A 57,671-nucleotide genomic window follows, 5' to 3' on the forward strand; every position below is an offset into this window, starting at 1 on the left:
CTTGCCGGCTCCGTTGGGGCCGAGCAGGCCGAAGATCTCGCCGCCGCGCACGTCGAGGCTGATCCCGTCGGTGGCCCGCACCTCGGGGGTCGCCGGGGCTCGGCGCCCGCCGCGCGTGGCGGGGTACGTCTTGACCAGGTCCCGCACCGCGCACACCGTACTCACGGGGGAAGAGCCTACGGGGTCGCCGGCCCGGGTCCGGGCGCGGGGGCGTGTTCGGTGGCGGCGCGGACGTCGATCTCGCGCCAGAATCCGGCGCGGATGGCGTAGCGGTCGTGCTCGTCGATCTGGTCGTCCTTGTGCGCGAGGAGGCCGAACCGGGCGGCGTAGCGGAGGAGTTCGCCGTCGATGCGGTGCGGGATGCGGGGGTAGAGGACGGAGAGCCGCTGGACGTGGCTCTGCTCGGGGAGACGCTCCAGCCACCGGCGGGCGAACACCTGCCCGACCTCGAAGGGGTCGCCGCCGACGGTGGTGATGTCCTCCTCGCGGTCGGCCCAGCGCTGCTCGGCACTGGTGAGCAGGGCGAGGGTGGGCAGCGAGGCGGTCTCGGGCGGCTCGCCGAGGGTCGCGGGCCGTTCGACCCAGCCCCGGTCGGAGGACCAGCGCAGGGCGCTGGCCGGCTGGGGGGCGGGGGCCGGGGGGTGCGGGGCGGCGGCGGGGCGCAGTCCGGCGAGGTCCTTGGGGGTGGGCACGGCCCTGCCGGGGACAGGGGCCGGGGCGGCGGGGCCGTGGCCGTCGGCGGTGGGCCCCGGGGCTCCGTCGCCGGCGGTCCGCCCGTCGCGTACGGCCGCGGCCTCGGCGGCGGCTTCGGCGGCCCGCTCGGCGGAGGCGAGGGCGGCCTCGGGCAGGGGCGCGGAGAGGATGGCCGCGATCTCGGGACGGGGCACCGGCGGCGGGGCGCAGATGCCGGTGAGGTCCCTGGCGCGGACGGCCCGGGTGATCCAGGCGCGGTCGAGGACCCGGCGCTCGTCGGCCTCGGCGACCAGGTCCTCGGACTGGTTGTAGTCGCCGTCGGCGGCCTGGACGGCCCAGAGGTGGACGGCGACGCCGTGTTCCTTGGCGGACATGAGTCCCGGCAGCAGGTCGCCGTCGCCGGTGACGAGGACGATGTCGGTGCAGGCGCGGTTCCGGGCGAGTTCGGTGAGCTCGGTGTGCATGGCCGCGTCGACGCCCTTCTGCGCCCAGCGGCCGTCGCTGCGGGTCAGGGCGCCGAGCCGGACGGTGACCCGGGGCATCACGCGGAGCCGGCGGTGCTCGGGCTGGGGCACCCGGTCGGGCGCGCCGTCGAACCAGTAGATGCGCAGGAGCGGGAGGCCGGTCTCGATCTCGGCCCGTTCCCTGAGCTGCTGGATGAGTCCGGCGTGGTCCACGCTGATGCGGGAGCGGGCCGGTTCCCCGGCGAGCAGGCTGGCGGCGGCCCCCAGCAGATAGCCGGCGTCCACCAGAACGACGCATCGGTCCACGTGCTCCACCTTCTTTCGGATCTCGGCCGGACTCGGGATCTCAGGTGTTCCGGGTTTCCGTCGAGTCTGCCCGACCGCCCGGGGGTTGACCGCCGGAACTGGATCATCGGCGTGGCGGAGCGGCGGCCGGTCCGCGCCGAGGCCCCCCTCACCGACCGTAATGATCCAACATGCGGCGGTTTCTCCCGTATGTGAGTCTGACAGCGGCCCTGGCCCCTAGATCCCTTCGAGGAGGCATCATCCCCATGGCCAAGAACCGCAACCAGAACCGTCAGAAGCAGCAGTCGTCGCCGGCCGAGCGCGGTGCCCAGCAGGCGCAGCAGTCGTCGATGGAGTCCCAGGCCGAGAACCGTGCCTCCCAGGTCACGCCCGGCGACATGGCACGGAAGGGTCGTCAGAAGCGCTTCGGCCACAACTGACGCCCGGACGTACGGCAAAGGGGCGCGCCCGTGACGACGGGCGCGCCCCTTGCGCGTGTGCGGGACCGGATCGGACGGCCGCGGGTGCGGGGCCGGGTCAGCCGGCCAGGCAGGAGGGGCCGAGCAGCACCTTGAGGTCGCCGAAGAGGGCGGGGTCGGCCGTCACCCGGTGCCGGTCGAGCCGGAGCACGGTGGTGGAGCGGGGGCCCTGGAGCTTGATCCGCACCTCGGTGTTGCCCTTGTGGTGGCGGAGGATCTCGTCCAGGCGGCTCACCATCGGCGGGGTGACCTTGACGGTGGGGATGGTGAGGATCACCGGCGCGTTGGTCCCGGCGTTCGACACGTCGGGGACCATCAGCTCCATGGCGACGAGCCGGGGCACGTCCTCGCGCTTGTCGAGGCGGCCCTTCACGAAGACGACCGTGTCCTCCACCAGCTGGGTGGAGACCAGCTGGTAGGTGGCGGGGAAGAACATGCACTCGATGGAGCCGGCCAGGTCCTCGACGGTGGCGATGGCCCAGGCGTTGCCCTGCTTGGTCATCTTCCGCTGGAGGCCGGAGATGATGCCGCCGATGGTGACGACCGCGCCGTCGGAGTGCTCGCCGCCGGTGAGCTGGGCGATCGCCGCGTCCGTCTTGTCGGAGAGGATGTGCTCGATGCCGAAGAGCGGATGGTCGGAGACGTACAGGCCGAGCATCTCCCGCTCCTGGGCGAGCAGGTAGGACTTCTCCCACTCGACGTCGGAGAACTCGACGTCGAGGCCGAAGCCGGGCTCGTCGCTCGTCTCCTCGCCCATGCCGCCGAAGAGGTCGAACTGTCCCTCGGCCTCCTTGCGCTTGACCGCGACCACGTTGTCGATCATCGGCTCGTGGTGGGCGACCATGCCCTTGCGGGTGTGACCCATCTCGTCGAAGGCGCCGGCCTTGATCAGCGACTCGATGGTCCGCTTGTTGCAGACGACGGCCTCGACCTTGTCGAGGAAGTCGGGGAAGGAGGAGTACTTCCCCTTCGTCTTGCGCGACCTGATGATCGACTCGACGACGTTGGTGCCGACGTTCCGCACGGCGGAGAGACCGAAGAGGATGACGTCGTCGCCCTGGGCGGCGAAGTTCGACTCGGACTCGTTCACGTTCGGCGGGAGCACCTTGATGCCCATGCGGCGGCACTCGTTCAGGTAGACGGCGGACTTGTCCTTGTCGTCCTTGACCGAGGTCAGCAGGCCCGCCATGTACTCGGCGGGGTAGTTCGCCTTGAGGTAGGCGGTCCAGTAGGAGACCAGGCCGTACGCGGCGGAGTGCGCCTTGTTGAAGGCGTAGCCGGCGAAGGGGACCAGCACGTCCCAGAGCGCCTGGATGGCCTCGTCGCTGTAGCCGTTCTTCTTCGCGCCCTCCTGGAAGATGACGAAGTTCTTCGCCAGCTCCTCGGGCTTCTTCTTGCCCATGACGCGGCGGAGGATGTCGGCCTCGCCGAGCGAGTAGCCGGCGATGATCTGGGCGGCCTTCTGCACCTGCTCCTGGTAGACGATCAGGCCGTAGGTGACCGCGAGCACCTCTTCGAGCGGCTTCTCAAGCTCGGGGTGGATCGGGGTGATGTCCTGCTGCTTGTTCTTGCGCAGGGCGTAGTTCGTGTGCGAGTTCATGCCCATCGGGCCCGGCCGGTACAGGGCGGACACGGCGGAGATGTCTTCGAAGTTGTCGGGCTTCATCAGCCGCAGCAGGGACCGCATGGGGCCGCCGTCGAACTGGAAGACGCCGAGGGTGTCACCCCGGCAGAGCAGTTCGTACGTCTTGGGGTCGTCCAGCGGCAGGGCGAGCAGGTCGAGCTCGATGCCCTTGTTGGCCTTCACCATCTTGACGGCGTCGTCCATGATCGTGAGGTTCCTGAGGCCCAGGAAGTCCATCTTGATCAGGCCGAGCGACTCGCACTGGGGGTAGTCCCACTGCGTGATGGTCACGCCGTCCGTGTGGCGCACCCAGATGGGCGCGTGCTCGACGATGGGCTCGCTGGACATGATCACGCCGGCCGCGTGCACGCCCATCTGCCGGACCAGGCCCTCGACGCCCCGGGCGGTGTCGATGACCTTCTTGACGTCGGGCTCGTTCTCGTACATCGCGCGGATCTCGCCGGCCTCGCTGTACCGGGGGTGCGAGGGGTCGGTGATGCCGTTGAGGTCGATGCCCTTGCCGAGGACGTCGGCGGGCATGGCCTTGGTGAGCCGGTCGCCCATGGCGTAGGGGTAGCCGAGGACGCGCGCGGAGTCCTTGATGGCGTTCTTCGCCTTGATCTTGCCGTAGGTGCCGATCATGGCGACCTTGTCGGAGCCGTACTTCTCCGTCACGTACCGGATGACCTCGACGCGCCGGCGCTCGTCGAAGTCGATGTCGACATCGGGCATGGAGACGCGCTCGGGGTTGAGGAAGCGCTCGAAGATCAGTCCGTGCGGGATCGGGTCGAGGTCGGTGATGCCCATGGCGTACGCGACGATGGAACCGGCCGCGGAGCCTCGGCCGGGACCCACCGCGATGCCCTGTGCCTTCGCCCACATGATGAAGTCGGCGACCACGAGGAAGTAGCCGGGGAAGCCCATCGAGATGATCGTGTCCATCTCGTACTCGACCTGCTTCAGGCGGTCCTCCGGGATGCCGCCGGGGAACCGGCGGTGCATGCCCCGCATGGTCTCCTCGCGGAACCAGGTGACCTCGGTGAACCCCTCCGGGATCTCGAACTTCGGCATGAGGTTCTTCTCGACGAACATGCCGGTGGTGTCGATCTGCTCCGCGACCAGGAGCGTGTTGGCACAGCCCTCCTGCCAGGCGTCCGAGGAGTCGATGGCGTACATCTCGTCCGTGGACTTGAGGTAGTAGCCGGTGCCGTCGAAGCGGAAGCGGTCCGGGTCGGAGAGGTTCTTGCCGGTCTGGATGCAGAGCAGGGCGTCGTGCGCGGTCGACTCGTGCGCGTACGTGTAGTGCGAGTCGTTGGTGACCAGCGGCGGGATGCCGAGCTTCTTGCCGATCTCCAGGAGCCCGTCGCGGACCCGGCGCTCGATCTCGATGCCGTGGTCCATCAGCTCCAGGAAGTAGCGGTCCTTGCCGAAGATGTCCTGGTACTCGGAGGCCGCCTTCAGGGCCTCGTCGAACTGGCCGAGGCGCAGCCGGGTCTGGAGCTCTCCGGAGGGGCAGCCGGTGGAGGCGATGAGCCCCTCCGACCACTGCGAGATGGTCTCCTTGTCCATCCGGGGCCACTTCTGGAGCCAGCCCTCGGCGTAGGCGTCGGAGGAGAGCTTGAAGAGGTTGTGGAGCCCGGTGGAGTTCGCGGCCCAGATCGTCTTGTGGGTGTAGCCGCCGGAACCCGAGACGTCGTCCCGCTTCTGGTGCGGCTGGCCCCACTGGATCTTCCGCTTGTTCCGCCGGGACTCGGGGGCGACATACGCCTCGATGCCGATGATCGGCGTCACGCCCGCCTTCTTCGCCGAGTGGAAGAAGTCGTACGCGCCGTGCAGGTTGCCGTGGTCGGACATGGCGATGTGCGTCATGCCCATCTCGTTGCACGCGTTGAACATGTCCTTCAGCCGCGCGGCACCGTCCAGCAGGGAGTACTGGGTGTGGACGTGGAGGTGCGTGAAGGGCGGCTTGGTCACGGCGCGGGGTCTCCGTAGCGGTCACGGGGGTGGCTGGGGGGACCGTGGAAGTCTACGTCGCCGGAGTGACGATCGGCGGGCACTCGGGGCCGGGGTCACACGTTGAGCACCGTGGAACAGCTGTCCGTATTGTCGTGAACATTCTCGTGATACGCCCGCCACCAGGAGGCACGTCCGATGTCGGTCCCCCAGCCCACCGCCGCCGAGCGCGGTGAGCAGATCCTCGCCGTCTTCGACACCGCCTTCGGCGAGCTGCTCGCCGCCGACCCGGCGGCCTTCAGGGTCAAGTTCCGGAAGATGGCCGGATCCGCCTTCGCGTTCTACCGGGGCACCGCCTGCCTCTTCTACCGGGACCTGGAGCGGGAGGCCCACGGCGGTCCGTTCCTGGACGAGCGGACCGCCCGGGTGTGGATCCACGGCGACCTGCACGCGGAGAACTTCGGCACCTACATGGACGCCAACGGGCGCCTGGTCTTCAACGTCAACGATTTCGACGAGGCGTACGTGGGCCCCTACACCTGGGACCTCAAGCGGCTCGCCGCCTCCCTCGCCCTGATCGGCTACGCCAAGGCGCTGAGCGACGAGCAGATCACCCGTCTCGTCCGGATCTACGCGGCCGCCTACCGGGAGCGGATCCACCTCCTGGCCACGGGCGCCAAGGGCGACGAGGTGCCCGGCTTCACCCTGGAGACCGCGGACGGCGCCCTCCTGGCCGCCCTCCGCGAGGCCCGCGCGAGGACCCGTTTCGGACTCCTCGACTCCATGACCGCGATACGGGAGTACGAGCGCCGCTTCGCGTCCGGCGGCGGCGCGATCGAGCTGGACGCGGCGACCCGTCACAAGGTGCTGACGGCCTTCGACGGCTATCTGGAGACCCTGCCGGAGTCGAGCCTGCTCCGCCCCGACTCGTACCGGGTGAAGGACGTGGTCGGACGGCGCGGGATCGGCATCGGCTCGGCCGGCCTCCCCTCGTACAACGTCCTCCTGGAGGGGCACAGCGACGCCCTGGAGAACGACGTCGTGATCTATCTGAAGCAGGCGCAGACCCCGGCGGTCTCGCGGCACGTCACGGACCCGGAGGTGCGGGGCTACTTCCGGCACGAGGGGCACCGCACGGTGATCTCGCAGCGGGCGCTCCAGGCGCACGCCGACCCGTGGCTGGGATGGACCGAGCTGGACGGCGCCGGGCAGCTGGTGGCCGAGGTGTCGCCGTACGCGGTGGACCTGGACTGGTCGGACATCGACGACCCGGGGGACATCGCGGCGACCGTGGCCGACCTGGGGCGGGCGACCGCGACCATGCACGCGGCGGCGGACGAGTCGAGCGGCCACTCGCTCGTGCCGTTCTCCACGGAGCGGGCCATCGACGGGGCGATCGCGGCCGACGAGGAGGGCTTCACGGAGCTCCTGGTGGACTTCGCCCACGCGTACGGGGCACGCGCGCGCGCCGACCACCAGATCTTCGTGGACCTCTTCCGGAACGGCCGGATACCGGGCCTGTAGCCGGGGTCACAGGGCCGGGACATCGCACCTGTAGCCGGGGCCACAGCTTCTCCTTAGGGACCCCTTACGAGTTCCCGTGGCAGACTCGTCCGACGATGGACATGGCAGGGACGCGGCTGAGGGCGCTGCGGGCGGCGGTCTTCACGGCACTGGTCGTGACGCTGTCCGTGGCTTCCCATGTGCTGCTCTCGCAGATGCCGCTGCCGCTGGGCACGGTCGCGCCGGTCGCCGTCGGCGTCTTCGCCGTCGCGTACGCGCTGGCCGGCCGGGAGCGCGGCTTCGGCCCGATCGCGGGGCTGCTCGTCCCGCTGGAGCTGGCCGCCGACACGCTGTTCACCTCCGGGCAGGCGGTCTGTTACGGACCCGCCGGCGGGCCGGTCGCCGGCGCGCTGCGTTCCTTCGGCGTGGAGGTGCTGTGCGGCGGGGCCGTCGGCGCACCGCTGCCCGGGGTCGCGGTGCCGCGGGACGGCGCCGCGGCGGTGCTCGCCTCCTCCGATCCGGCGCTGCCGTGGCTGCTGCTGGGCGCCCACGTGCTGGTCGGCCTCTCCGCGGCCTGCTGGCTGCGCGGCGGGGAGCGGGCGCTGGCGCGGCTGCTGGGCGCGGTGGCGGCCTCGGCCTTCCGGCCGCTGGGACTGCTCGCGGCCCTGGTGGGCGCGGACCGTCCGGCGGTGCCGGGCCCGGTGCTTCCGGCGCCCCGGCCGCGCGCGTCCCGCACCCGGCTGCTCGTGCACTCCGTCGGACGGCGGGGACCGCCGCGGGGATCGCTCGCTCTCGTCTGAGAGCGCACGGCCCCGTCCAGTCCCCACCTTCCCTTACCTTCCGGAGATTCACGATCATGAGTGCACGCAACAACCAGGCCAACAAGGCTGCCGCCCGCGAGCGTCTGCGCGCGGAGCGCGAGCTCCAGGCGAAGAAGGACCGGACCCGCCGGCAGCTGATCGTCGGCGTCTCGGCGGTGGCGGTGCTCGCCGTCGCCGGCGGCATCGGCTACGCGGTCGTCCAGGCCAACCAGCCCACCGCGTGGGAGACCGCGGCCGACGCGAAGACGATCACGGCGCCGAAGAACACCGAGGGCGAGAACGGCACCACCGTCCTCATCGGCAAGGAGTCGGCGAAGAAGACCCTGGAGGTGTACGAGGACGCCCGCTGCCCGGTCTGCGCGACCTTCGAGCAGGGCGTCGGCCCGACCGTCGAGAAGGACGTCGAGGCGGGCAAGTACAAGCTCAAGTACATCGGCGCGACCTTCATCGACGACATGGCCCGGGGCGAGGGCTCGAAGAACGCCCTGTCGGCGCTGGGCGCGGCGCTCGACGTCAGCCCCGAGGCGTTCCTGAAGTACAAGTCGGCCCTCTACTCCGCGCAGTGGCACCCGGAGGAGAACGACGACAAGTTCGCGAAGGACTCCTACCTGCTGGAGGTCGCGGACACCGTCCCGGCGCTGAAGGGGAACGCCGCCTTCAAGAAGAACGTGGAGGGCGGCACCTTCGACGCCTGGGCGATGAAGATGTCGAAGACCTTCAGCGACAGCGGTGTGCGGGGCACGCCGACGCTGAAGATGGACGGCAAGGCCGTGACCGCCGAGGGTACGGAGAGCGCGCCGATGACGGCGGAGGCGTTCGACGCGGCGCTGAAGCAGGCGCTCGCCGGCTGACACCCCGTCCGCGTCCCCCGGCCCGCACGGGCCGGGGGACGGAGGGGCCACGGTCCTGCGGGACGGAGGGCCGGACAGGACGGCAGGGCGGGAGCGAGCAGCCGACGGGGACGGGAACGCCGACCGGCGCGGGCCGCCCGCGGGACATCGTCGTGAGCGGCGGGCGAAACCCCGGAGAACTTTCCGGATTCCGCCTGTCAACCTTTTGTACCCGTCAGTAATCTGACTGGCCGTGACCAGTCACTCCATATCTCCTGCCCCCACGCGGCGCACGGTCGTCAAGGCCGCCGCCGTCACCGCCGTCACCGCCCCCGCGCTGCTCGGCGCGGCCGCGCCGGCCTTCGCGGACGCCCCGGCGCCTGCCTTCCTGCACGGGGTCGCCTCGGGCGACCCGCTGCCCGACGGCGTCCTGCTCTGGACGCGTGTCACCCCCTCCCCCGAGGCCGTGCCCGGCTCCGGGCTCGGCGCGGACGTCCGCGTCGACTGGGAGGTGGCCGAGGACCGGGCCTTCACCCGGGTCGCCGCCTCGGGTTCGGCCACCACGGGGGCCGCCGCCGACCACACCGTCAAGGCCGATGTCCGCGGACTGCGCCCGGCCACCTCCTACTTCTTCCGCTTCACCGCCGGCACCGCCGTGTCGGCCACCGGCCGGACCCGCACCGCCCCGGCCGTCGACGCCGCGACACCGGGCGTCCGCTTCGGCGTGGTGTCCTGCGCCAACTACGAGGCCGGCCACTTCTCCGCCTACCGCCATCTCGCCGGGCGCGCCGACCTGGACGCGATCCTGCACCTGGGCGACTACATCTACGAGTACGCGAGCGGGGTCTACCCGAAGGCGGAGGACACGGTCCGGGCGCACGAGCCGCGCCACGAGATCGTCTCGCTGGCCGACTACCGGACCCGGCACGGCCGGTACAAGACGGACCCGGACCTCCAGGCGCTGCACGCGGCCCATCCGGTGGTGGCGATCTGGGACGACCACGAGTTCGCCAACGACGCCTGGACCGGCGGCGCCGAGAACCACTCCCCCGGCGCCGAGGGCGAGTGGGCGGCACGGGTCGCCGCCGCCAAGCGGGCCTACTTCGAGTGGATGCCGGTCCGCACCTCCACCGAGGGCACGGTCTTCCGCCGGATCCGCTTCGGCAGACTGGCCGATCTGCACCTGCTGGACCTGCGTTCCTTCCGCTCCGCCCAGGCGAAGACCGGCTCGGGCTCGGTCGACGACCCCGAGCGCACGCTCACGGGCCGCGCTCAGCTCGACTGGCTGAAGTCCGGTCTGGCCGGTTCGGACGCCGCCTGGCAGCTGGTCGGCACCTCGGTGATGATCTCTCCGGTCGCCTTCGGCTCGCTCCCGGCGCACCTGCTGAAGCCGCTCGCGGAGCTGCTCGGGCTGCCGGCCGAGGGCATCGCGGTCAACGTCGACCAGTGGGACGGCTACACCGACGACCGCAAGGAGCTGCTGGGGCATCTGACCTCCCGGGCGATCCGCAACACCGTCTTCCTGACCGGCGACATCCACATGGCGTGGGCCAACGACGTGCCGGCCAAGGCCGCCACGTACCCCTTCTCCGGCTCGGTGGCCACCGAGTTCGTGGTCACGTCGGTGACCTCGGACAACCTGGACGACCTGCTGAACGTGGCCCCGGGCACCCTGTCCGTGGTGGCCGCGGGAGCGGTGAAGGCGGCCAACCGGCACGTGAAGTGGGTGGACATGGACCACCACGGCTACGGCGTCCTCGACGTGACGGCCGAGCGCTCGCAGATGGACTACTACAGGGTCTCCGACAAGCGCGATCCGGCCGCGACGGCCGCCTGGGCGCGCTCCTACCGGACGCTCAGCGGTACGCAGCGTGTCGAGCGGGTGTACCAGCCGGTCGTCTGACCGTCGAATTCCAGCCATGATCCTTCGTGTTAACGGGAGATCACATGGCTACGGCGGGTGGTGGTTCCGAGGGTTCGAATCCGGACACACCACCCGCCTCTGGCGCGCCTTTCATTACGTCGGCGTCTCGAACTCCGGAAAGCACGCAAGAACTTCTTCCCGATGACCCGAATTGCCCCACGAATGATTGGGCCTGATCATCGCTCAACGACATCTGACATGAACGCGTAATCTCCCCGCCGTGGCGAGGAAGTGCCTCTCCACACACCCCCCGCGAGGAGTCACCTGTGCGTGCTCTTGTCCGTATATCGCCGCGTACCTCACGTCGTGTACTCGGCACCGCCGTCCTGGCCGGAACCCTGGCCCTGGCGCCCTTCTCCGCCCCCGTCGTCGCCCAGGCATCCCCCACCCTGGCCGGCGCCGCCGCCGAGGAGTGCGACGAAGACTCCGCGCTCTCCGGTGCCCGCAAGGAGCGCGGCGCCGAGGCCCACGCCCACGAGCCCAACGAGGTCACCGCCGCCAAGGCCGAGGCCATGGACGACGACCTGCGCAAGAAGCTGGCCGCCGCCCGGTCGAACGGCCGGGTGAGCGCCCAGGCCGACGCCGCCGCCGTGGTGACCATCCCGGTCTACTTCCACGTCGTCCACAGCGGTACGACGGGCAAGCTCAGCGCCACCGCCGTCAACAACCAGATGAACGTGCTGAACTCGGCCTTCGGCGGCCAGGGCACCGGCAACGCGAACACCGGCTTCCAGTTCTCGCTGGCCGGCACCGACTACACGGACAACGCGAGCTGGTACAACCTGACCTCCGGCTCCACCGCCGAGAAGCAGATGAAGCAGACGCTCCGCAAGGGCGGCTCGAACGCGCTGAACATCTACACCGCCAAGCTCGGCGGCGGCCTGCTCGGCTGGGCGACCTTCCCGTCCTCGTACAACTCCAACCCGTCGATGGACGGCGTCGTCCTCCTCGACGGCTCGCTCCCGGGCGGCAACGCGGCCAACTACAACCAGGGCGACACCGGCACCCACGAGGTCGGCCACTGGATGGGCCTCTACCACACCTTCCAGGGCGGCTGTAACGGCAACGGCGACTACGTCAGCGACACCCCGGCCGAGAAGTCCCCCGCCTACGAGTGCCCGACCGGCCGCGACTCCTGCGCCTCCAAGACCGGAGCGGACCCGATCCACAACTTCATGGACTACACGTACGACTCCTGCATGTACCAGTTCACCCAGGGCCAGGTGACCCGGATGAACGACCACTGGACCGCCTACCGCGCCTGACGGCCCGTCCGCGGACGCCGAACGGCCCCCGGGGGGAACCCTCCCCCGGGGGCCGCCCCCGTCAGTTCTCCTCGGCCAGCCCGTCGAGGAAGTCGAGGGCGATCGCCCAGGTCCGCTCCGCGGCCTCGGCGTCCCAGTCCGGCAGCTCCGGGTCCGTGTACACGTGTCCGGCACCCCGGTAGCGGTACACCTCCACGTCCGCCCCGGCCTTGCGCATCTGGAGGTACCAGGAGGAGAGCCAGTCGTCCGTCTCGAAGGGGTCGGGCTCGGCCACGTGCAGCTGGACGGGCAGCTCGTCGACCGAGGCGTTCGGCGCGAGGTCCGAGGTGCCGTGGAGCAGCAGCAGTCCGCGGGCCTTCTCGTCGCCGAGCGCCAGGGTCTGCGCGACCGAGGCCCCGAAGGAGAAGCCCGCGTAGACGAGACCGCGCTCCGAGTAGGGGGCGGCGGCGAGCACGGCGCGCTTCAGCAGCTCGTCGGAGCCGATCCCGTCCTTCTTCGCCATGCCCTCCTCGACCGATTCGGTGGTCCAGCCGTCGAAGAGGTCCGGCACCCAGACCTGATGACCGGCGGCCCGCAGGCGTTCGGCGGCCGCCTCGACGGCCGGGCGCACTCCGTGCACCGAGTGGAAGAGCATGATGTCCATGCCCGCCATCCTGCCATCCGCGACCGGCGGGCTCCCGGAAGCGGCAGGTCAGCGCATCGAGCGGACGTCGAGCTGCCGCAGCACCCGGTCCACCACCTCGGGGTCGGCGCCCGGCTCGCTGCGCGCGGAGAGGACCGCGTGCCGGGCGGCCGACATCATCTCCCGCTGGATCGACTGGGCCTTCTTCACCCGCTCGGCCCGCTCCGTGAAGGCGGCCCGCCGCTCCTCGTCCACCATGTCCGGGCTGATCCGCGCCCCGATGTCGTAGGCCCCGCGCTGGAGCCGCTCGACGACCTCCTCGGGCAGCTCCTCGAACTCCTCGATCTCCTTCAGGCGCCGCTTGGCCGCCTTGGCGGCGCGGACGGCCAGCTCCCGCTCGAAGGCCCGCTCGGCGTCCGCGTCGGCCTTCACCCCGAGCCTGCGCACCAGCCAGGGCAGCGTGAGCCCCTGGACGACGAGCGTGGCCATGATCACGCAGAAGGCGATGAAGATCAGCTCGTCCCGGCCGGGGAAGGGCGAGCCGTCCTCGGTGGTCCGCGGGATGGCGAGGGCCAGCGCCACCGAGGCCACCCCGCGCATCCCGGACCACCACATGACGACGGTCTCCCGCCAGCTCATCGGGATCTCCTCGGCCACGTCCCTGCGGTCGTGCAGCCGCTTCGCCAGCCAGGTGGCGGGGAGCAGCCACAGCAGCCGGACCCCGACGACCACGGCGACGACCACGGCGCCCCAGCCGAGCATCTCGCCGACCCGGCCCTCCGCGACTCCGAAGACGTGGATCAGTTCGAGTCCGATGAGGCCGAAGGCGATGCCGGTGACGAGGGTGTCGACGATCTCCCAGAAGGTCTGGCCGGCGAGCCGCCCCATCACGTCGTCGGCGTCGACCGCGTACTCGGCGAGGAAGAGCGCGGTGACGAGGACCGCGAGCACGCCGGAGCCGTGCAGCTCCTCGGCGAGGACGTAGGAGACGAAGGGGACGAGGAGGGTGAGGCCGGTCTGGAGGGTGGCGTCACCGAGGAAGCCCATGATCTTGTTGGTGACCCAGCCGAGCGCGAGGCCGACGGCGACCGCGACGACCGCCGACAGGACCAGCTCGCCCAGCGCCTCCGGCCAGGAGAACTCGCCGCTCACCACGGCCGCGATGGCCACGTGGTAGAGCACGATCGCGGTGACGTCGTTGAACAGCCCCTCGCCCTCCAGGATCGACACCAGCCGCCGGGGCAGCCCGAGCGAGCCGGCCACGGCGGTCGCCGCGACCGGGTCGGGCGGCGCGACCAGGGCGCCCAGCGCGAGCGCGGCGGCCAGCGGGATCCCGGGAACCAGCACGTCCGCGACCGCGCCGACGGCGGCCGTGGTGACGAAGACCAGGGCGACCGCGAGCAGGAAGATCGGCCGCCGGTTCGCCGCGAACTGCCGCCAGGAGGTCCGCTGCACGGAGGCGTAGAGCAGCGGCGGCAGCACCAGCGGCAGGATGAACTCGGGCGGGATGTCGACGTTCGGCACGAAGGGCAGGAAGGCCAGCACGATCCCGAGGAGCGTCATCAGGACGGGCGCGGGCAGCCCCAGCCGCTCCCCCAGGGGGACGGTGAGCACGGCGCCGAGGAGCAGCAGGAACAGGAGGGCCAATTGATCCACGGCCCCACCCTGTCACGTACGTCCCTTTTGGCCGCGATTACCCTCTTGTTGGGGGCAGATGTCCGCTGTGGTACGGAACGGGTGCCGCGCTGGATCCCCCGGCGGGTACGGTCAGAGCACGGGATCCCCCGGCGGGTACGGTCAGAGCACGCGCCGCATCGCCCGGTGCGGGATCCCCGCGTCCGGGAACTCCCCGCCGTACGCCACATACCCCAGCCGCTCGTAGAAGCCGAGCGCCTGCGTCTGGGCGTGCAGGTCGACGGCGGTCAGACCGCGCTCGCGGGCCGCGTCCTCGATGGCCCCGACCAGCGCCGCGCCGATCCCGAGGCCGCGCGCCGCCCCGGCGACGGCGAGCCGTCCGAGGGAGCCCACGGAGGCGTCCCCACCCGTCCTGCCGGCCGCGTCGGCGCCGTGCAGCAGCCGGCCGGTGCCCAGCGGCACGCCGTCCGCGCGGACGGCGAGGACGTGCACGGCGGTGGAGTCGTACGTGTCGTACTCGAGCTCCCGGGGAACGCCCTGCTCCTCGACGAAGACCTCGCGGCGGACCGCGAAGCACGCCTCCAGGTCGCCCTCGCCCACGGCCTCCCGGACCGCGTACTCCTCGCGGACCGCGTACGCCTCGCTCACCGGCTCTCCGCCTCGATGCGGTCGAGGGCGGTGCGCAGGTCGGCCGGGTAGGTGGAGGCGAACTCGACCCACGTCCCGTCGCCGGGGTGCTCGAAGCCCAGCCGGACCGCGTGCAGCCACTGCCGGGTCAGCCCGAGGCGCTTGGCCATGGTCGGGTCGGCACCGTAGGTGAGGTCGCCGACGCAGGGGTGGCGGTGGGCCGACATGTGCACCCGGATCTGGTGGGTGCGGCCGGTCTCCAGCTTGATGTCGAGCAGCGAGGCCGCCCGGTACGCCTCGATGAGGTCGTAGTGGGTGACGGACGGCTTGCCGTCGGCGGTCACGGCCCACTTGTAGTCGTGGTTCGGGTGCCGGCCGATCGGCGCGTCGATGGTCCCGCTCAGCGGGTCCGGGTGGCCCTGGACCAGCGCGTGGTAGCGCTTGTCGACCGTGCGCTCCTTGAACTGGCGCTTGAGCGAGGTGTACGCGTACTCCGACTTGGCGACCACCATCAGGCCGGAGGTGCCGACGTCGAGCCGGTGCACGATGCCCTGGCGCTCGGCGGCGCCGGAGGTGGAGATCCGGTAGCCGGCGGCGGCGAGGCCGCCGATCACGGTGGTGCCGGTCCAGCCGGGGCTCGGATGGGCCGCGACCCCGACCGGCTTGGCGATCACCACGATGTCGTCGTCGTCGTGGACGATCTCCATGCCCTCCACGGGCTCGGCGACGACCTGCACGGGCGCGGGGGCGCCCGGCATCTCGACCTCCAGCCACGCGCCGCCGCTCACCCGCTCGGACTTGCCGACGACGGCGCCGTCGACCTGGACCTTCCCCGCGGCGGCGAGCTCGGCCGCCTTCGTACGGGAGAACCCGAACATACGGGCGATGGCGGCGTCGACGCGCTCGCCCTCCAGGCCATCGGGAACGGGCAGGGTGCGGATCTCGGGACTCGTGCTCACCCGTCGAGTATGCCTTGTGCCGGGAGTGCTCGGTCCTGGCCGCTCAGTCCTTGTGGACGGTGCCGTCCGGGTCCAGGCCCCGGAAGGACAGGATCACGATCAGGATGCCGCCGCAGACGATCGCCGAGTCGGCGAGGTTGAAGACGGCGAAGTGGGCCGGGGCGATGAAGTCCACGACCGCGCCCTCGAAGACGCCCGGCGAGCGGAACAGCCGGTCCGTGAGGTTGCCGAGCGCACCGCCGAGGAGCAGGCCCAGCGCGATCGCCCAGGGCAGGCTGTAGAGCTTGCGGGCCAGCCGGATGATCACCACGATGACGGCCGCCGCGATCACGGTGAAGACGATCGTGAACGCCTCGCCCATGCCGAAGGCCGCTCCGGGGTTCCGGATCGCCTCGAAGCGGAGCAGATCCCCGATGACCTTGATCGGCTCGCGGCCCTCCAGCTTCTCCACCACGACGATCTTGCTGCCGAGGTCGAGCAGATAGGCGAGGACGGCCACCACGAAGAGCGCGACGATCCGCCGCCTGCCCCTCGGCGCCTCCTCGGGCCCCCGCTCCTGGCCGGCCGAGTCCTCGGCCCCTGCTGAATCCGGCGTACCGATGACGCTCTCCGCCTCTGCCACGTGAGTGAGTCCCTCGTACCTCGTTGCCTGACCGTGCCCCGAGGGTACGGCACAGACGTACGAGACCGGCAGCCCGTACCGCCGGTCTCCGCACGTCGGAACGGCCCGGGCCGCCCCTCCGGATCCCGGGGGGACGCCCTGGGGCGTGTTTCGAGAGCGGCGCCGTCCGCCAGGCGTCGCGGGGCGGGCGGGACTCTCGAAGCACGCCCTAGCCGCGCCGCTCCTGCTTCTGCTTGTCCTCCACGCACAGGGTGGCGCGGGGGAACGCCTGCATGCGCGCCTTGCCGATGGGCTTGCCGCAGACCTCGCAGAGGCCGTAGGTGCCCGCGTCGAGCCGCTCCAGGGCGTGCTCGCTCTGCTCCAGCATCTCCCGCGCGTTCGCCGCCAGGGCGAGCTCGTGCTCGCGCGTGATGTTCTTGGTGCCGGTGTCGGCCTCGTCGTGGCCGGCCCCGTCCCCGGAGTCCCGCATGAGGCCGGTCAGCTCCTCCTGGGAGTGGACCAGCTCGCTGCGGAGCCGCAGCACCTCGGCCTGGAGCTCGCTGCGGGCCTCGGCGACCTCCTCCGGCGTCCAGGGGTCCTCGCCGGGCCGTACCGCGAGCTCGCCGGTACGCGCCGGGGGCACGGCCGCCTCGTCGTCGTCGGCGGTCGTGACGCCACCCGCGGTCTTCTTCGCTGCCACCGTCCTGGCTCCTGTCTGCTTCTTCGCGGCGGCCTTCCGGCCGACGGCCTTCTTCACGGACTTCTTCCCACCCGGATCCCCGGCGCCGGCCTCGGCCGCCGCATCGGGTTCCGGGGAGCCACCGCCGGCGCTCTTCTTCGCCGCGGCCTTCTTCGCGGGGGCCTTCTTCGCCGCGGCCTTCTTGGCGGTCGCCTTCTTCGCGGTCGCCTTCTTCGCGGTCGCCTTCTTGGCGGGGGCCTTCTCGGCGGCGATCCCCGACGCGTCCGCTTCCCCGGCGGCCCCGGCCGGATCGGCGCCTGCGGACTCCTCGGCGGCAGTCTTCTTCGCCGCGGCCTTACCGGCTGCGGGCTTCGCGGCGGACCTCGCGGCCGGTCGCGCCGCCGGCCTCTTCCCGGGCGCGCCCCCGGGAGGCGCGGGATCGCCCGGGGAACCGGCGGGCCCGGGGTCCCCGGCGCCGGCCGGGGACTGCTTCGCGGCGGTCTTCTTCGCCACCATGTCGCGGCCCCTTCACATTTTGTGATCTTGCTCGCGCATCGTGCTGGGACGATAAATCGGCCCAGGGCGCGCGGCAACGGGGCACGCCGCCCGCTCCGCCCGCCCCGCGGCCCTCGGCGCGGACCCGTGAGAAGTGGTGCCCAACTCCCCGGCGGGTTATCCACCCACCCCGTCCCCCACATGGCCCTCTCCGAGCCCGGACCGCCCCATGTGCCCATTCGGGTCACGCGGAATCCGGTCGGCCCGGCGCCCCCGCGCCCCGTACACTGGCCTCAGCGAGAGGCGTCGATGGGGACCAGTAGCGTCGTGCGCGAGCCATGAGCGACCCGGGGACGGTGAGAGCCCGGGGGTGAGCCCGATGCGAAGCATCACCCCGGAGCTGCCGGAAGAAAGCCGTGTGGACACGCACCACCACGCACGGCGACTAGACCCGGTGTCGCGACCCCAATGAGGGGGCTTCGGTCGGTCACGCCCGGAGCCAAGGAGGGTGGTACCGCGGGAGCACGGCTCTCGTCCCTCCGACGGAAAGCAGCACATGTCCGTCCGGAGGAGAGTCCGCCGCATGACCACGCCGCAGTACCGCCAGGTGCCCGCCCAGGTCGACCTGTCCGCGCTCGAGCACGCCGTGCTCGACTTCTGGCAGCAGAACAAGGTCTTCGCCAAGACCCTGGAGCAGTCCGAGGGCCGCCCCGAGTGGGTCTTCTACGAAGGCCCGCCCACCGCCAACGGCATGCCAGGCGCCCACCACATCGAGGCCCGCGTCTTCAAGGACGTCTTCCCCCGCTTCCGCACCATGCGCGGCTACCACGTCGCCCGCAAGGCCGGCTGGGACTGCCACGGCCTCCCCGTCGAGCTCGCCGTCGAGAAGGAGCTCGGCTTCTCCGGCAAGAAGGACATCGAGGAGTACGGCATCGCGGAGTTCAACGCGAAGTGCCGCGAGTCGGTGACCCGCCACACCGACGCCTTCGCCGAGCTCACGACCCGCATGGGCTACTGGGTCGACCTCGACGACGCCTACCGGACCATGGACCCCTCGTACATCGAGTCGGTCTGGTGGTCGCTCAAGCAGATCTTCGACAAGGGCCTGCTCGTCCAGGACCACCGCGTCGCCCCCTGGTGCCCCCGCTGCGGCACCGGCCTCTCCGACCACGAGCTGGCCCAGGGGTACGAGACGGTCGTCGACCCCTCCGTCTACGTCCGCTTCCCGCTGACCTCCGGCCCGCTCGCCGGCAAGGCCGCCCTCCTGGTCTGGACGACGACCCCGTGGACCCTGGTGTCCAACACGGCCGTCGCCGCCCACCCCGAGGTCACCTACGTCGTCGCCACCGACGGCGACGAGCGCCTGGTCGTCGCCGAGCCGCTGCTCGACAAGGCCCTCGGCGAGGGCTGGGTCACCACCGGCGAGTCCTTCACCGGCAAGGAGATGGAGCGCTGGACCTACCAGCGCCCCTTCGAGCTGGTCCCCTTCGACGCCCCGGCGCACTACGTCGTCAACGCCGACTACGTCACCACCGAGGACGGCACCGGCCTCGTCCACCAGTCCCCCGCCTTCGGCGAGGACGACCTCAAGGTCTGCAAGGCGTACGGCCTGCCGATGGTCAACCCGGTCCGCCAGGACGGCACCTTCGAGGAGGAACTGCCGCTGGTCGGCGGCGTCTTCTTCAAGAAGGCCGACGAGGCCCTCACCGCCGATCTGGAAGCGCGCGGCCTGCTCTACCGGCACATCCCGTACGAGCACAGCTACCCGCACTGCTGGCGCTGCCACACGGCACTGCTCTACTACGCGCAGCCGTCCTGGTACATCCGCACGACCGCCGTCAAGGACCGCCTGCTCGAAGAGAACGAGAACACCAACTGGTTCCCGGACTCCGTCAAGCACGGCCGCTTCGGCGACTGGCTGAACAACAACATCGACTGGGCGCTCTCCCGCAACCGCTACTGGGGCACCCCGCTGCCGATCTGGCGCTGCGAGGAGGGGCACCTCACCTGCGTCGGCTCCCGCGCCGAACTGACCGAGCTGACCGGCACCGACCAGTCCGGGCTCGACCCGCACCGCCCCTACATCGACGACGTCACCTTCGGCTGCCCGGCCGAGGGCTGCTCCCTCGAAGCCGTCCGCGTCCCCGAGGTCATCGACGCCTGGTACGACTCGGGCTCCATGCCGTTCGCTCAGTACGGCTACCCGTACCAGAACAAGGAGCTGTTCGAGAGCCGCTACCCGGCCCAGTTCATCTCCGAGGCCATCGACCAGACCCGTGGCTGGTTCTACACGCTGATGGCCGTCGGCACGCTCGTCTTCGACAAGTCCTCGTACGAGAACGTGGTCTGCCTCGGCCACATCCTCGCCGAGGACGGCCGCAAGATGTCCAAGCACCTCGGCAACATCCTCCAGCCCATCCCGCTGATGGACCAGCACGGCGCCGACGCCGTCCGCTGGTTCATGGCGGCCGGCGGCTCCCCCTGGGCGGCCCGCCGCGTCGGCCACGGCACCATCCAGGAGGTCGTCCGCAAGACCCTCCTCACGTACTGGAACACGGTCGCCTTCCAGGCCCTGTACGCGCGTACGTCCGGCTGGGCGCCGTCCGCCGCCGACCCGGCCCCGGCCGACCGCTCCGTCCTCGACCGGTGGCTGCTCTCCGAGCTGAACACGCTCGTCGCCGAGGCCACCGAGGCGATGGAGGCGTACGACACCCAGCGCACCGGCAAGCTCCTCTCCGCCTTCGTCGACGACCTCTCCAACTGGTACGTGCGCCGCTCCCGCCGCCGCTTCTGGCAGGGCGACAAGGCGGCCCTGCGGACCCTGCACGAGGTCGTCGAGACGGTCACCCGCCTGATGGCCCCGCTGACCCCGTTCATCACCGAGCGGGTCTGGCAGGACCTGGTCGTCCCGGTCACCCCGGACGCCCCCGAGTCGGTCCACCTCGCCACCTGGCCGGAGGCGGACGCGGCGCTGATCGACAGCACGCTCTCCGAGCAGATGACGCTGGTCCGCCGCCTGGTCGAGCTGGGCCGCGCGACCCGCGCCGAGTCGGGTGTGAAGACCCGTCAGCCGCTCTCCCGCGCGCTGGTCGCCGCCACCGGCTTCGCCGCGCTGTCGCCCGAGCTCCAGGCCCAGATCACGGAGGAGCTGAACGTCACCTCCCTCGCCTCCCTCTCCGAGGTCGGCGGCTCGCTCGTCGACACCACCGCCAAGGCGAACTTCCGCGCGCTCGGCAAGCGCTTCGGCAAGGGCGTCCAGGACGTCGCCAAGGCCGTGGCCGCGGCCGACGCGGCGGCCCTGGCGCTGGCCCTGCGGGACGGCGAGGCCGGCCTCGAGGTGAACGGCGAGACGATCACCGTCACGCCCGAGGAGATCATCATCACGGAGACCCCGCGCGAGGGCTGGTCGGTCGCCTCCGACTCCGGCGCGACGGTCGCACTGGACCTGGAGATCACGCCGGAGCTCCGCAAGGCCGGTCTCGCCCGGGACGCGATCCGCCTCATCCAGGAGGCCCGCAAGAACAGCGGCCTCGACGTCGCCGACCGCATCGCGCTGCGCTGGGTCTCGACCTCCCCGGAGACCGCGGAGGCGCTCCAGGCCCACGCCGGCCTGATCGCGGACGAGGTCCTGGCGACGGAGTACGCGGAGGGCGCCCCCTCCGAGGGCTTCGGCCCGGCCTTCACGGACGAGCCCCTCGCCCTCACCTTCCACCTCCGCAAGGCCTGACCGACAGCCGAAGGGCCCCGCACTCCCTGGGGAGTGCGGGGCCCTTCCGCATGCCCCGGGCCCGAACCGGGCCCGGGCACGGCGAAGGGCCAGGCACTGGAGCGACTCCAGATCCTGGCCCTTCGGCTGCCGACGGCTACGTGCTCAGCGCACGCTCAACCGCCGCCTCAGTTGTCGTCCTCGTCGATCAGGAAGCCACGCATCGGCGCGGGCGCCTGCTGCATCGGCTGCGGCGCCTGCGGACGGACCGGAGCCATCGGCTGGGTCATCGCGGGCGACATCTGCTGCTGACCGCCGTACGACGGGGCAGCGCCCATGGACGGACCGCCGCCCATCGGACCGTTGCCGCCGTAGGACGGCGCACCCGCACCGGCGGACGCCATGGACGGGGCCGGCGGCAGCGAGGCCGTGGCCGGGGTCCGCGGCGGGGCCAGCGAGTCGTCCGCCTGGGTCTCCAGCTGACGCAGCTGCGACTCCAGGTAGGACTTCAGACGGGTCCGGTACTCGCGCTCGAAGCCGCGCAGGTCCTCGACCTTGCGCTCCAGCGTGGCGCGGGCGGACTCCAGGGAGCCCATCGCGACGCGGTGCTTCTCCTGCGCGTCCCGCTCGAGAGCGTCCGCCTTGGCGCGGGCGTCCCGCTCCAGGCCCTCGGCGCGCGAACGCGCCTCGCCGACGATCTTGTTGGCCTCGGAGCGGGCCTCGGCGATCGCCTGGTCGGCGGTCTGCTGGGCCAGCGAGAGGACACGGGCGGCGCTGTCGCCACCGGGCTGCTGCGGCGGCTGCGGCTGCATCTGCTGCTGCGGGTGACCCATGGGGCCGCCCTGCATCGGGCCGGGACCCATCGGACCGCCCTGCATCGGGCCCGGACCCATGGGTCCGCCCTGCATGGGGCCGGCGGGAAGCTGAGGAGCACCGGAAGGCAGCTGCGGCGGGCCCATCTGCGGCGGCTGCTGCTGGACCGGCGGACCGGATATGGCGGCGGGCACGGGGGCGCCGGGACCGACCGGACGGTTGTCCTGCGGCTCCGGCGGCTTGCGCATGGCCTGCTGCTGGTTCTGCGCGGCCGCGCGCGTGGCGGCGGCCAGCTTGGCGCGCAGGTCCTCGTTCTCGCGGAGCAGGCGGGTCAGCTCGGCCTCGACCTCGTCGAGAAAGGCATCGACCTCGTCCTCGTCATAGCCTTCTCGAAGGCGGACGGTCGTGAACTGCTTGTTCCGCACGTCCTCGGGGGTCAGCGGCATCTCTTCTTCACCTCTACGTAGTCGTCGGCAGTCGGCAGGACCGTATCGTCCATCCTCACCTCGCGAGCGAGTTCACGACGTTGATGAGGATGTAGACGATGATCATCAGAACGAAGAAGGACAGATCGAGTGCCACGCCCCCGAGACGCAACGGCGGGATGAGCCGCCGAAGAAGCTTGAGCGGTGGATCGGTGACAGTGTAGGTGGCCTCCAGAACGACCACCATCGCCTTGCCGGGTTCCCATGAACGGGCGAACTGGAAGACGTAGTCCATGACCAGCCGGAAGATCAGGAAGACGAGGAAGCACATCAGCGCGATGTAGACCACCTGTAGTGCGACGCCCATCCCGCGGTTCCCTCTCCCCTGGCTCTCTGGCCCTCAGCTTGCTCCGGCCGCCTTCGCGGCCGGTCCGTCCGGTTCGTTTCTCAGCTCTGGTTGAAGAATCCGCCCTCTGCGATCCGGGCCTTGTCCTCCGCCGTGACATCGACGTTAGCAGGCGACAACAGGAACACCTTCTGCGTCACGCGCTCAATGCTGCCATGGAGCCCGAAGACGAGTCCGGCGGCAAAGTCGACAAGTCGCTTCGCGTCCGTGTCGTCCATCTCCGTGAGGTTCATGATCACCGGGGTGCCCTCACGGAAGTGTTCCCCGATGGTACGGGCCTCGTTGTAGGTCCGGGGGTGCAGCGTGGTGATGCGGTACGGCTCCCGCTCGGACACGACCTTGGGCATGATCACCGGTGCGTTCTTCTCCAGGCTCGGGCGTTCGGGTGTGATGGATGCCACGGGGGCAATTCGGGCCGGACGTCCGCTTTCGGCGAGTACCGGGACAGAGTGGGCGATGGGTTCCCGGGGCGCGGGGGGCTGCACCACGCGGACCGGCTCCTCGCGCTCGATCTGGCGCGGAGGGGTGTGACGCCGCTCCCGCTCGGGCTCCGGCTCCAGCTCGGGTTCGAAGTCGTCGTCGGGGTCGAAGCCCCGGCCGTCGTACCCATCGTCCTCCACGAGACCGAGGTAGACCGCCATCTTGCGCATCGCGCCGGCCATGCTCCGATTCCTCCGCTCTGTGGTGGATCGGCCTCGTCACCAAGTGCCCGTGATCCACGGGCCACCCCGCCGTTCGCGGAATGACCATATTTTCTGCTGTGGTCCGACCTGCTTCGCGACGTTACCCGAGCTTCGGGCGGACTCCGAGTACCGCCGTACCGACGCGTACGTGTGTCGCCCCGGCGGCGATGGCGTCCTCGAGGTCCGCGCTCATGCCCGCTGAGACCATGTTCGCAGCCGGACGGGTCGCGCGCAGGGCAGTCGACAAATCCATCAGCCGGTCGAAGGCGGCGCGTTGCCGCCCGGCGTACGCGCCGACGAGCGGGGCGACCGTCATCAGGCCGCCGAGCCGCAGCCCGGGCGCCGCGTCGATCGCCGCGGCCAACTCCTCGACGCCGTCCGGCGCCACACCGCCCCGGTCGCCGCGCCCGCCGGCCTCGGCGTCGAGGGCGACCTGGATCAGACAGCCGAGTTCACGCCCGCCCCTCTCGGCGGCGGCGGAGAGGGAGGAGACGAGCTTGAGCCGGTCGACAGACTGCACCACATCGGCATAACCCACCACGGATCTGACCTTGTTGGTCTGCAACTGACCGACGAAGTGCCAGGCGAGGTCGAGGTCGGCGCAGGCGGCCGCCTTGGGCGCGGCGTCCTGGTCGCGGTTCTCCGCCACGTTCCGCACCCCGAGTCCGTGCAGGATCCGCACGTCGCTCGCCGGGTAGGTCTTGGTGACCACGATGAGGGTCACGTCCTCGCGGGGGCGGCCGGCGGCGGCGCAGGCGGCCGCGATCCGCTCCTCCACCCGCGCGAGGTTCTCCGCGAGTTCGGCCTTACGGTCCGTCATGCCTCTTACCTGCCCAACCAGACATATCCCGCGAGTCGCCCTGTGGTGCGGTCGCGTCGGTACGAGTAGTGGTCCGGGGACTCCAGGGTGCAGACCCCGGCGTCCTCGACGTCGGTCACCCCGAGCCGGGCCAGCTGGGCCCGGACGCCTGCGGCGACGTCGACGGCGGGGGTGCCCCAGGAGGTCTCGGCGTACGCGTCGGGTTCGACGGCGGCGACCTCGGCGCGCATCGCCTCGGGGACCTCGTAACAGCGTCCGCAGACGGCGGGGCCGGTGCGGGCGGTGATCCGGCCGGGCTCGGCGCCGAGCTTCGCCATCGCCTCGACGGCGGCGGGGACGACCCCGGCCAGCATGCCCGGCCGTCCGGCGTGCGCGGCGGCGACGACGCCGGCGACCGGGTCGGCGAGGAGGACGGGGACGCAGTCCGCGGTGAGGACGGCGAGGCCGAGCCCCCGGCGGGTGGTGACGATCGCGTCGACGGAGGGGGCGGCGTCGGCGCCGGCCCAGGGGCCGTCGACCACGGCGACCCCGGCGCCGTGGACCTGGTTCATCCAGACGACGAGGCCGGGGTCGAGCCCCAGTCCGGCGGCGGCGCGGGCCCGGTTGGCGCGGACGGCCTCCGGGTCGTCGCCGACGGCGCCGCCGAGGTTGAGCTCCTCGTACGGAACGGCGCTCACCCCGCCCCACCTGTCGGTGAAGGCGAAGTGCGCGCCGTTCGTGGTGAAGCGGTGCCCTATCACTTCAGGAAGTCCGGCACGTCCAGCTCCTCGGCGGGGCTGTCCGCGTACGGGCGGGCCGGCGGGACCACCGGCGGGGTGGGCGGCAGCGGGGTCTCGCTGACGGCCGGGGCCTGCTCGACCGGGGCGGCGACGGGCTCCTCGCGGGGCGTCACCGTGCCGAGGCCGCCGAGCGGGCGGGAGGGCTCGGCGACGCGGGGGGCCGGGGCCGGCTCCTCGCGCTTGGCGGAGACCGAGCCGATGATGTTGTCCCGGCGGGCGGGCGGCTGGCCGCCGTCGAAGCCGGCCGCGATGACGGTGACCCGGACCTCGTCGCCGAGGGCGTCGTCGATGACGGCGCCGAAGATGATGTTGGCCTCCGGGTGGGCGGCCTCGCTGACCAGCTGGGCGGCCTCGTTGATCTCGAAGAGACCGAGGTCGCTGCCGCCGGAGATGGAGAGGAGCACACCGCGGGCGCCGTCGATGGACGCCTCCAGGAGCGGCGAGGAGATCGCCATCTCGGCCGCGGCCACCGCGCGGTCGTCGCCGCGGGCGGAGCCGATGCCCATGAGGGCGGAACCCGCCTCGGACATGACCGACTTGACGTCGGCGAAGTCGAGGTTGATCAGACCCGGGGTGGTGATGAGGTCGGTGATGCCCTGGACACCGCTGAGCAGGACCTGGTCCGCCGACTTGAAGGCGTCGAGGACCGAGACCTGGCGGTCCGAGATGGACAGCAGGCGGTCGTTCGGGATGACGATGAGGGTGTCGACCTCTTCGCGGAGCTCGGCGATGCCGTCCTCCGCCTGGTTGGCGCGCCGCCGGCCCTCGAAGGTGAACGGACGGGTGACCACGCCGATCGTCAGGGCGCCCAGGGAGCGGGCGATGTTGGCGACGACGGGCGCGCCGCCGGTGCCGGTGCCGCCGCCCTCGCCGGCGGTGACGAAGACCATGTCGGCCCCCTTGAGGACCTCCTCGATCTCCTCGCGGTGGTCCTCGGCCGCCTTGCGGCCGACGGCAGGGTTGGCCCCGGCCCCGAGGCCGCGGGTCAGTTCACGGCCGACGTCGAGCTTGACGTCGGCGTCGCTCATCAACAGTGCCTGTGCGTCGGTGTTGATGGCGATGAACTCGACGCCCTTGAGACCGACCTCGATCATTCGGTTGATGGCATTGACACCACCGCCGCCGACACCGATGACCTTGATGACTGCGAGGTAGTTCTGCGGTGCTGCCACGTCGAAGGCCTCTCGCCTCGAGTTACGTGTCGTCGTAGCGCGGTGGTTGGCGCGCCGCGACGACGGATGCCGATGGGGTGGTCCGTGCGCCGACCCCAACCCTAACGTTGAAGTTTAGGGTTACCAGTGTCCCTGTTCGCTGGACTCTTCCGAACAGGACACTAAGTCGACTAGCGGCGCGCGTTCAACGAACACGCCGAACCTCCCGTTTTTCTTTTCACCCTATGTGATCACCCGTAGCGCTGGCCAACCAGGGTGCTGGCCAGCGCCGATGCGCGTCAACTCCCCGACGAGGCGGGCGCGCTGGGGGCACTTACGTCGAAGTGCCCCGCTTTGGGGGTTGCCTTCATCAGGGCGGTGAGCACCCGGGCCTTCGCGAGCCCGTGTTCGGCACTGCCCCAGAAGACGGTGCGATCCCGGGTCAGCTCCAGAGTGACGGAGTCGTACGAGGAGAGGCGCACGACACGAGTGTCCTTCGCGATCGTGTCCGGGAGTTCACCCCGTACGCGCACCGCCTCGGCCAGCAGACGGTCCGCGTCGAAGCGTCGCAGGCTGGGGGAAGCGGCCGCGTCCAGGACGAGCCGGGGCACTCCGCGGGTCGGAGTCGTGACGGTCGCGAACGGGACGGCCGTGGCGTCCACTTCGGTGAAAGATCCGTTCTTCACCAGAAGGAGCACGGGTTTCCGTTCGATCACTTCGATCCCGATTCCGTGCGGCCAGGACCGGAATACGTCGACCGAGGCGATCCGGGGCAGTTCCTCCCGGAGCCGCGCCTCGATGGCCTCGGTGTCGACGGTGACCAGCGGGGCGCCGACCGGGACGGCGGCGACGGCCTCGACCTCGGCCGCGGCGAGCACCGCCGTGCCCGAAGTCTTCACACGTTCCACACGGAACCAGGTGGAGCCGTAGAGGGCCCAGACGGTGCCGCCGGCGAGCAGGAGCAGGCCGGCGGCGACCAGGGCGAGCTTCAGGCCGGTCGGCCGGAGACGTCCGCCCGGCCCTTCCGGCCGGGGCTGCCGGTCCGACGACCCTGGTCGCTTCCCGGTGCCGCTCTGCTCCGCGGTCGTCGGTCCGGCTGCCACGCGCGCCTCTTCCCTCGGTCCCCCGCTACGCCTGTCGGCGGGCGGCGATCGCCTCGTACACCATGCCGACGAGCAGGTCGTCGGCGTCCCGGCGGCCGAACTCGGAGGCGGCGCGGGACATCTCGTACAGCCGGTGCGGATCGGCCAGTACGGGCAGGACGTTGGCCTGCACCCACTGCGGCGACAGCTCCGCGTCGTCGACGAGGAGTCCGCCGCCGGCCTTGACCACCGGCTGCGCGTTGAGCCGCTGTTCGCCGTTGCCGATGGGCAGCGGGACGTAGGCGGCGGGCAGCCCGACGGCGGAGAGCTCGGCGACGGTCATGGCGCCCGCGCGGCAGAGCATCATGTCGGCCGCGGCGTACGCCAGATCCATCCGGTCCACGTACGGTACCGGCACGTACGGCGGCATTCCGGGCATGTTGTCGACGCGCGGCAGTTCGTTCTTCGGGCCGACCGCGTGCAGGATCTGGATGCCGGAGCGCTGGAGCACCGGAGCGACCTGCTGGACGACCTCGTTGAGCCGCCGCGCGCCCTGGGAGCCGCCGGAGACCAGCAGCGTGGGCAGGTTGGGGTCGAGGCCGAAGGCGGCGCGCGCCTCGGGCCGGACCCGGGCCCGGTCGAGGGTGGCGATGGTGTGCCGCAGCGGGATGCCGATGTAACGGGCGTTGCGGAGCTTGGAGTCCGGGGTGGCGACGGCCACGCCGGCCGCGTACCGGGAGCCGATCTTGTTGGCCAGACCGGGCCGCGCGTTGGCCTCGTGGACCACGATCGGCACACCGAGCCGCTTGGCGGCCAGATAGCCGGGCAGCGCCACGTAACCGCCGAAGCCGACCACGCAGTCCGCCTTGGTGCGCTCCAGGATCTGCTCGGCGGCCTTGATGGTGCCGCGCAGCCGTCCGGGGACGGTGATCAGCTCGGGGGTGGGTTTGCGGGGCAGCGGTACGGCGGGGATGAGCGCCAGCTCGTAGCCGCGCTCGGGCACGAGCCGGGTCTCCAGGCCCTTCTCCGTGCCCAGCGCCGTGATGCCCACGCTCGGGTCCTGCCTGCGCAGGGCGTCCGCGAGGGCGAGCGCCGGCTCGATGTGACCGGCGGTCCCCCCGCCGGCGAGTACGACATGCACCGAAATTCACCGCTCTCCGGACGGGCGCTTCTTGACGCGCCGTCGCATCGACTTCCATCTCACCCCGGCCCGCTTGCCCCACCCGGGGCGGCGCATGGCCAGGGCCGCTTTCGCGGCGGGTTCCTGTCGCGCGAAGGCGATCAGGAGCCCGACGGCGAACATGGTCGGCAGCAGGGCCGACCCCCCGTACGAGAACAGCGGGAGCGGGACGCCGGCGATCGGCAGCAGACCGAGCACCGCACCGATGTTGACCACGGCCTGGGCCGTGATCCAGGTGGTCACACCTCCCGCGGCGAATCGAACGAAGGGGTCCTCCGTGCTTCCGGCCACGCGGATACCCGCATAGCCTAGAGCCGCGAACAGGGCGAGTACCGACAGCGTCCCCGCGAGGCCCAGTTCCTCACCGGCGACCGCGAAGATGAAGTCGGTGTGCGCTTCGGGTAGTTGACCCCATTTTTCCACACTCGCGCCGAGCCCGGAACCGAACCATCCGCCCGACGCCAGAGCATAGATTCCGTGCGCGGCCTGGAGGCACGGGGCCCCCTCGCCACCCGGATCGGTGGCGCCGATGCACTGGAAGCGGTCCAGCCGGTGCGGGCTCGTCCTGATGAGCAGCGCCCCGAGGGCGCCGGCCACGGCGAGCACCCCGACGAAGAGCCGGGTGGGTGCGCCGGCCGTCCACAACAGGCCGAAGAGGATCGCCGCGAGGATGATCGCGGTGCCCATGTCCCCGCCGAGCATGATGAGCCCGAGCAGCATGAAGGCCACCGGGACCAGCGGCACCAGCATGTGCTTCCACTGGGCGAGCAGCTTCGTGTCCTGCTTGCGGGCGAGCAGGTCGGCGCCCCACAGGATCAGCCCCAGCTTGCCGAACTCGCTGGGCTGGAGCATGAAGGGGCCGCCCAGCGAGATCCAGTTCTGGTTGCCGCCGATGTTGTGCCCTATCCCCGGGATCTGGACGAGCACCATCAGGAAGACGGCGCCGACCAGGATCGGGTAGGCGAGCGCCCGGTGCAGCTTCACCGGCATCCGCGAGGCGACCAGCAGCAGCCCGGTGCCCAGGAGGGCCGCGAAGAACTGCTTCCGGAAGAAGTACGACGGCACCAGCTCGTAGCGGAGCGCCGTGATCATCGAGGCCGAATAGACCATCACCAGGCCGAGCGTGGTGATGAGCAGCCCCGCGCCGATGATCACGTAGTACGCCGTGAGCGGCCGGTCCCAGGCCCTTCGCGCCCGGGTGAAGAGGCCCCGCACGCCTCCGCCGCGCGCCCCTCGCGGGGTCGCTGGGGCCCGCCCTCCGCCCGGTCGGGCGGAGGGCCGGCGTGTCCCGGCGATCTTGCTCGGCATGGTCGCTGCCCCCTCCGGTCAGGCCCGGTACGGCCGGACCCTTCGCAGTGGTCGGGTCAGGCGTCCCCGGTGGCGGCGAGGGCGCGGACCGCGTCCGCGAACGCCTCGCCCCGCTTGTTGTAGTTGGCGAACATGTCCATCGAGGCGCAGGCCGGGGCCAGGAGGACGGTGTCCCCCGGGCGGGCCAGCCGGGCCGCCTCACGGACCGCCTCGGACATCGCCCCAGTGTCGGTCCGGTCGAGGTCCACCACCGGGACCTCCGGGGCGTGTCGCGCCAGGGCTTCCCGGATCAGCGCGCGGTCCGCGCCGATCAGGACGGCCCCCCGGAGCCGCTTCGCGGACTTCTCCACCAGCTCGTCGAAGGTGGCGCCCTTGGCGAGGCCGCCGGCGATCCAGACGATCGGGTCGTAGGCGGCCAACGAGGCTTCGGCGGCGTGGGTGTTGGTGGCCTTGGAGTCGTCGACGTACGTCACGCCCTCGACCTCCTCGACCAGTTCGATCCGGTGCGGGTCGGGGCGGAAGGCCCGCAGCCCGTCCCGTACGGCCTTCGCGTCGACACCGAAGGCGCGGGCGAGCGCGGCCGCGGCGAGCGCGTTGGCGATGTTGTGCGGGGCCGGCGGCTGCACGTCGGCGACCTCGGCCAGCTCCTGGGCGTTCTTCTGCCGGTTCTCGACGAAGGCCCGGTCGACGAGGATGCCCTCGACGACGCCGAGCTGGGAGGGGCCGGGGGTGCCAAGGGTGAAGCCGATGGCCCGGCAGCCCTCCTCGACGTCGGCCTCGCGGACCAGGTCCTCGGTGGCCGGGTCGGCGACGTTGTACACGCAGGCGATCCGGTTGCCCTCGTAGATCCGGCCCTTGTCGGCGGCGTACGCCTCCATCGAGCCGTGCCAGTCGAGGTGGTCGGGCGCCAGGTTGAGCACGGCGGCCGAGTGGGCGCGCACGGAGGGCGCCCAGTGCAGCTGGTAGCTGGAGAGCTCCACGGCGAGGACGTCGTACTCCTCGTCGCCGAGGACGGCGTCGAGGAGCGAGACGCCGATGTTGCCGACGGCGGCGGTCCGCAGTCCGGCCGCCTCCAGGATGGAGGCGAGCATCCGGGTCGTGGTGGTCTTGCCGTTGGTGCCGGTGATCGCCAGCCACGGGGCGGCGTCCGGGCCCCTCAACCGCCAGGCGAGCTCGACGTCTCCCCAGATCTCCACGCCCGCCTCGGCGGCGGCCGTGAAGAGCGGCTTGTCCGGCTGCCAGCCGGGGGTGGTGACGACCAGCTCGGTGCCGGTCGGCAGGGTCGCCCCGTCGCCGAGGCGGACGGTGATCCCCTCCGCCTCCAGTGCGGCGGCCTGCGTCCGGGAGCGCTCGTCGTCGCCGTCGTTGACGACGGTCACCACGGCGCCCCGGGCGGCCAGGGCCCGGGCGGCCGGGATGCCGGACACCCCGAGCCCCGCGACCGTGACCCGCTTGCCCTGCCAGTCCAGCTGTTCGCTCACTTGTCGGCTGCCCATCCGGCGTAGAAGAGGCCCAGGCCCACGATGACGCACATGCCCTGGATGATCCAGAACCGGACGACGACCAGGACCTCGGACCACCCCTTGAGTTCGAAGTGGTGCTGGAGGGGAGCCATCCGGAAGACGCGCTTGCCGGTCATCTTGAACGAGCCGACCTGGATGACCACGGACATCGTGATCAGCACGAACAGGCCGCCGAGCAGCGCGAGCAGCAGCTCCGTACGGGAGCAGATGGCGAGACCGGCGAGCGCGCCGCCGAGCGCGAGGGAGCCGGTGTCACCCATGAAGATCTTGGCGGGCGAGGTGTTCCACCACAGGAAGCCGAAGCAGGCTCCCATCAGCGCGGAGGCCACGACCGCGAGGTCGAGCGGGTCGCGGACCTCGAAGCAGGCGCTCGGGTTGGTGAGCGTCAGCGCGTTGGCGCAGGACTCCTGGAACTGCCACAGCCCGATGAAGGTGTAGGCGCCGAAGACCATCACGGAGGCGCCGGTGGCCAGGCCGTCCAGACCGTCCGTCAGGTTCACGCCGTTGGACATGGCCAGGATCATGAAGAGCGCCCAGACCACGAAGAGGACGGGGCCGATCGACCAGCCGAAGTCGGTGATGAAGGAGAGCCTCTCGGAGGCCGGGGTGAGCCCGCGCAGGTCCGCGAACTGGAGCGAGAGCACCGCGAACGCGATGCCGACGATGAGCTGGCCGGCCATCTTCGCCTTGGCCCGCAGGCCCAGCGAACGCTGCTTGACGATCTTGATGTAGTCGTCGAGGAAGCCGACCAGGCCCATGCCGGTCATCAGGAACAGCACCAGGACGCCCGAGTACGTCGGGTCCTCGCCGGTGATGACCTTGGCCAGCGCGTACGCGATGAGTGTCGCCAGGATGAAGGAGATGCCGCCCATGGTGGGCGTGCCCTTCTTCCCGGCGTGGCCGCGCGGGCCGTCGTCCCGGATGAACTGCCCGTATCCCTTGCGGGCGAGCAGCTTGATGAGCAGCGGGGTGCCGATCAGGGTCAGGAAGAGGCCGATGGCCCCCGCGAAGAGGATCTGCCTCATCGGCCCGATACCTCGCCCTCAGCGTCGAGCAGCGCGAGTGCGACCTGCTCGAGACCGACCGACCGGGAGGCCTTCACCAGGACCACGTCCCCCGGGCGCAGCTCCCTGCGCAACAGGTCCACAGCCGCCTGCGCGTCGGACACGTGCACCGACTCCTCACCCCACGAACCCTCGTTATAGGCGCCCAGTTGCAGCCAGGACGCTTCCCTGTCCCCGACCGCGACGAGCTTGCTGACGTTGAGCCGGACGGCGAGCCGTCCGACCGCGTCGTGCTCGGCGAGCGACGCGTCACCGAGCTCGGCCATCTTGCCGAGCACCGCCCACGTACGGGCCCCGCGGGCCTGTCCGGCCCGGCCCATGGCCGCGAGCGCGCGCAGGGCGGCTCGCATGGACTCGGGGTTCGCGTTGTAGGCGTCGTTGACGATCGTCACGCCGTCCGGACGCTCGGTGACCTCCATGCGCCAGCGCGACAGGGAGCCGGCCTCGGAGAGCGCGGTGGCGATCTCCTGGACAGGCATGCCCAGCTCGTGCGCGACGGCGGCCGCTGCGAGCGCGTTCGACACGTGGTGCTCACCGTACAGGCGCAAGGTCACGTCGCTGCACCCGGTGGGTGTGTGAAGCGTGAAAGAGGGGCGGCCGGCGTCGGTGAGGTGGACGTTCTCGGCGCGTACGGCCGCTTCGTCCGCTTCTCCGAAGAGGGTCACGCGGGCCTTGGTGCGGCTCGCCATCGCGCGGACGAGCGGGTCGTCGGCGTTGAGGACCGCCACACCGCCGTCCTCGGCGGACGGCAGGGACTCGACCAGTTCGCCCTTGGCGACGGCGATCTGCTCGCGTCCGCCGAACTCGCCGATGTGGGCGGAGCCCACGTTGAGGACGAGCCCGATCCGGGGCGGGGTGAGCCCGGTCAGGTAGCGGATGTGGCCGATGCCGCGGGCGCCCATCTCCAGGACGAGGTGCCGGGTCTCCTCGGTCGCCCTGAGCGCGGTGAGCGGCAGGCCGATCTCGTTGTTGAGGGAGCCGGGCGTCCAGACGGTGGGCGCGTGGCGGTCGAGGACCTGGGCGATCAGGTCCTTGGTGGAGGTCTTGCCGGCCGAGCCGGTGAGGGCGACGACATCGGTGCCGAGGCGCTCGACGACCGTGCGGGCGAGGGCGCCCAGCGCGCTCTGCACGTCGTCCACGACGATCGCGGGGACGCCGAGGGGGCGGACGGCGAGCACCGCCGCCGCACCCGCCTCGACGGCGCGCTCCGCGTAGTCGTGGCCGTCGACGCGCTCCCCGGCGAAGGCGGCGAAGAGGCTGCCGGGCCTCACCTCGCGGGAGTCGATGACGACGGGCCCGGTGATCCGGGCGCCCGGATCCGGTATGTCGTGCGCCTGCCCGCCGACGATTTCGGCGATCTCGGCGAGGGAGAGGGCGATCACTGCTTCATCCCTGACTGTTCTGGTGACGGTGTTCGATCGCTTCGCGGAGGACCAGGCGGTCGTCGAAGGGACGGACCTGCCCGGCGATCTCCTGGCCCTGCTCGTGGCCCTTGCCGGCGACCAGGACGGTGTCGCCCGGCCTGGCGCGGGCGACGGCCGCGGCGACGGCGGCGGCCCGGTCGGGTTCGACCAGGACGTCTCCGCGCTCCGCGGCGGGCACCTCGGCGGCGCCCGCGAGCATGGCGGTGAGGATCGCGAGCGGGTCCTCGGAGCGGGGGTTGTCGGAGGTGAGTACGGCGGTGTCGGCGAGCCGGGCCGCGGCGGCGCCCATCGGGCCCCGCTTGGTGGTGTCCCGGTCGCCGCCGCAGCCGATGACGACGTGGAGCCGGCCCTCGGTGACCTCGCGGAGCGAGCGCAGGACCGATTCGACGGCGTCGGTCTTGTGGGCGTAGTCGACGACGGCGAGGTACGGCTGACCGGCGTCGACGCGCTCCAGGCGGCCGGGGACGCCGGGGACGGCGGCGACGCCGTCGGCGGCGGTCCGCGGGTCGAGCCCGGCGGTGGCGAGGGTCGCGATGGCGGCGAGGGTGTTGGCGACGTTGAAGGGGCCGGGCAGCGGGGCGGTGGCGGGGATCCGCACACCCTCGGGGCCGACGGCCGTGAAGGTGGAGTCGGCGGCTCCCAGGACGACGTCCTCGGCCCGCCAGTCGGCGTCGGCGCGGCCCTCGGCGGAGAAGGTGACGGTCGGGACGGCCGCCTCCTTCGCGAGCCGGCGGCCGTACTCGTCGTCGGCGTTCACCACGCCGACGCGGCTGCGCGCGGGCGTGAAGAGCATCGCCTTGGCCCGGAAGTAGTCCTCCATGTCGGAGTGGAACTCCATGTGCTCCGGGCTGAGGTTGTTGAAGACGGCGACGTCGAAGACGCAGCCGTCGACCCGGCCGAGCACGAGGGCGTGGCTGGAGACCTCCATGGCGACGGCCTCGACGCCCCGTTCGCGCATGACGGCGAAGAGCGCCTGGAGGTCGGTGGCCTCGGGGGTGGTGCGCTCCGACTTGATGCGCTCGTCGCCGATCCGCATCTCGACGGTGCCGACGAGGCCGGTGTGTCGGCCGGCGCCGCGCAGTCCGCCTTCCACGAGGTAGGCGGTGGTGGTCTTGCCGGAGGTGCCGGTGATGCCGATCTGGAGGAGGTCCGCGCCGGGGCGGCCGTAGATCTCGGCGGCGAGTTCGCCCATCCGGCCGCGCGGGTCCTCGGCGACAAGGACCGGCAGGCCGGTCGCGGCGGCGCGGTCGGCGCCCGTCGGGTCGGTGAGGACCGCGGCGGCGCCGAGGCCGGCGGCCTGGGCGACGAAGTCGGCGCCGTGCAGGCGGGCGCCGGGCAGGGCCGCGTACACGTCCCCGGGGCGTACCGCCCGGGAGTCGTGGGTGATGCCCGAGACCTGGACGTCGTGTGCGGCGTCGGGGAGCTCGGTGCCCAGCCGTGCCGCGAGCTCGCCCAGGGGTGTGGGGCGGGCCCGCTCCGGGCGGGGCGGGGCGGTTCGGGACTGATCAGCGTGTGGCACGGCGGTGAGCGTACCGGGCGCACCCTGGGGGGGACCAAACGAGCCGTGGGCGTCGCCGGAGTTCGATTTACGGTTCCCGGAGTGGGGGGTGATCGTCGTCACTGGTGGTGCTCCCGGGGGTCACGGGGTGGGTGCGAAGGTGACCGGCAGGCGGGGTGACGCGCTGCCGGTGGGGGCCACGTGGAGGCTCTTGAGGGCGAACTCCATGACCTTCTTGTAGATGGGTCCGCAGATCTGGCCGCCGAAGTAGCTTCCCTTGGTGGGGTTCTGGATGGCGCAGTAGACGGTGACGCGGGGCTGGTCGGCGGGGGCGAAGCCGGCGAAGGAGGCGGTGTAGCCCTTGTAGCGGCCGAGTTCGGGGTCGACGCGGTTGGCGGTGCCGGTCTTGCCGGCGACGCGGTATCCGGGGATGGCGGCCTTGGTGCCGGTGCCCTCCCGGTCCTCGACGACGGATTCCAGCATCTGGGCGAGGGTCTTGGCGGTCTGTTCGCTGACGACCCGGCTCTCGGCCGGCTTGTCGGCGGGGGTGAAGCGCCCGTCGGGGCCCTTGGTGCCGCGGACGAGGGTGGGTTCGATCCGTACGCCTCCGTTGGCGATGGTCGAGTAGACGGAGGCGGCCTGGAGGGCGTTGACGGAGAGGCCCTGGCCGAAGGGGATCGTGTACTGCTGGGAGGTGGACCAGTCCTGGGGCTTGGCGAGGATGCCCGCCGTCTCCCCGGGGAAGCCGAGGCCGGTGGGGCTGCCGATGCCGAAGCGGCGGAGGTAGCCGTCGAGGACGCGGTTGGACTCGGCCTGGTCCTTGCCGAGCTGGCCGGTGGCGAGGATGGTGCCGATGTTGCTGGACTTGGCGAGGACGCCGTTGAGGGTCAGGTACCAGGTCGGGTGGTCGATGTCGTCCTTGAAGAGCCGGTCGCCGCGGTGGAGCCGGTTGGGGACGGTGACGTGGGTGTCGGGGGCGGCCTTGCCCTCCTCCAGGACGGCGGCCATGGACATGACCTTGCTGGTGGAGCCGGGCTCGTAGGCGTCCTGGAGGGCGGCGTTGCCCATGCTGGCGGCGTTGGCGGCGGAGAGGTCGTTGGGGTCGAAGCCGGGGGCGTTGGCCATGGCCAGGATCTCGCCGGTACGGGTGTCCTGGACGATGACGTAGCCGCGGTCGGCCTTGGACTTGCCGACCTGTTCGGCGATGGCCTGCTGGGCGGCCCACTGGATGTCCCGGTCGATGGTGAGCTCGATGTCGGAGCCGGGGACGGCGGGGGTGCCCTGGGAGCCGGCGGTGGGGACCTGCCGGCCGCCGGACGCGGTGAAGCGGATCTTGCCGTCCTGGCCGGCGAGTTCGGGGTCGAGCATGGACTCGACGCCGCCGGCGCCGCGGCCCTCGGCGTTGACGTAGCCCAGTATTCCGGCGCCGAGGTCTCCGTTCGGGTAGACCCGCTTGGTGCTGGGCTCGCTGAGGACGCCGCCGAGCAGGTTGACCCGGGTGCCGCCGGGCTCCTGGGCCTTCTGCGCGTAGACCTTCTTGAGGTCCTTGATCTGGTTCCAGACCTGCGGGGTCTGCTTGCGGGCGAGCAGGGTGTAGCGGGAGTCGGGGGTGCGGAGCTTCTTCGCGAGCTCCGCCGGTTCCTTGCCCAGGATCGGGGCGAGGAGGGCGGCGGCCTGCTCGGGCGCGTCGCGGAGCCTGGACTCCTCGGGGGTGAAGAGCTTGGGGTCCGCGGTGATGTCGTAGGCGTCGACGCTGGCGGCCAGGGCGATGCCGTTGCGGTCGGTGATCTCGCCGCGCTCGGCGGAGAGCGTGTACTCCTGGAAGCGGTACTTGTCCGCCTTGGCCGCGTACGCGCTGGCGTCGACGGCCTGGACCTGGAGCAGTCGCACCACGAAGGCGAGCATGACGAGGGTGAGGCCGACGGAGATCAGGCGCAGGCGGGGCCGGGGGCTGCCGAGCTTGATGGTGCGGGGTCTGCGGGCGGGCGGCCGGGGCGCGGGGCGGCGGGCGGCCGGGCGCGGGGCGGGCCGGGGGCCGCGGGCGCCGGGCTTGGCTCCCGTACCGGCTCTGGCTGCCGTGCCGGGCCTGGATCCCGTACCGCCCCTGCCGGCGCGGTCGGCGGCGCCGGCTCCTCCCGCGGAGGAGGAGCGGGGGCGGGCGGGCCGGGCGGGGCCGGGGACGCGGCGGCGCGGGGGCTCCTGGGAGGGCACTGCTCGGTCACCTGCCGGAGGTCGTCGGGGTGGTCGGGGCGGTTCCGGTGGGGGTGGGCTTCGGGTCGGTTCCCGCGCCGGGGGCGGCGCCCTCCCCCGCACCGGAGGGGGTGGGGTCGCTCGTACGGCCCGGGGCGCGGGAGGGAGTGCGGGAGGGCTTCGGGGAGGCGGCGACGGTGGGTTCGCCGAGCACCTTGCCGTCGGGGCCGAGGAAGGCCGGGCTGCCGCCGGGGACCATGCCGAGCTCGCGGGCGCGGCGCTCCAGGGCGTCGGGGGCGGCGTTGGCGTCGACGTCCCGCTGGAGGGCCTGCTCCTCGTCGGTGAGCTCGGTGGTGCGGTCCTTGAGCTCGCGCAGTTCGAAGGAGCCCTGGTTGAGGGCGGAGTTCAGCAGCAGCAGGGTGATGAGGCCGCCGCCGAGGAGGAGCACGACGAGCAGGACGAAGGGGGTCCGGGCGGCCGAGCTGGGTCCGGACGGCATCAGCCGTCCGAGCCGCGCGGCCCGGCCTTTGAGGGGCCCCCTCGCCCCGCTCACAGCACGTCCTCCCGGATGCGCTCGACGCCCCGGAGCCGGGCGGGGGCGGCCCTGCGGTTCTCGGCCACCTCCTCCTCGGTCGGGAGTTCGGCGCCGCGCGTGAGGAGCTTGAGGCGGGGCTGGTACTTCTCGGGGACGACCGGGAGGCCGGGCGGGGCCGTGGTGGCCGCGCCGGCCGCGAAGACCTGCTTGACGAGCCGGTCCTCCAGGGAGTGGTACGAGAGGACGGCGACGCGGCCGCCGACGGCGAGGGCCTTCACGGCGGCCGGGATGGCCCGCTCCAGGACGCTCAGCTCGCCGTTGACCTCGATGCGCAGGGCCTGGAAGGTGCGCTTGGCGGGGTTGCCGCCGGTGCGCTTGGCAGCCTGCGGGAGGGCGTCGCGAATGAGCTCGACGAGCCGGGCGCTGTTGGTGAACGGCTCCTTTTCGCGCTCGCGGACGACGGCGGAGACGATCCGCTTGGCCTGCTTCTCCTCGCCGTACGCGCGCAGGATGCGGACGAGTTCGCCGGCCGGGTAGGTGTTGAGGACCTCGGCGGCGCTCATGCCGGTCGTCTGGTCCATGCGCATGTCGAGCGGGGCGTCCTGGGCGTAGGCGAAGCCGCGGTCGGCCTCGTCCAGCTGCATGGAGGAGACGCCGAGGTCGAAGAGGACGCCGTCGGCCCTGTCGATGCCGAGCCGGTCGAGGACCTCGGGCAGCTCGTCGTAGACGGCGTGGACGAGGGTGGCGCGGTCCCCGTAGGGGGCGAGCCGCTCGCCGGAGAGGCGCAGCGCCTCCTTGTCCCGGTCGAGGGCGACGAGCCGGGCCTCGGGGAAGGCGCGGAGCAGGGCCTCGCTGTGTCCGCCGAGGCCCAGGGTGCAGTCGACGACGACCGCACCGGGGTTCTGGAGGGCAGGGGCCAACATGTCCAGGCACCGCTGGAGCATCACCGGGACGTGTCGGTCGTTGCTCAACGCACCCTCTCAGAACGGACACGGGGGTACGGAGGGCCGGGCTCCCGCCCGCTCGGGGGGTCGGACGCGGTCGTCGGGCGCCGGAGGGGCGCGTCGGCCGACCGGCGAGCGGGAGGGGCGAGCCGTGGGTACCGCCGCGCACACGGGGGAGAAACCGCTTCAAATCGCTCGATTGTCTCCATGGACTCCGCGTCACTCTAGTCCACGGACGGGGCCGGTCAATCAACCGGCTGGCGCGCCGCGCGGCGCCGGAGGCGGGGGCGGGGATTCCGCGTGCTTCACTCGTTCGGCGGCGCCCGGCGGTCACGGCCGGGGGTCACGACCGACGGGCCGCCGACCTGCGCGGTCGAGGGATTCCGCACCTGTGGAGAATGGTTCCGGCACCTGCCCAAACACATCTTTCGCCGCCGCGTAAGACGACAAACCCAGGCAATTCCCCTGCGGTTGTCCACAGCCGAGTGACACAGCCCGGCAATCCCAACAAGAATGCTCATGTGACACCCCCCGACCATCTCACCGGGGGCAGGTGTCCGTGTTCCTGCAAGGCCGAGGAGGGCCGGGGTGACGACCTATGACGACCGAGCGAGCCTCACTGACTTGACCACGACCGCGGAGCGCGTCCGCGGATCGGTGGAGAGCGTGATCGAGGGCAAGCCCGAGGTCGTACGTCTCGCGCTGACGGTGCTGCTCGCGGAGGGGCACCTCCTCATCGAGGACGTACCCGGCGTCGGCAAGACCATGCTCGCCAAGACCCTGGCGAAGTCCATCGACTGCTCGGTGCGGCGCATCCAGTTCACCCCCGACCTGCTGCCGTCGGACGTCACCGGTGTGTCGATCTTCGACCAGCAGCGGCGGGAGTTCGAGTTCAAGCCGGGCGCGATCTTCGCCCAGATCGTCATCGGCGACGAGATCAACCGCGCCTCGCCCAAGACGCAGTCCGCGCTCCTGGAGTCCATGGAGGAGCGCCAGGTCACCATCGACGGGCAGACCTACGAGCTGCCCAGCCCGTTCATGGTGGTGGCGACCCAGAACCCGGTCGAGATGGAGGGCACCTACCCGCTGCCCGAGGCGCAGCGGGACCGCTTCATGGCGCGCGTCTCCATCGGCTACCCGAGCGCCGAGGCCGAGTTCCAGATGCTCGACGTGCACGGGGCGGTCAACCCGCTGGACGACCTCCAGCCGGTCGCCCACGCCCACGACATCCTCAAGCTGATCGAGGCGGTCCGCTCGGTGCACGTCGCCGACGCCGTGCGGCGGTACGCGGTCGACGTCGTCTCCGCCACCCGCAACCATCCGGACCTGCGGCTCGGCGCCTCCCCGCGCGCCACGCTCCACCTGCTGCGGGCCGCCCGCGCCTCCGCCGCCCTCGCGGGCCGCGAGTACGTGCTCCCGGACGACCTCCAGGCACTGGCCGTGCCGGTGCTCGCGCACCGGCTGCTGCCCACCGCGCAGGCCCAGCTCAACCGGCGGAACGCCGAGCAGGTCGTCCTCGACATCCTCCAGCGGACCCCCGTCCCGTCCGCGGCCCCGCCCGCCGGCCAGCTCTACGGCCGGCAGACCGGCGGCCGGCCGCTGTGATGGCGACCCCCGCCGCACCCCGGGGGCAGCGGGCCGACGACCACGACGGCCCGCGGGCCGAGGACAGCCGGGGCGGCCTCCGGGCCGCCCTCGGCGGTCTCACCACCCGCGGCCGGTCCTTCCTGGCCGCCGGGGCGGCCGCCGCCGTCTGCGCCTACGTGCTGGGCCAGGCCGACCTGCTCCGCGTCGGTCTGCTGCTCGCCAGCCTGCCGCTGATCTGCGCGGTCGTCCTGCACCGCACCCGCTACCGGGTCGCCACCTCCCGCCTGCTCACCCCGCAGCGGGTGGAGGCGGGCACGGAGGCCCGCGTCCAGCTCCGCATGGAGAACGTCTCCAAGCTCCCCACCGGGCTGCTGATGCTCCAGGACCACGTGCCGTACATGCTGGGCCCCCGCCCCCGCTTCGTGCTCGACCGGGTCGAGGCGGGCGGCCGGCGCGAGGTCTCCTACCGGGTCCGCTCCGACCTGCGCGGCCGCTTCCCGCTCGGACCGCTCCAGCTCCGGCTGAGCGACCCCTTCGGGATGTGCGAGCTCACCCGCTCCTTCAGCGCGTACGACACCCTGACCGTCGTCCCGCGGACCACCGCGCTGCCGGCCGTCCGGCTGGGCGGCGAGGCATCCGGATACGGCGACGGGCAGCTGCGCACGCTGGCCCTCGCCGGCGACGACGACGTCATCCCGCGCGCCTACCGGCACGGCGACGACCTGCGCCGGGTCCACTGGCGCTCCACCGCCCGGTACGGCGAGCTGATGGTCCGCCGGGAGGAGCAGCCCCAGCGCTCCCACTGCACGGTCCTCCTCGACACCCGCCGCTCCGGCTACCAGGGCTCGGGCCCCGACTCCGCCTTCGAGTGGGCCGTCTCCGGCGCCGCCTCCGTCCTCACCCACATGCTGGAGCGCGGTTACGCGGTCCGGCTGCTCACCGACACCGGTTCCTCGGTCCCCGGCGAGGGTTCCGACGGCTACGCGGGCACGTCCGGCAGCGACTCCGTGGAGACGGCCGGGCTGCTGATGGACACCCTCGCGGTCGTGGACCACTCCGACGGCGCCGGGCTCTCCCGCGCCTCCGACGTGCTGCGCGCCGGGAGCGACGGGCTGCTCGTCGCCTTCCTCGGCGACCTCGACGAGGAGCAGGCCGCCCTCGCGGGCCGGATGCGCGGGAGGGCCGGCGCGGCCGTCGCCTTCGTCCTGGACTCCGGCACCTGGCTCACCGGCGGCGCCGTGGCCGGGGCCGTGCAGGACCGGGTCCGGCAGCTGCGCGAGGCCGGCTGGACCGTCGTCCCGGTGCCGCCCGGGGGGCGGATGACCGATCTCTGGCAGCAGGCCGCCGGAGCGCTGCGGGAGACCGCCGCCGCGGACAGCTACGGAGGATGGGTATGAGCGGGTACGGAGGACGGGCATGAGCGGGCTCACCCGCCTGACACTGGCCGCCTGGGCGGCCTCCCTGATGGCCGCCGGGGCGCTGCTGCCGCTGGTCGAGCCGGCCACCTGGATCTTCACCGCCGCCTTCCTGCTGGCGCTGCAGAGCGCCGTCGGCATGGCGTGCCGACGGGTGCCGCTGGCCCGGCCGCTGACGATCGGCGCCCAGCTGCTGGTCGGCGTGGTCGCGCTGACCGTGATCTTCGCCCGGGAGCAGGCGGTCCTCGGGTTCCTGCCCGGGCCGCTCGCCGTCCAGCGGGTGGCCGAGCTGTTCCGGCTCGGTGCCGAGGACGTCGGCACCTACGCGATCCCCGCCCCGGACACCGAGGGCATCCGGCTCATGGTGGTCGCCGGCGTGCTGGCGATCGGGCTGCTCGTGGACGTCCTGGCGGTCACCTTCCGCCGCGCCGCGCCGGCCGGTCTGCCGCTGCTCGCGCTGTACTCGGTGGCCGCCGGGCTCTCCGGGGGCGGCGCGGGCCGGCTCTGGTTCCTGCTCGCCGCCACCGGCTATCTGCTGCTCCTCCTCGCCGAGGGCCGCGACCGCCTCTCGGCCTGGGGCCGGGTCTTCGGCGGGACCCGGCGCTCCGGCCGGGCCGGGTCGATGGCCGGCACCGGCGGGCCGTCCTTCGCGCCGGTGCGTACCGGCCGCCGGATCGGCGCCGTCGCCATGGGCACCGCCCTGGTGGTGCCGCTCGTCCTGCCCGGCTTCTCCGGCGGGCTGCTCGGCGGCGGCGGAGCGGGGGGCGCGGGCGCGGGGCGCGGGGGCGGCGGCACGATCGCGGCCGTGAACCCGCTGGTCTCCCTCCAGGACAACCTGCGGCAGCCGGAGGACTTCGAGGTCCTCCGCTACCGGACCAACGCCGCGGACAACAGCGACCTGTATCTGCGGCTGGTCGCCCTCGACCAGTTCGACGGCACCTCGTGGAAGTCCTCGGTCCGCCCGATCGAGGCGGTGCCGAAGTCGCTGCCGTGGCCCGACGGTCTCTCCCAGTCCGTCCGCACCTCCGAGGTGACCAGCAACTTCGTCGCCGCCGAGGGGTACGACCAGAAGTGGCTGCCGATGCCGTTCCCGGCCGCCCGGGTGGAGGCCGAGGGCCGCTGGCGGTTCGAGCCGGCCGGCCGGATGCTCGTCGGCGACGACAAGCAGACCACCAAGGGCGTCCGCTATCAGGTGACCAGCCTCGACGTGCAGCCGACCGGCGAGCTGCTCGCCGCGGCCGGCCCGGCTCCGGAGCGCCTGCGCCAGGAGTACACCAAGGTGCCCGGCAGCCTCCCCGACGACGTGCGGACGACGGCTCTGATGGTCACCGCGGAGGCGCGGAACGACTACGAGCGGGCGGTCCTGCTCCAGGACTGGTTCGCCAAGAAGGGCGGCTTCCGCTACGACGTCGACGTGACGTCCGGGACGGGCACGGAGGCGATCTCCCGCTTCCTCAAGGAGAAGGAGGGGTTCTGCATCCACTTCTCCTTCTCCATGGCGGCGATGGCCCGCACGCTGGGCATCCCGGCGCGGGTCGCGGTCGGCTTCATGCCCGGGACCAAGCAGTCCGACGGTTCCGTGTCCGTCGGCATCCGGGACGCCCACGCCTGGCCCGAGCTGTACTTCGAGGGCGCAGGCTGGACCCGCTTCGAGCCGACGCCTTCCCGGGGCTCCACCCCGGCGTACACCCGGCGGGCCACCCCGACGGCCGGGCCGACCGGTCCCGCGCAGCCCTCGGAGGCGGCGTCTGCCCAGCCGTCGGCCGCGCCGAGGCCCACGGAGAGCTGCCCGGCGGAGATGCGCCGCCTGGGCGAGTGCGGCCAGGACCCGGCGGCGGTCGCGGACTCGTCCTCCGGCGGCGGTACGAACGTGCTGAAGGCGGCCGGATGGTCGCTGGCCGTCCTGCTGGCCCTGGGCCTGCTGTGCGTCCCGCTGCTGTGGCGGACCCGGGTGCGGGCCCGCCGGCTCGCCCCCGCGGGCGGGCCGCTGGCGGTGTGGCGCGAGATCGGCGACACGGCCTGGGACTACGGGGTGGAGCCGGACGAGGCGCAGACGCCACGGAGAACGGCGGAGCGGATCGTCCGGGCGGGTGAGCTGGACGGTGCCGCCGCGGAGGCGGTGCACCGGGTGGCGGGGGCGGTCGAGGAGGCCCTCTACGCGCCTTCGCCGCCGCCGGTCCACGGGCTGGCGCGGGATGCCGAGCTGGTACGGGCCGGGTTCCACGCGCGTGCCCCGCGCGGGGTACGCCTCCGGGCCCTCTTCGCTCCTCGCTCGGCGGCCCGCCTCCACTGGGCGGCCTCCGCCCGCTGGACCCACCTGAAATCCCGGGCCGCCCAGGCCACCACCCGCTGACCCCGGGTGCGGCCCGCCGGGGGGTGCCTTCTGGTGGCCCTTCGGGTGGGCATCCGGTGGGCATCCGGTGGGCATCCGCTCCGCGAGGGCGGGTGCCCACGCGTCGGGTTCGGCTCACGCGCCGGACCCGGCTCGGGGCGGCGGCGCACTGGGGCGCGCCTCCGCGAGGTCGGGTGCCCTGGACGGGGTCTTGGGGCGCCCCGGCGGAACGCCTGCTCGCGGCGAAACGACGGCGCCGCCACGGCACGAACCGCTCCCCCGGAACGGCGGCGCCCCGCCGGGGCTCGGGGCCGGCGGGGCGCGGGGTCGGGGGTGCGGGGTCTCCGCTCACGGGGCCGTCAGTGGCCGCCGCCCTGCTGCTCGTCGCGGCGGCGCTGCCACCGCGCTTCGATCCGGTCCATCATGGAGCGTCGCGCCCGGGTCTGACGGCCTCCGGCCGTCGTCCCACCTCTGGCCTGCTGCGGCTGCTCCCCCGGCTTCGGCGCCTTGCGCCAACCGGTGACCGCCAGGACCGCGCAGCCCAGCATGACGAGGAATCCCACCACGCTGATCCAGATCTGCTGTGCGACCATTCCGGCCATGAGGAGCGCGATACCCACCAGGAAGCCGGCGACTGCCTGATACACCCGTCGCCGGGTGTACGTGCGCAGCCCGCTTCCCTCGAGCGCTGTCGCGAACTTGGGGTCTTCGGCGTACAGCGCTCGCTCCATCTGCTCGAGCATTCGCTGCTCGTGCTCCGAGAGCGGCACGGAGTCCTCCTAGTCGTCGGTCGCGGGGGCGACCGGTTTGCGGCCCTTTCAGGATAGGCAGGGAATCGCCCCCGTGAAACCCGCCCTCAATACCGATCAGCCAATCCGGGCCGCCATGCGGTTCGGTTGGTGAGGCGTTGATTCCCCAGCCGCCCGCCCGTCATGCCGGATGGTTCCCCTCGATCATACGGCGCGAAGCCGCATATGGGGCGGCCTGTGGCAGAGCCGGGCCCGCACCTCCGAACGGGTGGCGCGGCCCCGGAGTTCCGCCGGGTCAGGCCGGCTTCTCGGCGAGCAGGTGGAGCTGGGTGGCGACGGCGTGGAAGGCCGGCAGTTCGGCGGCGGCCGCCTCCAGCTTCAGCAGGGCCTCGGCGGCGCCGGGCTCGGTGTCGACGAGGACGCCGGGGACGAGGTCGGCGAAGATCCGTACGCCGTGGACGGCGCTCACCGAGAGGCCGGCCTCCTCGGCCAGGCCGGTGAGCTGGTCGGCGGTGAAGCGCCGGGGCACGGGGTCCCCGGCGCCCCAGCGGCCGTCGGGGTCGTCGAGCGCGGTCCGGGCCTCGGTGAAGTGTCCGGCGAGGGCACGGGCGAGGACCGCGCCGCCGAGGCCGGCACCGAGGAGGCTGAGCGCTCCGCCGGGGCGGAGCGCGGCCACGGTGTTCCGCACGCCTTCGGCCGGGTCGTCCACGTACTCCAGCACGCCGTGGCAGAGCACGGCGTCGTAGGCGCCTCGCTCGACCACCTCGAAGAGACCGTGCACGTCACCCTGGACGCCGGTCACCAGATCGGCGACGCCGGCCTCGGCGGCGCGCCGCTCCAGGGCGAAGAGCGCGTTGGGGCTGGGGTCGACGACGGTGACGCGGTGGCCGAGGCGGGCCACCGGCACCGCGAAGTTGCCGGAGCCGCCACCGGTGTCGAGGACGTCCAGGGCGGCCTTCCCGGTGGTCCCGACCCGGCGGTCGAGGGCGTCCTTGAGGACGTCCCAGACGACGGCGGTTCGCAGGGAGGCGCGCGACGGGCGCGACGACGCCTCGCGGCCGAAGGCGGGGGAAGGGTCCGGCACGGCTCTTGACTCCTCGGTGACGGGTACGGACGACCCCACCCTATGGCCTCGGTGGCGCCGCGCGGATCAACCGGCCGCCCCGTCGGCCGGGGGCTGCCGGGGCAGCACCGGCTGGAGCACGAGGAGTCGCTCGACCAGGCGCAGGAAGTGGCCGGCGTCCCTGACGAGGTCGTCGGCCTCGCGCGGCGTCGCGGCGGCGGCGACACCGGCCTCGGCGAGGGCGCGGCGCGGCGCCCCGGAGGCGAAGAGCACGCTCCATTCGGTGAGCTCGGGCGCGAGCTGCGGCAGCAGCTCCCAGGCGCTCCTTATGGCCTGGCGCCTGTGGGTGCGGGGCGCGGGGCGGGCGCGCGCGGCGAGGACGGCGGCCGCGGCGCGCAGGGCGGCGAGGTGCGCGGTGGCGTACCTCTCGTGGGGCCGGTCGAGGGCGGCGGCCTCGTCGAGCCCGGCCCGGGCCTTGGCGAGCAGGTCGAGGGCGGCGGGCGGGGCGGTGGTCCGGCGGGACACGGGATGGACGTCGGCTGCTGCGAAAGGACTGGCCATGACGAGCCTCCTGTCGTCGGGTGACGGCGTTGTCGCCGTCTGTGTCCATCGTGCAGGCCCCCACTGACAATCGCCCTGACCTGCGGTTTTGCCAGGAAAGCAACCGACGGGTAACTTTTACACTGACCAGTCAGTTCAAAATGGGGAAGCGGGGGGTGGATCCGTGGGATCCGATGACCTGACCACGCGACCGTCTCCGGAGGGGGCCGGCGGGGAGGCCGGCACCGGCCACGAGCCGGCGGCGCACGGCGCCGAGCTCGTGGTCGAAGGGCTGGGGCTGAAAGGCCCGCGCGGCTGGGCCTTCCGGGACGTCTCCTTCCGCGCCGGGGCCGGTTCCCTGGTCGCGCTCGAAGGCCCGTCCGGAACCGGCCGCACCTGCCTGCTGCTCGCCCTCACCGGCCGGATGAAGACCGGCGAGGGCCGTGCCGAGGTCGGCGGGCTCCCGCTGCCGCGCCGGATGGCCGCCGTGCGCCGGATCGCCTCGCTCGGCCAGGTCCCCGGTGTCAGCGAGCTGGACCCGTCGCTCACGGTCGCCGAGCACCTGCGCGAGCGGGCGCTGCTCCAGCGCCGCTTCGACGGCTCGGTCCGCGCGCTGTTCCGCCGCCCCGGCACCCGGGCGGCCGAGACCAGGGCCCGGATCGACGAGGCCCTGGAGGCCGCCGGGCTCGACCTCTCCGCCCTCCCGAAGGCCGAGCGGACCTCCGTACGGGATCTGGAGCGCCTGGAGGCCCTGCGGCTGACGCTCGCGCTCGCGCTGATGGGCCGGCCCCGGCTGGTGGGAGTGGACGACACGGACCTGAAGCTGTCGGACGCCGACCGGGCCGAGGCGTGGGCACTGCTGCGCACGGTGGCAGCCTCCGGCACCACCGTCCTCGCCGTCTGCAGCGAGGCCCCGGCCGACGCCCTGCGCATCACCACGGTCGGCCCCGCCGACACCGCCGCACACACCGTCGACACCGCCGCGCCGGCCGCGGACGCCGCCTCGGCCCCGGACGCCGAAGACGCCGCAGACGCCGCAGAGGCCGCAGAGGCCGCAGAGGCCGCAGAGGCCGCAGAGGCGAACGACGCGGACGCGGAAGACGCCGAAGACGACATCACCGAGGAGGGGGCGGACGATGCGCTCGCCGAAACTGGCCGCTCTTGAGCTGAGGCGCTTCGGCAGGGGGAAGCTGCCGCGCGCCGCGCTCGTCGCGGTCCTGCTGCTGCCGCTGCTGTACGGAGCGCTCTACCTGTACTCGTTCTGGGACCCGTACAGCAGGCTCGACCGGCTGCCCGTGGCCCTGGTGAACGAGGACCGCGGCGCCACCGCCGACGGCAAGCGGATCACCGCGGGCGAGGACATCACCGAGGGGCTGCTGGACAGCAAGACCTTCGCGTGGCACCAGGTCAGCGACGCCGAGGCGCGCAAGGGCGTCGAGGACGGCACGTACTACCTGTCCCTGACCGTGCCCGGCGACTTCAGCGAGCGGATCGCGTCCAGCTCCGGAAACTCCCCGGAGACCGGCGCGCTGAAGGTCCGTACGAACGACTCCAACAACTACATCGTCGGCCAGATCTCGCGGACGGTCTTCTCCGAGGTGCGCACCGCCGCCTCCACGAAGTCCTCCCGGACCTTCCTCGACAAGATCTTCATCTCCTTCTCCGACATCCACGAGGCCACCGCCGAGGCCGCCAGGGGCGCGGCCGACCTGAAGAAGGGCGTGGACAAGGCCAAGAAGGGGTCGAAGGACCTCTCCGACGGCCTCACGGACGCCAAGACGGGCAGCAGCGACCTGGCCTCGGGCCTCAAGAAGCTGGACAAGGGGTCAAAGGACCTCCAGACCGGCTCGCGCAAGGTCGCGAACGGCACCCAGGCGCTCGCCGACAAGGTGAACGGCACCGCCGACAAGGTCCGCCCCTACCTGGCGAACAACGGCACGTCGATCCGCGACACCGCGAAGCTGGTCTCCGACTCGGCCACCGCCGCCCGCAACGACCTGGAGGACCTGGTCCGCCGCGCCCCGGCGCTGCGCACCGCCGCCCACAAGGCGGACGACACCCTCGGCCGGCTGCACCGCGAGTCCTGCGAGAAGCCCGGCGCCACCCCCTCCGTCCCGCCGGCCGAACTGCCGGAGGGCGTCACTCTGCCCGAGGGCGTCGCGCTGCCCGGGGGCGTCGCGCTGCCCGACTCCAAGCAGGTGTGCGCCGCGCTGAAGGAGGCGTCGACCACCGCCGGCGACGTGGCCACCGTCGCGGACGACGTGCACACGCTGACCAAGGACAGCAAGGGCGACCTGAAGACCCTCGACACCCGGCTGAAGAAGCTGAAGAAGGAGGCCGACGAACTGGCCGCCCGCGCCCCCCACCTGGACGAGGACGTCGAGGGCGCCATCCGGAAGATCAACGAGCTCAACAAGGGCGCGAAGAAGGTCGCCGACGGCGCCGCCCAGCTGCACACCGGCGTCACCGGCGCCCGCGCGGGCTCGGTCAGCCTGGACAGCGGGGTCGGGAAGCTGAAGAAGGGGGCCGGCGACCTCGACGGCGGCCTGTTCAAGCTCGCCGACGGCTCCGGCTCGCTCGCGACCGGCCTCAAGGACGGCGTCGACAAGATCCCGGACTACGACAAGGACGAGCGCGACCGGCGCACCGAGGTCATGGCCGACCCCGTACAGCTGGCCGCCCAGTCCCTGCACAAGGCGCCGAACTACGGCACGGGCTTCGCCCCGTACTTCATCCCGCTGTCCCTCTGGGTCGGCGCCATGGTCGCCTACATGATCATCCAGCCGATGAACCGGCGGGCCCTCGCCGCGGGCGCCTCCGCCTGGCGGATCGCGCTGGCCGGATGGTTCCCGGTGGCGGCCATCGGCGTCCTCCAGGTCGGCGCCCTCCTCGCCGTCCTGCACTGGGGACTCGGCCTGGAGATGACGAGGGCCGCCGGCACGGTCGGCTTCCTCGCCCTGGTGACCTGCTGCTTCGCCGCGATCATCCAGTGGCTGAACGCCCGCTTCGGCGCGGCCGGCCGGATCCTGGTGCTCGCGCTGCTCATGGTCCAGCTGACCTCGGCCGGCGGCACCTACCCGGTGCAGACCAGCCCGGGCTTCTTCAACGCCGTCCACCCCTTCCTGCCGATGACCCATGTGGTCGAGGCGCTGCGCCGGCTCATCACCGGCGGCGGGCTCGGTCCCGTCTGGCAGGCCGTCGCCGTCCTGACCGCCTTCACCCTGGGCGCGCTCGCCCTGACGGCGGTCACCGCGCGGCGCAAGCAGGTGTGGACGCTGGACCGGCTCCACCCCGAGCTGTCCCTGTGACCCGTACCGCCCCCTCTGTGAGAATCGACCCCATGGACAGCAGCAGAACCCGCCGTCAGGCGACCCGGGCCAAGCTCTACGAGGCGGCCGTCACCCTCATCGCCGAGCAGGGCTTCTCGGCCACGACGGTCGACGAGATCGCCGAGCGGGCCGGGGTCGCCAAGGGCACGGTCTACTACAACTTCAAGAGCAAGACCGAGCTCTTCGAGGAGCTGCTGCGCCACGGCGTCGCCCTGCTCACCGCCTCGCTGCGCACGGCCGCGGAGGAGACCGCGGACCGGGGCGGCAGCCGGGTCGCCGCGCTGGACGCGATGATCCGCGCGGGCCTCGTCTTCATCGACCGCTACCCGGCCTTCACCCAGCTGTACGTGGCCGAGCTCTGGCGCACCAACCGGGCCTGGAACTCCACGCTCCTCGTCGTCCGCCAGGAAGCCGTCGCCGTCGTGGAGGGCGTCCTGCGCGACGGCGTCGAGGCCGGCGAGCTGAGCGAGGAGATCGACGTCCAGCTGACGGCGGCGGCCCTGGTCGGCATGGTTCTGGTGGCCGCCCTCGACTGGAAGGCCTTCCAGAGCGAGCGCTCCCTGGACGACGTCCACGCGGCGCTGTCCCTGCTGCTGCACGGGCGCGTGGGCGGGGGCTGCTGAGTCGGATCCAGGATTTTGGATCCAAGCTCCGGGATCCGAAGTCCCGGAGCCCGCAGCGCTGATCCGGGATCCGGGATCCAATATCCACCGTCCAGGATCGTGGATCGTGGATCCAGAATCTCGGATCCAGAATCTCGGATCTCGGATCTCGGATCTCGGATCCAATATCTGAGCTCTTGGATCCCGGATATTGGATCCACCATCCAGAGCATCGGATTCTGGATCCACACAAACGAAAGCGCCGGTCCTGCCAGGCTCGATCCCCCCGAGCCACGCCGGACCGGCGCTTCCTTCGTACACCCCCGTGCACGTCCCCCGTGCCGGCAGGCGCGCGACCCCGTTCCGCCGCCCCGTGTCGGCGGTTCCGGAGCCGCGCCCCTTCCGTGGGTCCACTCTCTCCTCCCGGGGGCCCCTCCCCCATCCGCGCGGATACTCATCTCGGCCCCTAGGTACGGATACTCAGGCTCCTGGTGACGGGCGGGCGCGGCCTCGTTACGATCGCGAGCGTGTCCGTACTCCCCCTGGTCTTCACCAGCGGCTGGGCGAGCGGGATCAACGCCTACGCGGTGGTCCTGCTCCTCGGCTTCTTCGGCGCGACCGGCCTCACCGACGAGGTGCCCGAGTCGCTCCAGCGCACGGACGTCCTGATCGCGGCCGGCGTCCTGTTCCTCTGCGAGGCGGTCGCGGACAAGATCCCGTACGTGGACAACGTCTGGGACTCCGTCCACACGGTGATCAGGCCGGTCGCGGGGGCCGTGGTGGCGGCGCTGCTGGCCGGTGAGAGCGGTTCGCTGCCGGAGCTGGCGGCGGGCGCGGTCGGTGGTTCGACGGCGCTGATGAGCCATCTGGTCAAGGCGGGGACCCGGATGGCGGTGAACACCTCGCCGGAGCCGTTCTCCAACATCGCGCTGAGCACGGCCGAGGACCTCGGCGTGGCCGGGATCATCACCTTCGCGATGTTCCATCCGGTGGCGGCGGCGGTGATCGCCGCCGTGCTGCTGGCGCTCGGCGTCTGGCTGCTGATCTTCCTGGCCTCCAGGATCCGGCGCTTCCGGCGCCGTCGGGCGCAGCGCCGCGAGGAGCGCAGACTGGCGGCGGCCGAGGGCGGCCCACCTGCGGACCGCTCTGTCGGCGGGGGCCGATAAGGTCCCTGACATGGGACGGATTGTGGTGGTCGGCGCGGGTCTCGGCGCCATGGCGGCGGCGGCACGGCTGGCGATCGCCGGGCACACGGTGACGGTGTACGAGCGGGCGTCGACGTACGGCGGCGCGGTGGGCCGCTTCGAGCGGGACGGCTTCGCCTTCGACACGGGCCCCGGGCTGCTGCACCTGCCGGCGGTCTACCGCGATCTGTTCGTGAAGACGGGGAAGAGGCCGCTGGAGGAGTGCGTCGGGCTGAGCCAGGTCGATCCGGCCGCCCGGCACGTCTTCGCGGACGGCACGCGCGTGGACCTGCCGAACGCCTCCCGGGCGGGCACGGTCGCCGCCCTGGAGGCGGCGCTCGGCGCGGGCGCGGGCGAGCGCTGGGGGGAGTTCCTGGTGCGGGCCCGCGAGGCGTGGGACCGGACCCGTCGCCCGCTCCTCGAGGAGCCGCAGCCCGCCCGGCCGAAGGCGCTGGCCGACGAGCCGTACCCGGCGCTCAGGGCGGGGCTGCTCCGGCGTCCGACGCGGAGCCTCGCGCAGGTCGGCGAGCGGGAGCTGAGGGACCCGCGGCTCGTCGCGCTGCTGGACTCGTACGCGGAGGCGTACGGCTTCCCCGCGGCGAGCGCCCCGGCGTCCGCCGTCGTCCTGCCGTACATGGAGCAGACCTTCGGCAGCTGGTACGTGGCCGGCGGCGTCCGGGCGCTCGCGGACGCGGTGTACGAGCGCTGCCTGGAGCGGCGGGTGGAGTTCGTCTTCGACGCTCCCGTCGACGAGGTGCTGACCGAGGGCGAAGCCGCGGGCGAGCGGGCCGTCGGGGTGCGGCTGGAGTCCGGCGAGACGGTGGAGGCGGACCACGTGGTGGTCGGCGCGCCCGTGCCGGAGCTCTACCGCGAGCAGGTCCTGCCGTGGCGGTACAGCGACGAGTGGACGCACTTCCAGCGGCACGGCACCAGTCGTACGACCGTCCTGCTGGCCCTGCGCGGCGCCCGCGAGGAGGGGGCCGTGCACCGCACGGTGGTGCACGGCGACGGCGAGCGGCCGACGGTGACGGTGCTGCGGCCGGACGATCCGGCGTTGCGGCCCGACGCAGGCCACGAGACGGTGACGGTGTCCGCCCTGGTCCACGGGCTGCCCGAGGAGCAGTGGGCGGGGTTCGCCGCGCGGATGGTGGAGGCCGCGGCGCGGGCCGTGCCGGGTCTGGCGGAGCGGCTGCTCTGGCAGGAGGTCCGCACCCCGGAGGACGTACGGGCGGCGACGGGGACGGCCGAGGTGCCGGGCCCCGCGCTGGCGGACGCCCGTGTGGAGTGGCTCCCCGCGCCCAACCTCTCCCCGCTGCCCGGGCTCTACTTCGCGGGCGGCTGGTCGCATCCGGGCGGCGGGCTCGCCCACGCGGGCATGTCGGGCGCGCTGGTGGCCGGGCTGATCGTGGAGGGCGCGGAGTTCCGCGGCTCTCAGTGACCTGACCCGGCCGGCCGGCCTCCGTCCGGCCCGCGTCCGCGACCGGACGGCGTACTGAGCCCCCGTCCGGCCGGACGGGGGCTCAGTAACGGGGCCTCAGTAGCGGTACTGGGACTGCTCGTCGGGGTGCTGCTCGTAGCCGTACGGGCCCGGGGCGTGCGGCTGGGGCGGCTGCTGCTCGTCGGTGTCGCGCTGCTGCGGGACCCAGACTCCGCCGGGCGGCGTGTCGTAGCTGTACGAGGGGGCGGCGGCGTAGGAGTCGCCGTAGTACGAGGTGTACTGCTGGCCGTCGGTGGCGGGGCCGATGTACGGGTCGGAGTAGGCGGCGTACTGCTGCGGTGCGCCGGCGGCGCCGTAGTCGTAGCCGGGCTGCTGCTGCTCGTACCCGGCGGCGTAGGTGTCGTACGCGGGCGCGGGGGTGCCGGCGGGCGCGTAGCCGCCGGAGTCGAATCCGGCGCCGTCGTGACCACCGCCGGTGCCGTAGCCGCCGGTCTCGTAGGAGCCGGTCTCGTAGGAGCCGGTCTCGAAGCCGCCGTACACGGGGGTCTGCTGGGTCTGGTCGGGCTGTCCGCCGCCGTACACGCCGTACTGGCCGGTGTCCTCGGGCATCGGCTGCGGCTCGTAGACGGACGGCTGTTCGGCGCCGGCGTGCAGTTCCTCGGCGTCGGGGCCGGGGGCGTGGGCCGCGGTGGAGTCCTCGTAGGAGAGGCCGGAGACTTCGAGGGTGGGGCCCGCCTCGACGGCCTGGCCCGCCTTGCGGCGGCGGCTGGCGCCGGGGTTGCCGCCGATCGCCCAGCCGGTGGAGAAGCCGCGGCGGAAGGAGAGGGTCACGAAGGTCTGGCCGACGGCGAAGGCGATCGCGCCGGCGATGATCACCAGCGTCGATGCCAGCAGCACGCCGACGACCACGCCGAGGAAGCCGCAGAAGGCGAGGATCCGCCAGCGCAGCCGGGCCTTGTACTGGAGGAGCACCTCGCCCAGCAGCCAGAGCGCCACCAGACCGAACGCGATGTAGAGGACCGTCGTCCACCCCATGCCCCGAAGCCCCTCTCTACGGCCTCCGCCGCGGGTCGGGGCGGGTACGACCGGTCAGGACTGCTGGTGCAGTCCGAGATTCTCGTAGATCTCGAGCGTCGCGGTGGAGCTGTTGAGCGTGATGAAGTGCAGTCCCGGGACACCCTCGTCCAGCAGGCGCGCGCAGAACTCCGTCGCGAACTCGATACCGATGGAGCGTACAGCGGCGGGATCGTCCTTGACCGCGAGGATGCGTTCTTTCACATCCGCGGGGAAGGTGGCGTTGCTGAGCTGGGGCAGCCGGTCGAGGGTCTTCACGTTCACGACGGGCATGACCTCGGGGATGATCGGGGTGTCGCAGCCCGCCTTCTCGGCGCTGTCGCGCAGCCGCAGGTAGTTCTCCGGGTCGAAGAACATCTGGGTGATCGCGTAGTCGGCGCCGGCCCTGCACTTGTCGACGAAGTGCCGGACGTCGGTGTCCCAGTCGGCGGAGCGGGGGTGCATCTCGGGGAAGGCGGCGACGCCGACGCAGAAGTCGCCGGACTCCTTGATGAGCCGGACCAGATCGGCGGCGTACCGGACGCCCTCGGGGTGCTCGACCCAGTCGCCCAGCGGGTCGCCGGGCGGGTCGCCGCGCAGGGCGAGCATGTTGCGGATGCCGGCGTCGGCGTACTGCCCGAGGACGTTCCGCAGCTCGGCGACCGAGTGGTCGACGGCGGTGAGGTGGGCCACCGGGGTGAGGGTGGTGTCCGAGGCGATCTTCTGGGTGGCCTTGACGGTGCCGCCGCGGGTGGAGCCGCCGGCGCCGTACGTCACGGAGACGAAGCTGGGGCCGACGGCCTCGACGCGGCGCATGGCGTTCCAGAGGCTCTGCTCGCCCTTCTCGGTCCGGGGCGCGTAGAACTCGAAGGAGTACGACGTGCTGCCGGAGGCGAGGATCTCGCGGACCGTGCGCGCGCGATCCGAACGGACGGAAGCGGTTCCAAGGGCCATACGGGCAGGTTAGACGGGGTCCAGGTGGCGCGGAAACCGCGTCCGAGTCGTGGACACCGTTTCGGACACCGGTACGACGCCTTCCGGGCGGTTCCCGCCGCCCGGAAGCGACATGGCCTCGGACGGCGGGCGTCCGCGCGCGTCAGGCGTCCGCGCGTTTCAGGCAGCCGCGGGCCTTCAGGAGCCGGTCCTCGGTAGTGGTGCAGGCGTCCGCGGGCGTCAGGCGTCCGCGCGCTCCCGGACGCGCTTGGCGAGGGAGGCGGCGGCCGCCGCCGGGTCGTCGGCCTCGGTGAGCGCGCGGACGACGACGATCCTGCGGGCTCCGGCGTCCAGCACCTGGTCGAGGTTGGTCTCGTCGATGCCGCCGATGGCGAACCAGGGGCGGTCCTGGGCGAGCCCCGCCGCGTACCGCACCAGGTCGAGGCCGGGGGCGTACCGTCCGGGCTTGGTGGGAGTGGGCCAGCAGGGGCCGGTGCAGAAGTAGTCGACGCCGGGCTCGGCGGCGGCCGCGGCCACCTCGGACTCGGCGTGGCAGGAGCGTCCGATCAGCACCTCGTCGCCGAGGACGGCGCGGGCGGCGGGGACGGGCAGGTCGCCCTGGCCGAGGTGGAGCACGTCGGAGCCGATGGCGTGGGCGACGTCGGCCCGGTCGTTCACGGCGAGGAGCTTGCCGTGCCGGCGGGCGGCCTCGGCGAAGACGGCCAGGTGCTCCAGCTCCTCGCCGGCCTCCATGCCCTTGTCGCGGAGCTGCACGATGTCGACGCCGGAGGAGAGCACGGCGTCGAGGAAGGCGGGCAGGTCGCCCTGGCGCTTCCGGGCGCCGGTGCACAGGTAGAGCCGGGCGTCGGCGAGCCGCTCACGAGGCGTGGGCATGGTGGTTCCCCCCGTCGGGTGGTGCCGGTGCCGCGGCGCGGGGCCGCGGCACCGGCGGTGGTGGTCCGGTGTGTCAGACGGCGAGCGCCTGGGCGCGGCGCTTCACCTCCGTACCGCGATTCTCGCCGAGGGCCTGCGCGGGGGTGCCGGGCAGGGTCGGGTCCGGGGTGAAGAGCCACTCCAGCATCTCCTCGTCGGAGAAGCCGTCGTCCTTGAGGAGCGTCAGGGTGCCGGCGAGGCCCTTGACGACCTTGTCGCCCTGGATGAAGGCGGCGGGCACCTGGAGCGCGTTGTTCTCCCCGCGGCGCACGGCGATCAGCTGGCCCTCCTTCACCAGCTGCCGCACCCGCGTCACCTCGACGTCGAGCATCTCCGCGATGTCGGGGAGGTAGAGCCAGGCGGGGACGAGAGCATCGATGTTTGCGTCAATCTCGGTCACGGGACAAGCCTGCCATCCGGGACCGACAGCCGGTAGTCGGGCCGCCCCCGCCACCTCCGTCCGGGGGTCAGGAGCCACTCCGGCGGACCGCCGACTTCAGCGGGACGGCCGGGTCGGCGGCCCGCTCGGGGTCGACGGGGGTGCCGGCCTCGATGAGCTTGCGCCCCTGGGCGAGGTCGCGGGGGCGGCCCACGGCGAGCAGCGCGACCGGCACCCCGTCACGCAGCCAGAGCACCGACCAGGAGGCGCCGGAGGAGTCGCCGCGCCGCACCAGCGTGTCGGCGCCGGCGTGGTGGCCGGCGTACTGGACGAAGCGGCCGAACTGCTCGGACCAGAAGTACGGGACGGGGTCGTACGGCTCCGGCTCCGCGCCCTCGGCGCCGGTGATGCACGCGGCGACCGTGCGGGGGCCCTGGAGGGCGTTGTCCCAGTGGTGGACGAGGAGCCGTTCGCCGTAGCGGGCGGAGGGGAAGGAGGCGCAGTCGCCGACCGCGTACACGTCGGGCAGCGAGGTGCGGAGGCGGTCGTCGGCGGTGACGGCGCCGCTGGGGTCGAGGGCGATGCCGGAGCCCGCGAGCCAGTCGGTGGCGGGGCGGGCGCCGATGCCGACGACGACGGCGCCGGCGGGCAGCTCGCGGCCGTCGGCGAGGACGACGGCGCCGGGCCGGACGGTGGCCACGCGCGCGTGGGTGAGGAGTTCGGCGCCGCTCTCGGCGTACCAGCCGGCCATGGCGGTGGTGACCTCGGCGGGCAGGGCGCCGGCGAGCGGCAGGGCGGCGGCCTCGACGACGGTGACGGCGCAGCCGGCCTCGCGGGCGGCGGTGGCGAACTCGGCGCCGATCCAGCCGGCTCCGACGACGACGACCGGGCCGCCGCCCGCGAGGACGGGGCCGAGGCGGACGGCGTCGTCGAGGGTGCGCAGCAGGTGGACGCCGGGGACGCCCTCGGTGCCGGGGAGCGTGAGCGGGTGGGCGCCGGTGGCGAGGACGAGGGTGTCGTACGGGAAGCGTCCCGCCTCGGTGACGAGCTCGCGCTCGGCGGGGCGCACTCCGGTGACGTCGAGGCCGAGCCTGAGGTCGACGCCGAGGGACTCGAAGTCGACGTCGAAGGCGGAGTGCTCGGC

Annotated in this window: 48 protein-coding genes (2 of these 48 cut by a window edge); 15 read left to right on the forward strand and 33 right to left on the reverse strand. The window is 72.4% G+C overall.

Going from position 1 to position 57,671, the window contains the following annotated elements; all coding sequences use genetic code 11:
* Together ACFYT9_RS10355 and ACFYT9_RS10360 are read right to left on the reverse strand one after the other, a co-directional pair.
* Nucleotides 1-156, reverse strand: the 5' end (the start) of a protein-coding gene (locus ACFYT9_RS10355; protein WP_376596584.1) for an ABC transporter ATP-binding protein. 819 nt of this gene lie to the left of the window's left edge; 156 of the gene's 975 nt are visible here — the first part of the coding sequence; it begins with the start codon at nucleotides 154-156; its stop codon lies beyond the left edge, outside the window.
* Between the two features lie 20 nt (nucleotides 157-176).
* Complete coding sequence (locus ACFYT9_RS10360; RefSeq protein ID WP_389162162.1) at nucleotides 177-1,472, reverse strand: NYN domain-containing protein; 1,296 nt, start codon at nucleotides 1,470-1,472, stop codon at nucleotides 177-179.
* A 236-nt stretch (nucleotides 1,473-1,708) separates the two neighbouring features.
* On the opposite strand from ACFYT9_RS10360, the gene ACFYT9_RS10365 reads away from it, so the two are divergent.
* A complete protein-coding gene (locus ACFYT9_RS10365; protein WP_387270746.1) occupies nucleotides 1,709-1,882 on the forward strand; it encodes a hypothetical protein in 174 nt (57 codons plus the stop codon).
* A 97-nt stretch (nucleotides 1,883-1,979) separates the two neighbouring features.
* Here ACFYT9_RS10365 and dnaE read toward each other — a convergent pair whose 3' ends face one another.
* The gene (gene dnaE, locus ACFYT9_RS10370; RefSeq protein ID WP_376603914.1) at nucleotides 1,980-5,519 is read right to left on the reverse strand and encodes a DNA polymerase III subunit alpha; all 3,540 of its coding nucleotides are present in this window, start codon (nucleotides 5,517-5,519) and stop codon (nucleotides 1,980-1,982) included.
* A gap of 177 nt (nucleotides 5,520-5,696) precedes the next feature.
* Here dnaE and ACFYT9_RS10375 point away from each other — a divergent pair, with 177 nt between their 5' ends.
* The 5 genes from ACFYT9_RS10375 (at nucleotide 5,697) to ACFYT9_RS10395 (ending at nucleotide 11,841) form a co-directional block, all read left to right on the forward strand.
* The gene (locus ACFYT9_RS10375; RefSeq protein WP_389162164.1) at nucleotides 5,697-7,022 is read left to right on the forward strand and encodes a DUF2252 domain-containing protein; all 1,326 of its coding nucleotides are present in this window, start codon (nucleotides 5,697-5,699) and stop codon (nucleotides 7,020-7,022) included.
* A 95-nt stretch (nucleotides 7,023-7,117) separates the two neighbouring features.
* Nucleotides 7,118-7,801, forward strand: coding sequence for a hypothetical protein (locus ACFYT9_RS10380; RefSeq protein ID WP_389162165.1), 684 nt, complete (start codon nucleotides 7,118-7,120; stop codon nucleotides 7,799-7,801).
* Nucleotides 7,802-7,857: 56 nt separating this feature from the next.
* Nucleotides 7,858-8,673 (forward strand): DsbA family protein, encoded by an 816-nt coding sequence (locus ACFYT9_RS10385; protein WP_376606255.1) that lies wholly within the window; start codon nucleotides 7,858-7,860, stop codon nucleotides 8,671-8,673.
* 232 nt (nucleotides 8,674-8,905) lie between these two features.
* Entirely contained in the window at nucleotides 8,906-10,555 is a 1,650-nt protein-coding gene (locus tag ACFYT9_RS10390) for an alkaline phosphatase D family protein (RefSeq protein ID WP_387270755.1), read from the forward strand.
* A gap of 287 nt (nucleotides 10,556-10,842) precedes the next feature.
* The gene (locus tag ACFYT9_RS10395) at nucleotides 10,843-11,841 is read left to right on the forward strand and encodes a zinc metalloprotease (protein ID WP_389162167.1); all 999 of its coding nucleotides are present in this window, start codon (nucleotides 10,843-10,845) and stop codon (nucleotides 11,839-11,841) included.
* Nucleotides 11,842-11,902: 61 nt separating this feature from the next.
* On the opposite strand, the gene ACFYT9_RS10400 is transcribed toward ACFYT9_RS10395, so the two are convergent.
* The 6 genes from ACFYT9_RS10400 to ACFYT9_RS10425 form a co-directional block, all read right to left on the reverse strand.
* Entirely contained in the window at nucleotides 11,903-12,484 is a 582-nt protein-coding gene (locus ACFYT9_RS10400) for a dienelactone hydrolase family protein (RefSeq protein ID WP_376601254.1), read from the reverse strand.
* Between the two features lie 48 nt (nucleotides 12,485-12,532).
* Nucleotides 12,533-14,119 carry a Na+/H+ antiporter gene (locus ACFYT9_RS10405; protein ID WP_389162169.1) on the reverse strand — a complete coding sequence of 529 codons (1,587 nt, stop codon included), beginning with the start codon at nucleotides 14,117-14,119 and terminating at the stop codon, nucleotides 12,533-12,535.
* Between the two features lie 141 nt (nucleotides 14,120-14,260).
* Complete coding sequence (locus ACFYT9_RS10410) at nucleotides 14,261-14,746, reverse strand: GNAT family N-acetyltransferase (RefSeq protein WP_389162171.1); 486 nt, start codon at nucleotides 14,744-14,746, stop codon at nucleotides 14,261-14,263.
* Nucleotides 14,743-15,684 carry an RluA family pseudouridine synthase gene (locus ACFYT9_RS10415; RefSeq protein WP_376601249.1) on the reverse strand — a complete coding sequence of 314 codons (942 nt, stop codon included), beginning with the start codon at nucleotides 15,682-15,684 and terminating at the stop codon, nucleotides 14,743-14,745. Before ACFYT9_RS10415 ends, ACFYT9_RS10410 begins: the two co-directional genes overlap by 4 nt.
* Before the next feature lie 43 nt (nucleotides 15,685-15,727).
* Complete coding sequence (gene lspA, locus ACFYT9_RS10420) at nucleotides 15,728-16,306, reverse strand: signal peptidase II (protein ID WP_387270766.1); 579 nt, start codon at nucleotides 16,304-16,306, stop codon at nucleotides 15,728-15,730.
* Nucleotides 16,307-16,514: 208 nt separating this feature from the next.
* Entirely contained in the window at nucleotides 16,515-17,480 is a 966-nt protein-coding gene (locus tag ACFYT9_RS10425; RefSeq protein ID WP_389162173.1) for a TraR/DksA family transcriptional regulator, read from the reverse strand.
* Between the two features lie 562 nt (nucleotides 17,481-18,042).
* Here ACFYT9_RS10425 and ileS point away from each other — a divergent pair.
* On the forward strand, nucleotides 18,043-21,186 hold the full coding sequence (gene ileS / locus ACFYT9_RS10430) for an isoleucine--tRNA ligase (RefSeq protein WP_389162175.1): 3,144 nt from the start codon (nucleotides 18,043-18,045) through the stop codon (nucleotides 21,184-21,186).
* A 167-nt stretch (nucleotides 21,187-21,353) separates the two neighbouring features.
* Here ileS and ACFYT9_RS10435 read toward each other — a convergent pair whose 3' ends face one another.
* The 16 genes from ACFYT9_RS10435 to rsmH form a co-directional block, all read right to left on the reverse strand.
* Nucleotides 21,354-22,424: a DivIVA domain-containing protein gene (locus tag ACFYT9_RS10435; protein WP_351100226.1), complete on the reverse strand. Its 1,071-nt coding sequence runs from the start codon at nucleotides 22,422-22,424 to the stop codon at nucleotides 21,354-21,356.
* A 55-nt stretch (nucleotides 22,425-22,479) separates the two neighbouring features.
* A complete protein-coding gene (locus ACFYT9_RS10440) occupies nucleotides 22,480-22,770 on the reverse strand; it encodes a YggT family protein (RefSeq protein WP_376600966.1) in 291 nt (96 codons plus the stop codon).
* Between the two features lie 80 nt (nucleotides 22,771-22,850).
* Nucleotides 22,851-23,471: a cell division protein SepF gene (locus ACFYT9_RS10445; RefSeq protein ID WP_359672855.1), complete on the reverse strand. Its 621-nt coding sequence runs from the start codon at nucleotides 23,469-23,471 to the stop codon at nucleotides 22,851-22,853.
* Between the two features lie 121 nt (nucleotides 23,472-23,592).
* Nucleotides 23,593-24,312 carry a YggS family pyridoxal phosphate-dependent enzyme gene (locus ACFYT9_RS10450; protein WP_387270775.1) on the reverse strand — a complete coding sequence of 240 codons (720 nt, stop codon included), beginning with the start codon at nucleotides 24,310-24,312 and terminating at the stop codon, nucleotides 23,593-23,595.
* A 5-nt stretch (nucleotides 24,313-24,317) separates the two neighbouring features.
* A complete protein-coding gene (gene pgeF / locus ACFYT9_RS10455; RefSeq protein WP_389162177.1) occupies nucleotides 24,318-25,052 on the reverse strand; it encodes a peptidoglycan editing factor PgeF in 735 nt (244 codons plus the stop codon).
* Nucleotides 25,049-26,263: a cell division protein FtsZ gene (gene ftsZ / locus ACFYT9_RS10460; protein WP_387270779.1), complete on the reverse strand. Its 1,215-nt coding sequence runs from the start codon at nucleotides 26,261-26,263 to the stop codon at nucleotides 25,049-25,051. The genes pgeF and ftsZ overlap by 4 nt, the downstream gene beginning before the upstream one ends.
* Before the next feature lie 278 nt (nucleotides 26,264-26,541).
* Nucleotides 26,542-27,345 carry a cell division protein FtsQ/DivIB gene (locus tag ACFYT9_RS10465; protein ID WP_389162179.1) on the reverse strand — a complete coding sequence of 268 codons (804 nt, stop codon included), beginning with the start codon at nucleotides 27,343-27,345 and terminating at the stop codon, nucleotides 26,542-26,544.
* Nucleotides 27,346-27,370: 25 nt separating this feature from the next.
* Entirely contained in the window at nucleotides 27,371-28,465 is a 1,095-nt protein-coding gene (murG, locus tag ACFYT9_RS10470; RefSeq protein WP_189850178.1) for an undecaprenyldiphospho-muramoylpentapeptide beta-N-acetylglucosaminyltransferase, read from the reverse strand.
* A 6-nt stretch (nucleotides 28,466-28,471) separates the two neighbouring features.
* Nucleotides 28,472-29,812, reverse strand: coding sequence for a putative lipid II flippase FtsW (gene ftsW, locus ACFYT9_RS10475; protein ID WP_389162181.1), 1,341 nt, complete (start codon nucleotides 29,810-29,812; stop codon nucleotides 28,472-28,474).
* Nucleotides 29,813-29,868: 56 nt separating this feature from the next.
* Nucleotides 29,869-31,308 carry a UDP-N-acetylmuramoyl-L-alanine--D-glutamate ligase gene (gene murD / locus ACFYT9_RS10480; RefSeq protein ID WP_389162183.1) on the reverse strand — a complete coding sequence of 480 codons (1,440 nt, stop codon included), beginning with the start codon at nucleotides 31,306-31,308 and terminating at the stop codon, nucleotides 29,869-29,871.
* A complete protein-coding gene (mraY, locus tag ACFYT9_RS10485) occupies nucleotides 31,290-32,360 on the reverse strand; it encodes a phospho-N-acetylmuramoyl-pentapeptide-transferase (RefSeq protein ID WP_376600954.1) in 1,071 nt (356 codons plus the stop codon). The genes murD and mraY overlap by 19 nt, the downstream gene beginning before the upstream one ends.
* Nucleotides 32,357-33,781, reverse strand: a complete 1,425-nt coding sequence (murF, locus tag ACFYT9_RS10490; protein WP_376600952.1) for a UDP-N-acetylmuramoyl-tripeptide--D-alanyl-D-alanine ligase — start codon at nucleotides 33,779-33,781, stop codon at nucleotides 32,357-32,359. The genes mraY and murF overlap by 4 nt, the downstream gene beginning before the upstream one ends.
* Before the next feature lie 4 nt (nucleotides 33,782-33,785).
* Nucleotides 33,786-35,444: a UDP-N-acetylmuramoyl-L-alanyl-D-glutamate--2,6-diaminopimelate ligase gene (locus ACFYT9_RS10495; protein ID WP_389162185.1), complete on the reverse strand. Its 1,659-nt coding sequence runs from the start codon at nucleotides 35,442-35,444 to the stop codon at nucleotides 33,786-33,788.
* 18 nt (nucleotides 35,445-35,462) lie between these two features.
* Nucleotides 35,463-37,532, reverse strand: coding sequence for a peptidoglycan D,D-transpeptidase FtsI family protein (locus ACFYT9_RS10500; RefSeq protein WP_376603668.1), 2,070 nt, complete (start codon nucleotides 37,530-37,532; stop codon nucleotides 35,463-35,465).
* A 7-nt stretch (nucleotides 37,533-37,539) separates the two neighbouring features.
* Complete coding sequence (locus ACFYT9_RS10505; protein WP_389162187.1) at nucleotides 37,540-38,010, reverse strand: septum formation initiator family protein; 471 nt, start codon at nucleotides 38,008-38,010, stop codon at nucleotides 37,540-37,542.
* Between the two features lie 50 nt (nucleotides 38,011-38,060).
* Entirely contained in the window at nucleotides 38,061-39,017 is a 957-nt protein-coding gene (gene rsmH, locus ACFYT9_RS10510; RefSeq protein ID WP_387270794.1) for a 16S rRNA (cytosine(1402)-N(4))-methyltransferase RsmH, read from the reverse strand.
* Nucleotides 39,018-39,578: 561 nt separating this feature from the next.
* Between rsmH and ACFYT9_RS10515 the strand changes: the two genes are divergently transcribed.
* The 3 genes from ACFYT9_RS10515 to ACFYT9_RS10525 are packed head-to-tail and all read left to right on the forward strand — an operon-like array spanning nucleotide 39,579 to nucleotide 44,345.
* A complete protein-coding gene (locus ACFYT9_RS10515; RefSeq protein WP_387270796.1) occupies nucleotides 39,579-40,595 on the forward strand; it encodes an AAA family ATPase in 1,017 nt (338 codons plus the stop codon).
* Nucleotides 40,595-41,974: a DUF58 domain-containing protein gene (locus ACFYT9_RS10520; RefSeq protein WP_389162189.1), complete on the forward strand. Its 1,380-nt coding sequence runs from the start codon at nucleotides 40,595-40,597 to the stop codon at nucleotides 41,972-41,974. The genes ACFYT9_RS10515 and ACFYT9_RS10520 overlap by 1 nt, the downstream gene beginning before the upstream one ends.
* Nucleotides 41,975-41,993: 19 nt before the next feature.
* Entirely contained in the window at nucleotides 41,994-44,345 is a 2,352-nt protein-coding gene (locus tag ACFYT9_RS10525) for a DUF3488 and DUF4129 domain-containing transglutaminase family protein (RefSeq protein WP_389162191.1), read from the forward strand.
* A gap of 338 nt (nucleotides 44,346-44,683) precedes the next feature.
* Here ACFYT9_RS10525 and ACFYT9_RS10530 read toward each other — a convergent pair whose 3' ends face one another.
* The 3 genes from ACFYT9_RS10530 to ACFYT9_RS10540 all read right to left on the reverse strand — a co-directional run bounded on the left by ACFYT9_RS10530 (nucleotide 44,684) and on the right by ACFYT9_RS10540 (nucleotide 46,697).
* Nucleotides 44,684-45,094 carry a DUF3040 domain-containing protein gene (locus ACFYT9_RS10530; protein ID WP_387270802.1) on the reverse strand — a complete coding sequence of 137 codons (411 nt, stop codon included), beginning with the start codon at nucleotides 45,092-45,094 and terminating at the stop codon, nucleotides 44,684-44,686.
* Between the two features lie 274 nt (nucleotides 45,095-45,368).
* Nucleotides 45,369-46,157: a class I SAM-dependent methyltransferase gene (locus ACFYT9_RS10535; RefSeq protein ID WP_376602639.1), complete on the reverse strand. Its 789-nt coding sequence runs from the start codon at nucleotides 46,155-46,157 to the stop codon at nucleotides 45,369-45,371.
* A gap of 66 nt (nucleotides 46,158-46,223) precedes the next feature.
* On the reverse strand, nucleotides 46,224-46,697 hold the full coding sequence (locus ACFYT9_RS10540) for an SAV_6107 family HEPN domain-containing protein (protein WP_389162193.1): 474 nt from the start codon (nucleotides 46,695-46,697) through the stop codon (nucleotides 46,224-46,226).
* Between the two features lie 259 nt (nucleotides 46,698-46,956).
* Between ACFYT9_RS10540 and ACFYT9_RS10545 the strand changes: the two genes are divergently transcribed.
* From ACFYT9_RS10545 to ACFYT9_RS10565, 5 genes are all read left to right on the forward strand, one after another.
* Nucleotides 46,957-47,841 (forward strand): ATP-binding cassette domain-containing protein, encoded by an 885-nt coding sequence (locus tag ACFYT9_RS10545; protein ID WP_389162706.1) that lies wholly within the window; start codon nucleotides 46,957-46,959, stop codon nucleotides 47,839-47,841.
* Nucleotides 47,813-49,984 (forward strand): YhgE/Pip family protein, encoded by a 2,172-nt coding sequence (locus ACFYT9_RS10550; RefSeq protein WP_389162195.1) that lies wholly within the window; start codon nucleotides 47,813-47,815, stop codon nucleotides 49,982-49,984. Before ACFYT9_RS10545 ends, ACFYT9_RS10550 begins: the two co-directional genes overlap by 29 nt.
* 32 nt (nucleotides 49,985-50,016) lie before the next feature.
* Nucleotides 50,017-50,628, forward strand: coding sequence for a TetR/AcrR family transcriptional regulator (locus ACFYT9_RS10555; RefSeq protein WP_376602642.1), 612 nt, complete (start codon nucleotides 50,017-50,019; stop codon nucleotides 50,626-50,628).
* 506 nt (nucleotides 50,629-51,134) lie between these two features.
* A complete protein-coding gene (locus ACFYT9_RS10560) occupies nucleotides 51,135-51,773 on the forward strand; it encodes a DUF4126 domain-containing protein (RefSeq protein ID WP_360313547.1) in 639 nt (212 codons plus the stop codon).
* A gap of 10 nt (nucleotides 51,774-51,783) precedes the next feature.
* On the forward strand, nucleotides 51,784-53,229 hold the full coding sequence (locus ACFYT9_RS10565; RefSeq protein ID WP_389162197.1) for a phytoene desaturase family protein: 1,446 nt from the start codon (nucleotides 51,784-51,786) through the stop codon (nucleotides 53,227-53,229).
* A gap of 96 nt (nucleotides 53,230-53,325) precedes the next feature.
* Here the strand turns inward: ACFYT9_RS10565 and ACFYT9_RS10570 are convergent, their stop codons facing one another.
* From ACFYT9_RS10570 to ACFYT9_RS10590, 5 genes are all read right to left on the reverse strand, one after another.
* Nucleotides 53,326-54,264, reverse strand: coding sequence for a hypothetical protein (locus tag ACFYT9_RS10570; protein WP_389162199.1), 939 nt, complete (start codon nucleotides 54,262-54,264; stop codon nucleotides 53,326-53,328).
* Between the two features lie 54 nt (nucleotides 54,265-54,318).
* Nucleotides 54,319-55,236 (reverse strand): methylenetetrahydrofolate reductase [NAD(P)H], encoded by a 918-nt coding sequence (gene metF / locus ACFYT9_RS10575; protein ID WP_387270811.1) that lies wholly within the window; start codon nucleotides 55,234-55,236, stop codon nucleotides 54,319-54,321.
* Between the two features lie 219 nt (nucleotides 55,237-55,455).
* Entirely contained in the window at nucleotides 55,456-56,109 is a 654-nt protein-coding gene (gene thiE / locus ACFYT9_RS10580; RefSeq protein ID WP_389162200.1) for a thiamine phosphate synthase, read from the reverse strand.
* A 73-nt stretch (nucleotides 56,110-56,182) separates the two neighbouring features.
* Nucleotides 56,183-56,548 (reverse strand): Rv2175c family DNA-binding protein, encoded by a 366-nt coding sequence (locus tag ACFYT9_RS10585; RefSeq protein WP_376600343.1) that lies wholly within the window; start codon nucleotides 56,546-56,548, stop codon nucleotides 56,183-56,185.
* 67 nt (nucleotides 56,549-56,615) lie between these two features.
* A protein-coding gene (locus ACFYT9_RS10590) for an NAD(P)/FAD-dependent oxidoreductase (protein WP_376600341.1) crosses the window boundary here: on the reverse strand, nucleotides 56,616-57,671 show its 3' portion. 180 nt of this gene lie beyond the right edge of the window; the window shows 1,056 of its 1,236 coding nt (coding positions 181-1,236); its start codon lies off the right edge, out of view — the gene reads right to left on this strand; it ends in the stop codon at nucleotides 56,616-56,618.

This window comes from Streptomyces sp. NPDC004435 (assembly GCF_042873895.1).
In the GTDB taxonomy this organism is placed as follows: Bacteria; Actinomycetota; Actinomycetes; order Streptomycetales; family Streptomycetaceae; genus Streptomyces.

Coding starts and splice junctions, on each gene's coding strand:
- ACFYT9_RS10365 (WP_387270746.1), top strand. CDS start 1,709: ATGGCCAAGAACCGCAACCAGAACCGTCAGAAGCAGCAGTCGTCGCCG.
- ACFYT9_RS10375 (WP_389162164.1), top strand. CDS start 5,697: ATGTCGGTCCCCCAGCCCACCGCCGCCGAGCGCGGTGAGCAGATCCTC.
- ACFYT9_RS10380 (WP_389162165.1), top strand. CDS start 7,118: ATGGACATGGCAGGGACGCGGCTGAGGGCGCTGCGGGCGGCGGTCTTC.
- ACFYT9_RS10385 (WP_376606255.1), top strand. CDS start 7,858: ATGAGTGCACGCAACAACCAGGCCAACAAGGCTGCCGCCCGCGAGCGT.
- ACFYT9_RS10400 (WP_376601254.1), bottom strand. CDS start 12,484: ATGGACATCATGCTCTTCCACTCGGTGCACGGAGTGCGCCCGGCCGTC.
- ACFYT9_RS10425 (WP_389162173.1), bottom strand. CDS start 17,480: ATGGTGGCGAAGAAGACCGCCGCGAAGCAGTCCCCGGCCGGCGCCGGG.
- ileS (WP_389162175.1), top strand. CDS start 18,043: ATGACCACGCCGCAGTACCGCCAGGTGCCCGCCCAGGTCGACCTGTCC.
- ACFYT9_RS10435 (WP_351100226.1), bottom strand. CDS start 22,424: ATGCCGCTGACCCCCGAGGACGTGCGGAACAAGCAGTTCACGACCGTC.
- ACFYT9_RS10440 (WP_376600966.1), bottom strand. CDS start 22,770: ATGGGCGTCGCACTACAGGTGGTCTACATCGCGCTGATGTGCTTCCTC.
- ACFYT9_RS10445 (WP_359672855.1), bottom strand. CDS start 23,471: ATGGCCGGCGCGATGCGCAAGATGGCGGTCTACCTCGGTCTCGTGGAG.
- ACFYT9_RS10450 (WP_387270775.1), bottom strand. CDS start 24,312: ATGACGGACCGTAAGGCCGAACTCGCGGAGAACCTCGCGCGGGTGGAG.
- ftsW (WP_389162181.1), bottom strand. CDS start 29,812: ATGCCGAGCAAGATCGCCGGGACACGCCGGCCCTCCGCCCGACCGGGC.
- murD (WP_389162183.1), bottom strand. CDS start 31,308: ATGGGCAGCCGACAAGTGAGCGAACAGCTGGACTGGCAGGGCAAGCGG.
- mraY (WP_376600954.1), bottom strand. CDS start 32,360: ATGAGGCAGATCCTCTTCGCGGGGGCCATCGGCCTCTTCCTGACCCTG.
- ACFYT9_RS10505 (WP_389162187.1), bottom strand. CDS start 38,010: ATGCCGTCCGGACCCAGCTCGGCCGCCCGGACCCCCTTCGTCCTGCTC.
- ACFYT9_RS10520 (WP_389162189.1), top strand. CDS start 40,595: ATGGCGACCCCCGCCGCACCCCGGGGGCAGCGGGCCGACGACCACGAC.
- ACFYT9_RS10525 (WP_389162191.1), top strand. CDS start 41,994: ATGAGCGGGCTCACCCGCCTGACACTGGCCGCCTGGGCGGCCTCCCTG.
- ACFYT9_RS10540 (WP_389162193.1), bottom strand. CDS start 46,697: ATGGCCAGTCCTTTCGCAGCAGCCGACGTCCATCCCGTGTCCCGCCGG.
- ACFYT9_RS10550 (WP_389162195.1), top strand. CDS start 47,813: ATGCGCTCGCCGAAACTGGCCGCTCTTGAGCTGAGGCGCTTCGGCAGG.
- ACFYT9_RS10555 (WP_376602642.1), top strand. CDS start 50,017: ATGGACAGCAGCAGAACCCGCCGTCAGGCGACCCGGGCCAAGCTCTAC.
- ACFYT9_RS10565 (WP_389162197.1), top strand. CDS start 51,784: ATGGGACGGATTGTGGTGGTCGGCGCGGGTCTCGGCGCCATGGCGGCG.
- ACFYT9_RS10570 (WP_389162199.1), bottom strand. CDS start 54,264: ATGGGGTGGACGACGGTCCTCTACATCGCGTTCGGTCTGGTGGCGCTC.
- metF (WP_387270811.1), bottom strand. CDS start 55,236: ATGGCCCTTGGAACCGCTTCCGTCCGTTCGGATCGCGCGCGCACGGTC.
- thiE (WP_389162200.1), bottom strand. CDS start 56,109: ATGCCCACGCCTCGTGAGCGGCTCGCCGACGCCCGGCTCTACCTGTGC.